This window comes from Streptomyces sp. NPDC058877, assembly GCF_042742855.1.
Taxonomy (GTDB): domain Bacteria; phylum Actinomycetota; class Actinomycetes; order Streptomycetales; family Streptomycetaceae; genus Streptomyces.
In genome coordinates, this window is sequence record NZ_JBHYMF010000055.1 from 1 (window position 1) to 40779 (window position 40779).

A 40779-nucleotide genomic window follows, 5' to 3' on the forward strand; every position below is an offset into this window, starting at 1 on the left:
CCCTCCGCACCCGGGCCCCTTCCCCTTTTCCCCGCCTTCTGCTCGTGCTCCGCACCCGTGGGGCGGCCGTTCGCGTGGGGCGGCAGGAACGTGATCGGGCCCGGCTCCCCTGGTGGGGGGCCGGGCCCTTCGTCGTGCGGTGGCACCGCCATGCAGCACCGCAGGACGGTCTTTATCCGAAGCGGCCGGAGATGTAGTCCTCGGTCGCCTGGACGCTCGGGTTGGAGAAGATGCGCTCGGTGTCGTCCAGCTCGATCAGCTTGCCGGGCTGGCCGACGGCCGCCAGGTTGAAGAAGGCCGTGCGGTCCGAGACGCGGGCGGCCTGCTGCATGTTGTGCGTCACGATGACGATCGTGAAGCGTTCCTTCAGCTCGCCGATGAGGTCCTCGATGGCCAGGGTGGAGATCGGGTCGAGGGCGGAGCAGGGCTCGTCCATCAGCAGGACGTCCGGCTCGACGGCGATGGCCCGCGCGATGCACAGGCGCTGCTGCTGACCGCCGGAGAGGCCGGAGCCCGGCTTGTTGAGGCGGTCCTTGACCTCGTTCCAGAGGTTGGCGCCCTTGAGGGACCGCTCGACGATGTCGTTCAGCTGGGACTTCTTGTAGCTGCCGTTGAGGCGCAGGCCCGCCGCCACGTTGTCGAAGATCGACATGGTGGGGAAGGGGTTCGGACGCTGGAAGACCATGCCCACGGTGCGGCGCACGGCGACCGGGTCGACGTTCGTCCCGTACAGGTTCTCGTCGTCCAGCATCACCTTGCCCTCGACGCGGCCACCCGGGGTGACCTCGTGCATCCGGTTCAGGGTGCGCAGGAAGGTGGACTTGCCGCAGCCGGAGGGGCCGATGAAGGCGGTCACCGAGCGCGGCTCGACGGTCATCGAGATGTCGTCGATCGCCTTGTGGGCGCCGTAGTAGGCGGAGAGGCCGCTGACGTCGATTCGCTTGGCCATGTGAATCACTTCCAATTTACCGCGGTCAGCGGCCGGTCTTCGGGGCCTTCCAGCGGGCGATGCCGCGGGCCACCAGGTTGAGGATCATGACGAAGGCGATCAGGACGAGCGCGGCGGCCCAGGCGCGGGCCACGGCGGCGTCGGTGCCGACCGCGTACTGCTCGTACACGTAGAGCGGCAGGGAGGACTGGGCGCCTTCGAAGGGGTTCGGGTTGATGAGCTTCGTACCGAACACGAGGAGCAGGACCGGGGCCGTCTCACCGGTGATGCGGGCGACCGCGAGCATGACGCCCGTGGTGATGCCGCCGATCGCGGTGGGCAGGACCACCTTCAGGATCGTGCGCCACTTGGGGATGCCGAGGGCGAGGGAGGCCTCGCGGAGCTCGTTCGGGACGAGCTTGAGCATCTCCTCGGTGGAGCGGACCACGACCGGCATCATCAGGATGGCGAGGGCCATCGCGCCGGCGAAACCGGAGGGGCCGAAGCCCAGCATCAGGTTCCAGGTGGCGAGGACGAAGAGGCCGGCGACGATCGACGGGATGCCCGTCATGACGTCGACGAAGAAGGTGACGGCCTGGGCCAGCTTGCCGCCGCCGTACTCGACCAGGTAGACGGCGGTGAGGAGGCCGATCGGCGCGGCGATCAGGGTCGCGATGCCGACCTGCTCGATGGTGCCGAGCAGCGCGTGGTAGAGCCCGCCACCGGCTTCGGCGTCGAGGACGCCGTTCATCGAGTGGGTGAGGAAGTAGCCGTCGAGGACTTCGAGGCCCTTGCTGAGGGTGACCCAGGCGAGGGACAGCAGCGGGACGACGGCGAGGACGAAGCACACCCAGACGACGCTGGTGGCGACGCGGTCCTTGGCCTGGCGGCTGCCTTCGACCTTGGTGGTCAGGGCGAAGGTGACGAGGACGAACAGCAGCGCGGCGACCAGGCCCCACTGGACCTTGCTCTGCCAACCGGCGGCGGCGCCGATGCCGATGCCGGCGACGATCGAGCCACCGGCGATGGCGGCCGGTGCCCAGCGGGGGAGGCGGGCGTGTGCGAGGGACCCGCGGCGCGGGGCCGCCGTGACCGGACGTTCCTGTATGGCGTGGCTCATGCCGCGGCCCCCGAGTACTCCTTGCGGCGACCGATGATCCAGCGGGCGGCGCCGTTGACCAGCAGGGTGATGACGAAGAGGACGAGACCGGAGGCGATCAGCGCGTCACGGCCGTACTCGTTGGCCTCGTTGAACTTGGCGGCGATGTTCTGGGCGAAGGTGCCACCGCCCGGGTCGAGGAGGTGGCCCGAGAGGACGAAGCTGGGGGAGAGGACGACCGCGACGGCCATCGTCTCGCCGAGCGCGCGGCCGAGGCCCAGCATGGAAGCGGAGATGATGCCGGAGCGGCCGAAGGGCAGCACCGACATGCGGATGACCTCCCAGCGCGTGGCGCCGAGGGCGAGTGCGGCCTCCTCGTGCATCCGCGGGACCTGGAGGAAGACCTCGCGGGTCACGTTGGTGATGATCGGGAGGATCATGATCGCCAGCAGGATGCCGACGGTGAACATGTTGCGGGCGACGCCCTCGCTGGACTTGTCGAAGACGTACGTCCAGCCCATGTACTGGTCGAGCCACTTGTTGAGGCCGCCCAGGTAGGGGACGAGGAAGATCGCGCCCCAGAGGCCGTAGATGATGCTGGGCACCGCGGCGAGCAGGTCGACCACGTACGCGAGCGGCTTGGCCAGCTTGCGGGGGGCGTAGTGCGAGATGAAGAGGGCGATGCCGATCGCGACGGGCACGGCGATGAGCATCGCGATGACCGAGGACACGATCGTGCCGTAGGCCAGGACGGCGATGCCGAAGGCCGGCGGCTTCCCGGCCGGGTTCCACTCGAAGGTGGTGAAGAAGTTGGTGCTGTCCTGCGAGATGGCGAGGACGGCACGGTAGGTGAGGAAGACCGCGATCGCGGCCATGATCACGAGGAGGGTGATGCCGGAACCTCGGGACAGACCGCTGAAGATGCGGTCCCCGGGGCGGGTCGCGCCCTTGGCGCTCCGGCTCCTCTGTATGTCGGGTGAGGTGGTAGCCATCTGATTCTCCGGTCTGCGGGGCCGGTACGGACGTACGGGCCCCTGGCGGCGGTGCACCGGATGCCGGCCCGGTCCCTCCCGTCAGGTGAGGGACCGGACCCGGCAGGGGTCAGGACAGGGTGGGGACGATCTCGCGGACCTTGGTCGCGATCTCGGCCGGGAGCGGGGCGTAACCGGCGTCGGAGAGGACCTTCTGGCCCTCCTCGCTGACGGTGTAGTTGAGGAACGCCTTCAGGGTCGGCAGGTTCTCCGCCTTGTTGCCCTTGTCGCAGGCGATCTCGTAGGTCACCAGGACGATCGGGTAGGCGCCCTCGGCCTTGGTGGCGTAGTCGAGGGAGAGGGCCAGGTCGTCGCCGGTGCCCTTGATCTTGGCGGCGCCGATGGCCTTGGAGGCGTTCTCCGTGGTCGCGGCGACCGGGGCGGAGGCACCGGTGTTGATGCTGACCGTGTCGATCTTGTTGGCCGTCGCGTAGGAGAGCTCGAAGTAGCCGATGGAGCCCACGGCGTCCTTGACCGCGGTGGCGACACCGGAGGAGCCGTTGGCGGCCTGGCCGCCGGGGGCGGGCCACGACTTCGTCTTCGGGTCGTACTTCCAGTCGGCCGGAGCGGCGGTCGACAGGTACTTGCCGAAGTTCTGGGTGGTGCCGGACTCGTCCGAGCGGTGGAAGGCCTGGATGGTGGTGTCGGGGAGCTTGGCGCCCGGGTTCAGCTTGGCGATCGCCGGGTCGTTCCACTTGGTGATCTTCGTGTCGAAGATCTTGGCGATGGTGGGGGCGTCCAGGACGAGGTTGTCCACGCCGTCCAGCTTGTAACCGACGGCGATGGGGCCGCCGACCATCGGCAGGTTGATGCCCTTGCCGCCGGTGCAGATCTTCTGCGACTCGGCGACCTCTTCGTCCTTGAGGGCGGAGTCGGAGCCGGCGAAGGTGACCTGGCCCTGGTTGAACTTGGTGATGCCGCCGCCGGAACCGATGGCCTGGTAGTTGACCTCGACGCCGGAGCACGCGGCCTGGAAGTTCTTGACCCAGAGGTCCATCGCGTTCTTCTGCGCGCTGGAGCCGGCGGCGAGGAGCTGGCCCTTGGCACCGTCGCACGCGATGTTCGACGCGGCGGCGGAGGTCTTGGCGCCGCCCTCCTTGGTCGGGGTCTCCGTGTTGTCGTCCGAACCGCACGCCGAGAGGACGAGCGCGCCGGAGACGACGAGGGCACCGATCGCGGAGGCGCGAAGCCCGTTCTTGCGCGAAAGCTTCACTTTCGGGTGTTCCTTCCAGAAGCCGCCTTGTCGCGGACCGTGTGTCCTGAACGTTCTACGGCGGTGCTGTCGGTTGGTGGGTGCATCGCTGTGCTCCGTGCACCGTGTAAGGCCGAAATTAGGCAGAACAGGTGAAGCCGTCGACGGAGGAGAGTGAACGGGAGGTGAATCGTGCCGGAAGCCCGGGTGCGGTCGATGGGGAGGCGGACGGCACGGGCCGTGCCCGTACGCCCCGGCTCACCGGCCTGATCCGTGGGCTCCGCTCAGGTCGTGGTGGCGCCGGGGGCGGCCCGTCGGGATCCGCGCGCCCCGAGGAGGGCGTCGACCAGTTCCCTGTCCCTGTCCTGGGTGAGTCGGGACCGTGCGGCTCCCGGGGGGAGCCAGAGCAAGCGCGTCACCTCGCGGTTCGGCGCGAAGGAGCCCCCGGTGGCCTCGGCCGCCCAGTACCGTACCTCCTTGGGACGGCCCTGCACCCGGTAGCGCACGGTGGGCAGCTCGACACCCAGGGTGCAGGTCATGCCGGTTTCCTCAAGGACTTCCCGGATCGCACCCGACCGGGCGTCCTCGCCGCGCTTCAGCTTGCCCTTCGGATGGGACCAGTCCGTCCACTTCGGGCGGAAGACCAGGGCGATCTCGATCCCGTGGCCGGAAAGCGCCGGCCGCCACAGGACGCAGCCCGCCGCCAGGATAGGACCCCGGTCGTCGGTCACGGGACCGGAGCCGTCGTGCTCCGCCAGGCGCGCTGGAAGGCGAAGCGGGCGGCCTCGACCTCGTGGCGCTGGTCGGCGTGGAGGACGCCGAGGGCGTACGCGGTCGCCGGGGCGATGCGCGGGGTGCGGGCGGCGGTGGCGGCGGCCGTCGCGGCCTCGGCGGCGTCGCGGTGCCGGTCCAGGGCGCGGGCGGCCTCGTACAGGACGGAGTGCGGGTCGTTGTCGGTGTGCAGGGCCTCGGTGGCGTACCGGTGCAGCCGCAGCAACAGGCGGGTCTGGTGCCAGGGCGCGTCCTGGGATTCGCCGGCGGCCAGGCCGAGGGCGTCGGCGTTGTACGGGTGCGCCGCCCGGGTCAGCGGAAGGGCGGCGACCGCGTCGAGGAGCCGCCGTTCGGCGAGCTCGGCGGGGCCGTCCAGGACCTCGACGGCCGGGGCCTCGCCGACGGGGCCGAGCGGCACCTCGGAGGCGAGGAGGGCGACGGCGTCGGCGACGGCGTGGAAGCGCGCGGAGCCGAGGGCCTGCAGGGAGGCCGAGTGGGCGCGCGTCCTGGCCAGGGTCAGCTGGCGTTCGAGGAGGGCGCAGGCCCGGGCGGCGCCGACGGCGAGTCCGTTGCTCTCCGAGCCCCGCGCCGCCGGCACCGGCCCGCTGCCGTTCGACAGGCGGGACAGCGCGTCCACCAGCCGGACGAGCCGGGAGGTGCAGGCGTGCTCCAGGGCCAGGGTGCCGGAGAGCCAGGCGAGCTCGGTGCGCAGGTGGTCGGCCCAGGCGGGGTCGAGCAGCGGCCGGAAGGTGTGGAGGGTGCCGCCGATCCTGCGGGCCGCGCCCCGTAGCGTCCGTGCGGCCTCCTCCGCCCCGGCCGTGTCGGAGCCGCTCTCGCCGTGCAGGCGCAGGCCGCGGAGGAAGTCCGCGGCCCGGGCGTGCAGGTAGGGGGCCAGGACCTCGCCCGCCGTGACGTCCTGGGAGTGGTCAGGGTTGTGCACGCCGGCGCCTCCGCGCGTCGATGAGCATCTCCTGGACGTGCCGTAGGGGCCGGCCCTCGGGGTCGGTCGCGTGTCGCGTCCAGTTCCCGTCGGGTCCCAGGTGCCAGGAGGAGGTGGTGTCGGACATCCCGGTCTCCAGGAGCCGGGTGAGTGCGGCCCGGTGCGCGGGGTCGGAGACCCGTACCAGGGCCTCGATCCGGCGGTCCAGGTTGCGGTGCATCATGTCGGCGCTGCCGAGCCAGACCTCGGGCTCGCCGCCGTTGCCGAAGGCGAAGATCCGGGAGTGTTCGAGGAAGCGCCCGAGGACCGAGCGGACCCGGATGTTCTCCGAGAGGCCGGTGACTCCGGGGCGTACGGCGCAGATGCCGCGGACCCAGATGTCGACGGGGACGCCGGCCCGCGAAGCCTGGTAGCAGGCGTCGATGACGGCTTCGTCGACCATAGAGTTGACCTTGATCCGGACGTACGCGGGCCGCCCGGCGCGGTGGTGCGCGATCTCCTTGGTGATCCGGGAGACCAGCCCGTCCCGCAGGGACTTGGGGGCGGTGAGCAGACGCCGGTAGGTCTCGCGACGGGAGTAGCCGGAGAGCCGGTTGAACAGGTCGGAGAGGTCGGCGCCGACCTGCGGGTCGGCGGTGAGCAGGCCGAGGTCCTCGTAGAGCCGGGCGGTCTTCGGGTGGTAGTTGCCGGTGCCGACGTGCGAGTAGCGGCGGAGCAGTTCGCCCTCCTGTCGCACGACGAGCGACAGCTTGCAGTGGGTCTTGAGGCCGACGAGGCCGTAGACGACGTGGCAGCCGGACTCCTCCAGCTTCCGCGCCCACTTGATGTTGGCCTGTTCGTCGAAGCGGGCCTTGATCTCGACGAGGACGAGGACCTGCTTGCCGGACTCGGCGGCGTCGATGAGGGCGTCGACTATGGGGGAGTCGCCGGAGGTGCGGTACAGGGTCTGCTTGATGGCGAGGACGTCCGGGTCGGCCGCCGCCTGCTCCAGGAAGGCCTGCACGGACGTCGAGAAGGAGTCGTACGGGTGGTGCAGGAGCACGTCCCGCTCGCGCAGCGCGGCGAAGATGTCGGGCGCGGACGCCGACTCGACCTCCGCGAGGTCGCGGTGGGTGCCGGCGACGAACTTCGGGTACTTCAGCTCGGGCCGGTCCTGCCCGGCGATCCCGAAGAGTCCGGTGAGGTCGAGCGGGCCGGGCAGCGGGTACACCTCGGCGTCGGAGACCTTCAGCTCGCGCACCAGCAGGTCGAGGACGTAGGGGTCGATGGACTCCTCGACCTCCAGGCGCACCGGCGGGCCGAAGCGGCGCCGCATGAGCTCCTTCTCCAGGGCCTGGAGAAGGTTCTCGGTGTCGTCCTCCTCGACCTCCAGGTCCTCGTTCCTGGTCACCCGGAACATGTGGTGCGCGAGCACCTCCATGCCGGGGAACAGCTCCTCCAGGTGGGCCGCGATGACGTCTTCCAGGGGCACGTACCGCTGCGGGGAGGCCTCCAGGAAGCGGGAGAGCAGCGGCGGCACCTTGACGCGCGCGAAGTGGCGGTGACCGCTGACCGGATTGCGCACCACCACGGCGAGGTTGAGGCTGAGGCCGGAGATGTAGGGGAAGGGGTGCGCCGGGTCCACCGCCAGGGGAGTGAGGACCGGGAAGATCTGCTGCCGGAAGAGCGTGAAGAGCCGTGCCTGCTCCTTCTCGGTGAGCTCGGGCCAGCGTATGAGGTGGATGCCCTCGTCGGCCAGGGCCGGGGCCACGTCCTGCTGGTAGCAGGCGGCGTGCCGGGCCATGAGCTCCCGCGAGCGGGTCCAGATGAGGTCGAGGACCTCGCGGGGCTGCAGGCCGGAGGCGGAGCGGGTGGCGACGCCGGTGGCGATGCGGCGCTTCAGGCCGGCCACGCGGACCATGAAGAACTCGTCGAGGTTCGAGGCGAAGATCGCCAGGAAGTTCGCCCGTTCGAGGAGGGGCGTGGTGGGGTCCTCGGCGAGTTCGAGGACGCGCTCGTTGAAGGCGAGCCAGCTGCGCTCCCGGTCGAGGAAGCGTCCCTGGGGCAGGTCGTCGCCGAGTGCGCCGTCGTCCTCGTAGGTGTCGGGATCGGCGTCCAGGTCGGCTTCGATCTCGGTGACGACGGCTCCGTTCACCACGTGCGCGCGGTGCGCGGTGATGGAGCCGAGGGACGGCGCGGCGGACGACGGGGCGGACGAGGTGGCGGAGGACTGGACCGGGACCTCGGCGGGCTGCTGGCTCATGGCCCCATTCTTCCGCGCGAAGGGGTGGTCGGGCGCGTCGGAGCGGGCCGTGAGGGAAGGAAGTCTCCCTTTCGGGAGGGCGGACACGGAGCGCTTCATTGCGTGAGCGTCGCAAGCGCTTCTGAATGGCCGGTAACGACGACATGTCGTCGGGGAATCGGGGGTGGGGCCGTGTGCGGGCCCCGCCCCCGATATGTCTACGCGTGTCCTCCTACGGGTGTCGGGCCCGCAGCACGCGGAAGGCGGCGTACAGCGCGAGGCCGGCGAGGGCGAGCACGATGCCGCTCTCGATCAGCTGGGTCGGCCAGAAGTGGGACCGGGGGTGGTAGTCGACGAACTCGCTGACGACGTCGTGGCGCGCGAGGCAGCCGTCGTAGGTCTTGATCCAGAGGTCGGGGACGTCGACGTTCCTGGTGGCGTCCATGGCCTCGCTCCGGCAGGTCCACGGGTCGAAGCGGCTGCCGTCGCGGGTGAGCATGCCGGTGTGGACCAGGAAGGCGTCGTTCGGGAGCCCGGAGGCGGGCCCGTTCTTGACGTACGTCTCCACCGGGAGGAAGGACCAGCGCAGCGCCCCGAGGACGAGCAGGAGGACGCCCAGGACCAGGCCGGTGGTCGCCATGGCGACCAGGGTGCGCCGGACGAGCAGTCCGATGAGGGCGCCGACGGCGACGGCGGCGAGGACGTACGCGACGAGGACGACGCCGCTGCTCTCGTAGGGGCCGCGGTCGGCCCAGGTGAGGTTCCAGCCGCCGGAGACGCGGCCCCAGCCGATCCGGAAGACGCCCATGAGGGCGAGGGTGGCGAGGAGGGCGGCGGCGGTCGTGACCAGGAGCTTGGTGCGGAGCCAGGCGGTCGGGCTCAGGGACTGGGTGAGGGAGAGCTTGTGCGTCCCCGACTCGAACTCCCGGGCGATGAGCGGGCCCGCGACGAAGGCGCCGACGAGCAGCGGCAGCAGGAGCATGCCCACCACGCCCTGCAGCATGGCCTCCCTGAGCAGTGCGTGGCCGGTGTCGTTCGCGGGGACCCGCATCCCGTCCGCCGTGAGCGAGTCGGGGGTCTGCGCGTCCCACAGCCGCAGCCCGGCGACGACCAGGAAGGACAGGGCGACGACCGCCGCGGTCAGCCAGAGCGTCCGGCGGTACTGGCGGACCGTCAGCCAGGAGGCGCCCTTCAGGGCGAGGCCGCTCATGCCGGGGCTCCTTCGGTGGTGCGGAGGTGGGCGAGGAGGAGGTCCTCCAGGGAGGGTTCCCGGGTGTCCCAGGGGCCTTCGACCGGGCCCCGGTGGCGTATCAGGGCGGTGAGCTGACGGCCCGTGGTCCGGGACTCGACGACGGTGTGCGGGGCGAGGTCGCCGATCGGGCCGGTGAGCAGGGTGTGCGCGGCGAGGAGTTCGTCGACGGGTCCGTCGAGGCGGATCGTGCCGCCGTGGAGCAGGAGGAGGTGGTCGCAGGAGCCTTCCAGCTCGGTGAGGATGTGGGAGGACATGACGACGGTGGTGCCGCGTTCGGCCGCCTCGGCCATGAGCAGGCCCATCAGTTGGTGCCGGGCGAGCGGGTCGAGGTCGGCCATGGGCTCGTCCAGGAGCAGCAGTTCGGACCGCTTGCCGAGGGCGAGCGCGAGGGCGACCCGGGTGCGCTGGCCGCCGGAGAGGGTGCGGACGAGGGCGTCGGAGGAGAAGCCGCCGCCTTCGACGACCCGTCGGGCGAGGGCGTCGTCCCAGCGGCCCGGGTTGAGTTCGCGGCCCATGCGCAGGGTGTCGGCGACGCTGAGCCGGGGGTGGAGCGGCTTGTCCTGGGCGACGTAGGCCAGGTGCTCGCGGGCGGGGGCGTCGATGGTGCCCTCGGTGGGGCGGAGGAGGCCGGCGGCGAGGGCGAGGAGGGTGGACTTGCCGGCGCCGTTGGGGCCGACGAGGGCGCAGATCCGGCCGGCGGGGAGGGCGAAGTCGCACTCCCGCAGGGCCCAGCCGCGTCCCCTTCCCCGGTATCGCTTGCCCAGGAGGCGGGCCTCCAGGGCGGTGGGCTCGGTCATCGGTCGTCGTCCCCCTCGAAGTGGTCCTTCAGTACGGATGTGAAGAGCGCGGCCACGTCGTCCTTCTCCAGTCCGGCGGCGCGTGCCCGGCGTGCCCAGTCGGCGAGTTCGCCGCGGAGGGGCGAGTCGGCGGGGGCGGTGCCGAGCGTGGTGCGGACGAAGGTGCCGAGGCCGCGGCGGGCCTCGACGAGGCCTTCGCGTTCGAGTTCGCGGTAGGCCTTGAGGACCGTGTTGGGGTTGATGGCCGTCGCTTCGACGACCTCGCGTGCGGTGGGCAGTCGGTCGCCGGGCTCCAGGAGGCCCATGCGGAGGGCCTGCTTCGTCTGTTGGACGATCTGGAGGTAGGTGGCGACGCCACTGCGCCGGTCGATGCGGTACTCGACCACGATCCCTTCCACCACCCTTTCACTAATCAAGTAGTGAAAGGGTGGTGGAAAACAGGGGGCGGTGTCAACCGCCCCCTGGTGACCGCGGGTTCAGGACTCCGTGCGGTACATCAGGTCCACCTCGTGCGTGGTGAAGCCCATTCCCTCGTAGACCCGCACCGCCGCCGTGTTGTCCGCGTCGACGTACAGCATCGCCGTCGGCAGCCCCTGCGCCGCCAGGTGCCGCAGCCCCGTGGCCGTCAGCGCCTTGCCGAGGCCGCCCCCTTGGGCGTCGGGCAGGACGCCGACCACGTACACCTCGCCGAGCTGCTCCTCGGCATGGGTCTTCGTCCAGTGGAAGCCGATCAGCCGCCCGTCCTTCTCCGCGAGGAAGAAGCCCTTGGGGTCGAACCAGGGTTCGGCCATCCGGTCGTCCAGGTCCCGTTGGGCGAGCGAGCCCTGCTCCGGGTGGTGGGCGAAGGCGGCGGCGTTCACGGACAGCCAGGCCGCGTCGTCCGCGCCGGGGACGAAGGTGCGGACGGTGACGCCCTCGGGGAACACCGGCTCCGGGACGTCCAGCGGCACCAGCGGCCTGCGCAACTGGCGCAGTTCGCGGAAGAGCGTCAGGCCGAGCACCTGGGCGAGGTGCCGGGCGGCGGGCTTGCCGCCGTGCGCCCAGACGCGCAGCCGCTTGCCGGAGGCGTCGAGCAGGGCGGTGCCGAGCGCCCGGCCGTGGCCGCGGCCCCGGTGGGAGGGGTGGACGACCAGCTCGGCGGCCGGCGCCTCGATCGGGTCGGTCTCCTCCAGTTGGGCGTAGCCGTAGAGGTGGGAGCCGACGGTGAGGAGGAAGTGCCGGACCCCCTCGCGCCTGCCGTGGCGCAGGTAGAGCCGCCCCTGTTCGGACACGGCGTGCAGGCCGTCGGCCTGGTCGGAGGCTTCGAGGAGGGACAGGACGTCCTGGATCTGCTCGGGCGTGAGCTCGTCGTACGTGTGGATCTGCCGTCCCGGTTCGAGGGCCGGCGCCGCGTCGGAAGTCATGGTGACGAGCCTACGGCGACACTTCGTCAGCCATTGGCAACTGTCTTGTAACCAGCCACCCCCTGTTGCGCTACGCGCGTTGACTCTAGGCTGCACGCGCAACGGGGGATCTAGGTCATGGCCTGAAACGGGGCAAGGGGACGAGTGGGAGAGATGGCAGCGACACCGAGGAAGAACAAGACTGCACGGCGAATTCTCGCCGCAGGGGCCGGGCTTGCGACGGTCGGCGCGCTCGTCGCCGCGATGCCGTCGGCCGGGGCGGCCGGGGGCGCGGTGGCCTCCGGGCACGGGAACGGCAAGGGCTGGGGGCGGATGGTCGATGTCCAGCTGCTGTCCTTCAACGACCTGCACGGCAACTTGGAGCCGCCGGCCGGCTCGTCCGGCCGGGTGACCCGGACCAAGGAGGACGGGACCACCGAGACGATCGACGCGGGTGGCGTCGAGTACCTGGCGACGCACCTGCGTCAGGCGCGCCAGGGCAACCGCTACTCCATCACGGCGGCGGCCGGCGACATGATCGGTGCCTCTCCGCTGCTGTCGGGCCTGTTCCACGACGAGCCGACGATCGAGGCGCTCAACGAGCTCGACCTGGACGTCACCTCGGTGGGCAACCACGAGTTCGACGAGGGCGCGGTCGAGCTCGCCCGCATGCAGAACGGCGGTTGCCACCCGACCGCGGGCTGCTCCGTCGAGGGCAAGCGGTTCCGCGGGGCCGACTTCCCCTACCTCGCGGCCAACGTGACCAAGGAGAAGACCGGCAAGCCGCTGCTGGACCCGTACTTCATCTGGGAGAAGAACGGCGTCCGGATCGGCTTCATCGGAGTGACCCTGGAGGGCACCCCGAACATCGTCACCGCCGAGGGCGTCAAGGGCCTGAAGTTCGGCGACGAGGTCGAGACGATCAACAAGTACACGAAGGTCCTGGAGCGCAAGGGCGTCAAGTCCATCGTCGCCCTGGTGCACGAGGGCGGCAGGCCGGCCTCGTCCTCGTACAACTACGACTGCGGCGGGGACGGCGAAGGCCTCTCGGGCGCGATCGTCGAGATCGCCAAGAACGTCTCGCCGCAGGTCGACGCGCTGGTCACCGGCCACACCCACCAGGCCTACGTGTGCAGCATCCCGGACCCGGCGGGCAAGCCGCGCCTGGTCACCTCGGCGGCCTCCTACGGCAAGCTCTACACCGACACCACGCTGACCTACGACCGCCGCACCAAGGACATCGTCCGCACCGCGGTCGCCTCGGCGAACCGCGTGGTCAGCCGTGACGTGCCGAAGGCCACCGACCTCACCCGGCTGATCGAGGACTGGAAGGGCCTGGCGGCTCCGATCGCGAACCGCCCGCAGGGCTTCATCGCCGCCGACATCAACGGCCGCGGCTCCACGGCGTACGAGAAGCCGCTCGGCGACCTGATCGCCGACGCGCAGCTGGAGGGCCTGGCCCCGGCGGACAAGGGCGGCGCGCAGCTGGCCCTGATGAACCCGGGCGGCATCCGTTCCGACCTGGTCTACAAGGCCTCCGGTTCCGAGGGCGACGGCGTCGTGACCTACGGCGAGTCCTTCACGGTGCAGCCCTTCACCAACATGATGAACGTGGTCGACCTGAGCGGCGCCAACCTGATCGCCGCGCTGAAGCAGCAGGTCAGCGGCTCGAACCTGGATTCGGTCAAGATCCTCCAGGTGTCGAAGGGCCTCACCTACACGCTCGACATGACGAAGACGGGCGCGGACCGCGTCGTCGACGGCACGATCGAGCTGAACGGTGAGCCGATCGACCCGACCAAGAGCTACCGCGTCGCGATGAACGAGTTCCTCGCGGGCGGCGGCGACGGCTTCGCGGCCCTGGCCACCGGCACCAACAAGCTGGTCGGCGCCTCGGACCTGGACCTCTTCAACGCCTACCTGAACGCCCACTCCTCGGCCGCCGACCCGCTCGGCGTTCCGGCTGCGGACCGGATCACGGTCGTGCAGTAACCCGTAGGGCCCCCGGGAGGGGGCGGTGCGCCGCCGCGACGGTGCGCCGCCCCCTCCCCGTGCGTCCGGAGGGGCCGGGCGGTCTGGTGATGTTGTCGTGGACCTGCCATAGTGCCGGGTCATGGACCGACGACGCTTGCTCGTGGGGGCCCTCGGGGCCGGAGCCGCACTACTGGTCGGGGCGCCCCGCGCCGCGGCCGTGGACGTACGGGGATGGATGGGGAGCCACGGGGACGGGACCGACCTGCGGCGGCTCACCATCCCCGGCACGCACGACTCGGGCGCCCGGTACGGCGGCCCCTGGAGCGAGTGCCAGAACACCGGTATCGCCCAGCAGCTGGACGCCGGAGTCCGGTTCCTGGACGTGCGCTGCCGGGTCACCAACGGGTCCTTCGCGATCCACCACGGGGTCTCGTACCAGAACATGATGTTCGGGGACGTGCTCGTCGCCTGCCGGGACTTCCTCGCCGCCCACCCTTCCGAGACCGTCCTCATGCGCGTCAAGCAGGAGTACTCCGAAGAGTCCGACGCCGCCTTCCGTGCCGTCTTCGACGACTACCTCGACCGGCGCGGATGGCGGCCCCTCTTCCGGATCGGGAACGCGCTGCCCCTGCTCGGCGAGGCCCGCGGACGGGTGGTGCTCCTCGCCGACAACGGCGGCCTGCCCGGGCTGCGTTGGGGCGACGGTTCCGTCTTCGCGATCCAGGACGACTGGCAGGCGCTGCCCGACGCCAAGTACCGCAAGATCGAGGGCCACTTCCGTGCGGCCGTCCAGCAGCCCGGCCGGCTGTACGTGAACTTCACCAGCACCTCGGCCTATCTGCCGCCTCGCTGGAACTCCGACCGGATCAACCCCTGGGTCCACGGCTTCCTGGACGGCGCCGAGATGGCCGGGCGCACCGGCCTGGGCATCGTGCCCATGGACTTCCCCCAGACCCGGACCGGACTCGTCGAGGCGCTCCTCCGGCACAACTAGCGCGGGGCCTTCGTCCCGTGCACGGCCGTGTACTCGGCCGCCAGCCAAGGGGCCAGCCCCTCGATGAGGACGTCCAGGTCCCCCGGAGCCGGGGCCGCCGACCGGCCCACCCGCACCGCCAGCCGCATCTGCTCGGCCCGCTCCGGATGGGAGCGGGCGAAGAGCTCCGCCGACCGGTCCAGGTCGCTGGTCCAACCGCCCCACCGGGGCATCACCAGGGTGAAGCCCGTGCGGACGAGCCGGCGGCCGACGTTCCTGCCGAGCAACCCGAGGTCCCCGCCCCGTGCGGCGCGGGCCCGCCAGCCGGGCAACAGGAGGGCGAGGTCGCCGTTGGTCTCCCGGGCGAGCAAGGAGGTGGGACGGTACCCGGGCAGCCGCTCGGCCAGGTCCGGACCGAACAGCGGAGTGCACAGGCAGGCCACGAAGAAGCCCAGGTCGTACCGTTCGAGCTCACTGAGCAGCACGTCGGTGCTGGTCAGCAGGATCCCGACGCCGTCGATCTGGGGCAGCGCACGGTCGAGCGCGGCCTCGACCGCCCGGGCGTCGGCCCGGTCCGCCTCCGTGGGTTCCCGGTGCAGGGCCAGCTGGACGTCCAGGTCGGAGACGCCGGGGACCGCCGTGCCGCGGGGCACGCTGCCGTACAGATAGGCGCCGTGCAGCCGGTCCGGGCCGAACGTTCCGGCGATCCGCTCCCGCGCGGCCTCGACGACCGGCGCGAACGCCGCCTGCACCCGCCGCAGGGAGCCCTCGCGCGCGATCGTTCCGTCGGGGTTCAGACCGTGATCGTCCATGGGGCCACTCTGGCCGTGCCGCGCCCCGCCCGTCGACCGGGTTTCCTCACAGCTCCGGCGGTGGCGTCGGCGCCCCCGGCAGCCTGAGCGTCGCCACCGTGCCGCCGCCCTCCGCGGGGGCGAGCGCCACCGTGCCGCCGGCTTGCTGGACCGTGCGCGCCACGATCGACAGGCCGAGTCCCGAGCCGGGCAGGCTGCGGGCCGACGGGGACCGCCAGAAGCGGTCGAAGACGTGCGGGAGCTCGTCCGGGGCGATCCCCGGTCCCTGGTCGCGGACCGTCAGTTCGCCCCGCATCAGGGTCACCTCGATCGTGCCCCGGGGCGGCGAGAACTTCACCGCGTTGTCCAGGACGTTCACCAGGGCCCGTTCGAGGGCCGGTGCCTCCGCCCGGACGTACCAGGGCGCGAGGTCCGTCACGAAGGTGAGCTCGGGGCCGCGCAGCCGCGCCCGGTCCAGGGCCGTCCGCAGGACCGTGTGCAGCGGGACCACTTCGAGGCGGCCCGGTTGCACGGCGTCCGGGCGGGCCAGTTCCTGGAGGTCGCCGATCAGCGCGGCCAGCTCCGTCATCTGCGCCTTCACCGAGGCCATCAGCGCCCGCCGGTCCTCCGGCGGCAGTGCCCGGCCCGTCTGCTCGCTGCGCGCCAGCAGTTCGACGTTGGTGCGGAGCGAGGTGAGGGGCGTCCGCAGCTCGTGGCCCGCGTCCGCGATGAGCTGGGCCTGCCGGTCCCGGGAGCTCGCCAGCGCCGCCGTCATCGCGTTGAAGGACCGCGACAGACGGGCGATCTCGTCCTCTCCCTCCACCGGGATGCGGACGGTCAGGTCCTCGGTCGCGGCGACGTGCTCGACCGCTCCGGTCAGTCGGTTCACCGGTTCGAGGCCGGTGCGCGCGACCCACAGTCCGGCCGCGCCCGCGCAGACGACCCCGATCCCGGAGACCAGGAGCAGTACCCAGCGCAGCGTGGACATCGAGTTGTCGATCTCGGAGAGCGGCCGGGCGACGGAGACGGCCAGGGCGAGGGGGGCGTCCTGCGGGTAGGTGTAGACCCGCATCTCCCGTCCGTCCTCGTCCTTCACCGTGTGCAGGACGGAGTCCAGCCGGCCGCGTGCCACGGCGAGGTCGCCGGGGCCGGCGGGGATCGCGGCCTTCCCCGAGGTGCACACGCTGCCGTTGCCCAGGATGATCTGCACGGTGTACGAGCCCGCCACCGGCGGCGGGGTGGTGCCCTGGCGGCACATCGCGAGCAGGCTCTGCACGCCGTTCGGGTCCAGACGGGTGCTGCGCAGCGAGGAGTCCAGTTCGTTCTCCAACTGGGCCCGCGTCACGAACCAGCAGGCCAGTGACACGGCCGCCACGGCCACGGCCACCGCGACCGCGGTGAGCAGGGCGAGCCGGGAGCGCAGCGGACGCGACCGGAACCAGTTCTTCAGGCGCCCCGTCACTCCCCGCCTCCTCCGCGCAGCGCATAGCCCACGCCCCGGACCGTGTGCACGAGGCGCGGTTCGCCGCCGGCCTCGGTCTTGCGCCGCAGGTACATCACGTACACGTCCAGCGAGTTCGAACTGGGCTCGAAGTCGAAGCCCCACACGGCCTTCAGGATCTGCTCCCGGGTCAGCACCTGCCGCGGGTGCGCGAGGAACATCTCCAGGAGCGTGAACTCGGTGCGGGTGAGCTCCACGGTCCGCCCGCCGCGGGTCACCTCGCGCGTGGCCAGGTTCATCCGGAGGTCCTCGAAGGCCAGGACGTCGTCCTCGACGGGGGCGGCGGCCGATGCGGAGGCGTAGGAGCTGCGACGGAGCAGGGCCCGGATGCGGGCGAACAGCTCGTCCAGCTCGAAGGGTTTCACCAGGTAGTCGTCGGCGCCGGCGTCGAGGCCGGTGACCCGGTCGCCGACGGTGTCGCGGGCGGTGAGCATCAGGATCGGCACGGTCGAACCGGCGGCCCTGATCCGGCGGGCCGCCGTCAGCCCGTCCATGCGGGGCATCTGCACGTCCAGGACGACCAGATCGGGGGCGTACGACTCCACGGCGGCGAGCGCGTCGACCCCGTCGACGGCGTCCCGCGTCGCGTACCCCTCGAAGGCGAGGCTGCGGCGCAGGGCCTCCCGCACGGCGGGCTCGTCGTCGACGATGAGGATGCGCTCTGCTTCGTTCTGCTGTCCCGTCATGGCCTCAGCGTCGCACGTCGACCGGGTGCCGTTCAGTGGGTGCTGCCCGACCGGAGGCCGTCCAGGTCCGCCTTCACGGTGTTGACGGGGATCGCGAATCCGAGCCCCACGCTTCCGGCGGTGGAACCGTTCGAAGAACTGGGCGAATACATGGCCGAATTGATTCCGATGATCTCCCCGTTCATATTGATCAGGGCACCGCCGGAATTTCCGGGATTGAGCGAGGCGTCGGTCTGGATCGCCTTGTACGTGGTCTTCGACGAACCGGTGTCGCCGTTGAACTGTTGTCCGCCGAACTCGAACGGCCAGCCCTGTCGCGGGTCCCACTGCTGTTGCTGCTGCTCCTGGCCGTCGTCCTTGGCGACCGTCACGTCCCGGTCGAGCGCGGAGACGATGCCGCTGGTGACGGTGCCGGTCAGCCCTTCCGGGGAGCCGATCGCGACGACTTCCTCGCCGACCCTGGTCTTCGAGGAGTCGCCGAGGGTGGCGGCCTTGAGCCCCGAGGCGTCCCTCAGCTTGATCAGGGCGAGGTCCTTGTCGGGGTCGGTGCCGATGACCTCGGCCCGGTAGGACGTGCCGTCGCTGAGCTGCACGGTGATCGAGGAGGCGCCGGAGACCACGTGGTTGTTGGTGATGACCTCGCCGTCGGAGGTGATGATCACGCCCGATCCGGTGGAGCTGCCGGAGGTGGAGCTCGCGGAGATCTCCACGATGGAGGGGGAGACCGCCTCGGCGACCCCGGCGACGCTGCCCTTGTTGCCGGTGGAGACGGTGGTGCCGTTCACGACGGGAGAGGAGGCGCTCGCGGGGGTGTCGGAGGTGAGGTGCTGGAGCAGCGTCGCCGTGCCGCCGCCGACCGCGGCGGCGGCGATGGCGACGGCCGCCATCAGGCCGACCCCGCGCTTGGCGCGGCGGCGGGGGGAGGGGGACGGGGCGGGGACGGCGGCGGCGAGCGGCGGGTCCACCGGCGGCGGCACGTGACCGCCCGAGGGCCAGACGGTCGTGCCCGGCTCGGTGGTGATCGGCCGCGTCGGCTCGTACGGCGGCCTCGGCGGGTAGTACGGCTGCTGCGGCTGCTGCTTGTGGAAGTCCGTCATGGCCAAGACTCTCGGAGCCGTTCATGAGAGCCGCCTGAGGACAGGCTGAGAAGCCCGACAGAACCCCGTATGTCCCGTATAAGGACGAGGGGCGCGGTGCCGTTCGGAGGGCCGGGAAGCGCCTCGGGACCGCTACGCCCGGCAGCCGCAGGAACTGCGGACGACCAGGGCCGAGGGGAAGAGCCTCACGCGCTCGCGGCGGGAGCCCGCCACCCGGATCGAGTCGTCGAGGACCAGGTCCACGGCCGCACGGGCCATCGCGGGGCGGTCCGAGGAGATCGTGGTCAGCGGCGGATCGGTGAGCGCCGCCTCCTTCACGTCGTCGAAGCCCGCGACCGCCAGCTCCGTCGGCACCTCGATGCGCAGTTCGCGGGCGGCCCGCAGCACGCCGAAGGCCTGGTCGTCGGTGGAGCAGAAGATGGCCGGCGGCCGGTCGGGCCCGGCGAGCAGCTTGAGCGCGACCTGGTAGGCGTCGTACCGGTTGTACGGGGCCTCGAAGAGCCGTCCCTCGGTCGAGCGGCCCGCTTCCTGCATGGCGCGCCGCCAGCCCTCGACGTGGTCGGCGACCGGGTCGCCGACGGCCGGGGTGTTGGGGATGCCACCGAGGCACGCCACATAGGGGTGGCCGTGCTCCAGCAGGTGCCGGGTGGCGAGCTGGGCGCCGCCGATGTCGTCCGTGACGACGGCCACGTCGTCGATCGCTTCGGGCCGCTCGTGCAGCAGCACCACCCGCGCGTCCCAGGCCTCGATCTCGCTGGCGGCCTGCTCGCTCATGCCCTGGCTGACGAGGATCAGGCCGGAGACCCGCATGCCGAGGAAGGCCCGCAGGTAGTGGACCTCGCGCTCGGTCCGGTAGTCGGAGTTGCCGACGAGGACCATCTTCCCGCGCTCGGCCGCCGCCTGCTCGACGGCGTGTGCCATCTCGGCGAAGAACGGCTGTCGCGCGTCCGGGACGATCATGCCTATGAGGTCGGTCCGCCGCGAGGCCATCGCCTGGGCCACCCGGTCGGGCCGGTAGCCCAGCTCCTTGATGGCGGCGAGGACACGCTCGCGCGTGGCCGGGGCGACCGGCCTGGGTCCGTTGTTGATGACGTAGCTCACGACCGCGGTAGAAGTACCTGCCAGTCGAGCTACGTCATCCCGCGTCACCTTGGCCACGCGCGGAAGTCTACGCGGGGGGACCTACCTACCGGCAGGTCGCACTGTGGCATCTGCCACGTTCTTGTCCTCCGAGGGGGTGAGGTCCTCCGTGTTTTCCTTGACGCGCGAGCCCGCGCGGGCCTTTTCCTTGGCCCGGGCCTCCTCCGCCGCCCGCTCCACCTTCTCGGGGGTGACGAAGCGGTAGCCGACGTTCCTGACGGTGCCGATCAGGGACTCGTGCTCCGGTCCCAGCTTGGCTCGCAGCCGCCGTACGTGGACGTCCACCGTGCGGGTGCCGCCGAAGTAGTCGTACCCCCAGACCTCCTGGAGCAGCTGGGCGCGCGTGAAGACCCGGCCCGGGTGCTGGGCCAGGTACTTGAGCAGCTCGAACTCCTTGAAGGTCAGGTCCAGGACCCGGCCCTTGAGCTTCGCGCTGTAGGTCGCCTCGTCGACCGAGAGGTCGCCGTTGCGGATCTCCATCGGGGAGTCGTCGGAAACGATCTGCTGCCGGCCCATGGCGAGCCGCAGCCGGGCCTCGACCTCGGCGGGGCCCGCGGTGTCGAGGAGGACGTCGTCGATGCCCCAGTCCGCGGTGACGGCGGCGAGGCCGCCCTCCGTGACGACGAGGACCAGCGGACAGCCCGGCCCGGTGGAGCGCAGCAGCTGGCAGAGCGAGCGCACCTGCGGGAGGTCGCGCCGGCCGTCGACGAGGATCACGTCCGCGCCGGGGGTGTCCACGAGGGCGGGGCCCTCGGCCGGGGCGACCCGGACGTTGTGCAGCAGCAGGCCGAGTGCGGGAAGCACCTCGGTCGACGGCTGGAGGGCGTTCGTCAGGAGCAGCAGAGAGCTCATCGCCGCCCTCCCGCGCGCCCCGGGCACCGCTCCGGCAGGGGGCGCCCCCCTGCCGGGGTCGTCGGTCCGTCGTGCGTCGTCGTTCGCTCGTCCATGACGTCGGTTCCTCCTCGGTCCCTGCGAGGACGTCTACGTGTGCTCACGTGTGGCTCTCGCGCCCTGAGAGCTTTTGTTCATCCAGCCGTAACAACGGTTGGAAAACACAAAAGGACCCGGGGGCTGCGTTGCCCGGATCCTCTGGCAAGCAGAATAGCCCACATGCGTTCAGAGGAAGAGGGTCGATTTCACATCCTGGATGTTTCCTCGCTCACTTCCGTCCACCGGCCCATGACACGGCGCGCAATGTTGCGCACCGAGGACGGCGTCCGGATCGAGGCGGTGTACGAACCCTGCATGACGGGTGCCACCGGGACGGCCGTCGTCCTCGCCCACGGCTTCACCGGGGCGGTCGACCGGCCCGCGGTCCGGCGTGCCGCCCGGATCCTCGCGGAGCGCGCAGCCGTGGTCACCTTCTCCTTCCGCGGGCACGGGGGCTCCGGCGGCCGGTCCACGGTCGGCGACCGGGAGGTCCTCGACCTGTCGGCCGCCGTCCGCTGGGCGCGTGAGCTCGGCCACCCGCGCGTGGCGACGGTCGGCTTCTCCATGGGCGGCTCCGTGGTCCTGCGCCACGCGGCCCTGGAGCGGGGGACCGGGGGGCGCACGGACGCGGTGGCCTCCGTGTCCGCGCCCGCCCGCTGGTACTACCGGGGGACGGCCCCCATGCGCCGCGTCCACTGGCTGGTCACCCGACCGGCGGGCCGGCTCGTCGGCCGCTACGGCTTCGGCACCAGGATCGAGCGGCGGCCCTGGGACCCGGTGCCGCTCCCCCCGGTGCGGGCGGTGCCGCTCATCGCGCCGACCCCGCTGCTGATCGTCCACGGTGACCGGGACGCCTACTTCCCGCTGGACCACCCGCGCGCGCTGGCCGCGGCGGGCGACGCCGAACTCTGGCTGGAGCGTGGCATGGGACACGCCGAGAACGCGGCCGACGGGGAACTGCTCGCCCGCCTCCGGGACTGGCTCCTGCGCGCATAGCCCATCATGGGGGGCGGCGCGCACACGAACGAAGGGAGTGCCGCTATGGCAGCGGGAACCATCCGCTACTGGGCCGCGGCCAAGGCCGCCGCCGGTGTCGCCGAGGAGCCGTACGCCGCCGGGACCCTGGCCGAGGCGCTCGACGCGGTCCGCTCGACGCATCCGGGCGAGCTCGCCCAGGTCCTCAAGCGCTGCTCGTTCCTGGTCGACGGCGACCCCGTCGGGACCCGGAGCCATGAGACGGTACGGCTTGCCGAGGGCGGCACGGTCGAGGTGCTCCCCCCGTTCGCAGGAGGGTGAACCCCAGAGCAATGAGCAACGACCAGTACTACGGCGGCCAGCCGTACGACCCGTACGCCGACGCGAACGGGCAGCAGCAGCCCGCCGTCGACGCCACCCAGACGTGGGAGGGCCAGACCTGGGACACCACGTACCAGCCCATGGTCCAGCAGCCCGCCCAGCAGCCTCCTGCTGCTCCTCCGTACGGGAGCGGGGACGCCAACACGGCGTACCTGCCGCCGCAGACCCCCGCGACGCACGGGACCCAGGGGATGCCCGGGGCCTATGGGACGCAGGGTGCTCAGGGGGTATCTGGGGTCTATGGGACGCAGGGTGCTCAGGAGGTGCCCGGGGTCTATGGGACGCACGGGGCCCAGGGAATGCCCGGGGCATACGGGGTGCAGGGGAATGGCGGGGCTGCTGCTGCGTACTACGCGGAACCCACTGCCGAGCCCTTCGCCCCGGCCGCCGGCTCCCCGGCCGCCGGCTCCCCGGCCGCGCCCGGGGCCGACGGGGGACCCGCCTACTCCTCGCCCACCACATCGGGGAACACCCGCATCACCGATGCCCAGCGCGCCCGCGCCGAGGGCCGCTCGCCGGTGATAGAGCCCGGCATGCAGCCCGCCGCCCTCACGGCTGTCCTCGGCCTGCTGCTCGCCGGTGGCGCCGCCCTCGGTTCCTACGGGCTCCTCGTCCCGCTGGTCCTGCTCCAGGGCCTCACCGCGGCCGGCTGGTTCCGGCTCAACGGCATGTGGCCCGCCCGGCAGGGCATCGCGCTCGCCTTCCTCGGCGGTCTGGTCGCCGACGCCGCGATCCTCCTCACCGGCCGGGAGCACGCCGCCGCCGCGATCCTGGGCACGCTCGGCGTCTGGGTGCTGCTCTGCCTCGTCCTCCAACTGCGCAGCCACGCCGATCCGGACGAGCGGATGTACGGCCTGATGGCCACCGTCGCCTCCGCCGCGCTGACCGTCGTCGCCGCCGGACACCTCGGCGCCGCCCCGGACGCGGTGGTCGTCGGCGGGGTCGCGGTCGCCGCGACCGTGTTCGCGCGGGCGCTGCCGCTGCCCGGAGCGGTCTCCTGGGTCGTCGCCCTGCTCGCTGCGGCGGGTGCCGGAATCGCGGTCGGCGGGCTCACCGACCTGGGCACCTCCGGGGCGCTGCTCGGACTCGGCGTCGGGGTGTGCGCGCTGGTGGGCCTGAGGGCGGCCAGCTACGACTACCCGTCGCGCTTCGTCCACATGACCGCGGGCGTCGCCCTGCCGCTGGCCGCCGCCGCCCCCGCGGTCTACCTGCTGGGACGCGCCCTGGTCTGACCCGCGGTGCCCCGCGCCCACCCCGGTGCGGGAACCAACCGGCCCCCCGACGCGTCGATCTTCGTGTCGGGGGGCCGGCACCGTCTACGGGGGGACACGACCCATGCGAGCACTGCGGATTCTGCTGATCCTGGCCATCGTGCTGGGCGGTGTCTTCGTCGGGATCGACCGGCTGGCCGTGTCGTACGCCGAGTCGGAGGCGGCCAGCCGGGTGAAGCTCTCGGCCGGGGACGCCCGGACCGACTCGATCGACGTCGACATCAAGGGCTTCCCGTTCCTCACCCAGGTCGCGGACAAGCGGTTCGACGAGGTCGAGGTGCGGGCGACCGGGGTGAAGGCGACGGCGGGCGACCGGCAGGTCCGGGTCGGCGAACTGACCGTGGCCCTGCGGGACGTGACCGTCACCGGCGACTGGGCGGGTGCGCGCGCCGGCTCCGCGAACGGCACCGCCCTGATCTCCTACGCGGACCTCACCGCCGCCTCGGAGCGGGGCGCGACCGTCGCCTACGGCGAGAACGGCAAGGTGAAGGTCACCGGCAGCGTGACGGTCCTGGGCCGCACCCTGACCCGCACGGTCCTGTCCACGGTGACCGCGGTGAACGGCGACACCATCCGGGTCAGGGCCGACGAGGTGCCGGGTGGTGGCATTCCGGGCCTGGAGGAGCTGGTGCGCGCCCGCACCGACTTCGACCGGCCGATCGGCATGATCGCCGGCATGAAGGTCGAGAAGGTCGAGCCGCGTCCGGAGGGCCTGGCCGTCATCCTGAGCGGCAAGGACGTCGTCCTGGCCGGCTGACGGAGGCCGGAACACCCCCCTTGGCCACATGCTGAGACGGGGTCGTCCGATCCGTAGAAGGCGCAGCGCAAACCTCGGTGCGGAGGCGTGCGGAGCCGCTCCGCGACGTGATCACGTCTCGCATCTCGGATGATCGCGTCTCAAAATACGACACGCCGGTGACACGGCAGCCTGTCCGTCCCTACGATCGTGGGCATGAAGCGACAGGCGGATCTCACGAAGCGGCGGGCAGTAGACCTGTGCCGCGTCGCCGCCATGCTCTGTCGTTCAGTCTGAGCGGGACTCCCACTCCCGTATTCCTCAGGCCCGTCGACCGAAACCGGTCGGGGCCGCACCGTGCAGCCGTACCCCCTGTCCGTACGCACGCGACGACGCGTACCGCACCGCACGCCCCCGCACCACCGCAGCACGCCCCCGCACACTGCCCCGGAGGAGAACAGCATGGCTCGCAGCGACGTCCTGGTCGACGCGGACTGGGTCGAGGCCAACCTCGACAACCCGCAGGTCGCCATCGTCGAGGTCGACGAGGACACCTCGGCCTACGAGAAGAACCACATCCGCAACGCCATCCGGATCGACTGGACCAAGGACCTCCAGGACCCGGTCCGCCGCGACTTCATCGACCAGGAGGGCTTCGAGAAGCTCCTCTCGGCCAAGGGCATCGCGAACGACACCACGGTCGTCCTCTACGGTGGCAACAACAACTGGTTCGCCTCCTACGCCTACTGGTACTTCAAGCTCTACGGCCACCAGGACGTCAAGCTCCTCGACGGCGGTCGCAAGAAGTGGGAGCTCGACTCCCGCGACCTCGTCGCCGAGGTGCCCAGCCGCCCCGCCACCGCGTACCGGGCCAAGGCCCAGGACGCCTCGATCCGCGCCTTCCGCGACGACGTCGTGGCCGCGATCGGCGCCCAGAACCTGGTCGACGTCCGCTCGCCCGACGAGTTCTCCGGCAAGCTGCTCGCCCCGGCGCACCTCCCGCAGGAGCAGTCGCAGCGCCCCGGCCACGTGCCGAGCGCCCGCAACATCCCGTGGTCGAAGAACGCCAACGACGACGGCACCTTCAAGTCGGACGACGAGCTCAAGGCCCTCTACGAGGCCGAGCAGGTCGACCTGGCGAAGGACACCATCGCCTACTGCCGCATCGGCGAGCGCTCCGCGCTCACCTGGTTCGTCCTGCACGAGCTCCTCGAGGTCCCGAACGTCAAGAACTACGACGGCTCCTGGACCGAGTACGGCTCCCTCGTCGGCGTGCCGATCGAGCTCGGCGCCAACAAGTAATCCCTCCGGACCCTCCCCTCTTCTCCGGACCCCTCGACCGTAAGGACAGAACGACATGTGTGGAGCGCAGCCCGGCGGCCCCGACGCCTCGACGATCAAGCCCGGTGAGACCACCATCCAGGGCTTCGTGACCAAGGACGGCCAGCCCGTCACCGGTTACGTCCGCCTCCTGGACTCGACCGGCGAGTTCACGGCCGAGGTCCCGACCTCCGCCACCGGCCAGTTCCGCTTCTACGCGGCCGAGGGCACCTGGACCGTCCGCGCCCTGGTCCCCGGCGGCACCGCCGACCGCCAGGTCGTGGCCCAGAAGGGCGGCCTGGCCGAGGTCGCGATCGCGGTCTGATCGCCGATGCGCCCCCGCACCGCCCGGTGCCGGGGGCGCCCCAAGGGCTTCGCCCCGCCCAGCGTGCCCCCGGTTCCGGGAGGCGGCGCGGTGCGAAGCCCCACCGAACGGCCGGAGGGCCGTGCCTCCTGGGGGGTTGGACGCCTGAACCAGGACCTGAGGCACGGCCCTCCGGTCTTTGCCGTCCGCGCCCCGGTTCCGGGACCCCGCACCGGGCACCGGTGACGGGCGCCGCGCCCGGTCGTACGCTGGAGGCGTGTACGCACGACGCCGGCGCGTCTACTTCTGGATGATGGGCGCCTGCCTGCTGCTCTTCGTGGGCGCCTGGGCCGTCGTGCGGCTCTTCTCGATGCCGGTCGCCATCGGCATGTGCGTCGTCGCCATGGTCATCCCGCCGGTCGCCGCGATGGTCGCGAACCGCCGGGGCCCGGAGGACCGCTGGTGGGACGATCCCTCCGGGGACCCGCAGTCGGACGAGTGGTGGGACGAGCTCGACGGCAAGAAGCGCCGGGAGCCCTGAGCGTCCGGGCCGGCACCTCCCGGACGCGGTTCGGTCCGCCCGGCGCGGGGCCGGGAGCGAGCCGACCTCAGTAGACCAGGGCCTGGGTCCCGTCGGACATCGCCTCCTGGACGAAGACCTGTGCGCCGGCGATGCGGACGCCGTCCAGGACGTCCTTCTCCGTGATCTCGCGACGGGCGGCGCACTGCGTGCAGAGCGTGACGCGCCCGGCCGCCAGGATCGAGTCGATCAGGTCCGGCAGCGGTGCGGCGTGCGGGAGCTCGAACTCCGCCGCCCGGCCGGGGAGGGCGAACCAGGAGGACTCGCCGGTCAGCCAGAGCGAGACCTCGACGCCGCTGGCGACGGCGACGGCGGCCACGGTGAAGGCCTGGGAGCAGCGTTCGGGGGCATCGGCCCCTGCGGTCACCTTGATCACGAGCTTCTTCGGCATATGTCGAACTGTAATCCGAAGCCGTACAACCTCGGCTGTTCCTTCCGTGTCAGTTCTGTGCACGGGTAACGCAACCCGTGCTCCAGGTCTCGTGGGGGGACGCTTGAGCAAGGAAGAAACCATCCAGGACGCGGACGCGGTGCCGCCGCCGGAACCGTCGTCGGAGCAGACGCCGTCCTCGGAGCAGGCGCCGTCCTCGGCACCGGCACCGGCACCGGAAGCGGCTGCGGAAACGGCTCCGGAAGCGGTGGCTCCGGCCCGTCGCCCCGGCTCCCGGGGCCTGCGCACCGCCGGTTTGATCGCCGTCGCCGCCGTCATCGGCCTCGTCGGCGGCACCGCCGTCGGCTACGGCATCCAGGCCGAGCGCGAACCGACCCCGCTGCCGGCGTTGAACCAGCCGGGCCTCGCCTACCCGGCCGAGTCGCTGCCCAAGGGGCAGCAGCCCGCCCCGCTCCCGGCCGCGGAGGACCGCCAGGCGAAGGCCCAGGGCGACCTGCGGACGCTGCTGCTGCCGATGCCCGCCGGAGCGAAGAAGGACGAGTACGCGACCCGCGACGGCTGGATGTCGTTGAGCCGGTTCGCCTCGGGGTTCGAGCGGCCCGACGGGGCCCTCGACCAGCAGCTGGACCTGGGCGTGCGGCGGATCGCCTCCAGGTCCTGGACGACGGGCACGTACAAGCAGACCGACGTCCGGCTCGTCCAGTACCGCGCCGACGACGTCCTCGGTGCGCAGGAGTACATCGAGGGCCAGCAGCTCTACATGCCGGACGAGGACTACGCCGACAGCGAGGGCAAGCCCCTCAAGGGCTCGACCAACGGGCGCTACTACGTCTTCCCCGTGCAACGGGAGGCCGGCTACCTGGACCTGTACGAAGCCCGCGCCTACTTCCACCGCGGTGACATCGCGGTCGAGATCATGGTGGTCGACACCAAGAAGATCTCCGAGAAGGAGATCCGTTCACTGGCCGAGCGACAGCTGGAGCGCCTGTGAGCGAGGACCGGAACGACATGACCGAGCGCGTGCCCGAAGCCACGGCCCCGCCCGAAGCCACCATCCCGCCCGCGCCCGCGCCCGAAGCCGCACCCGCGCCCGTGATCGCGGCAGAGTCCGCGACCGCACCCGCAACGGTGGTCGAGCCCGCGGCCGAACCCGCCGCGGTGGCCGGAACCCGGGGTCAGCGGGGTCTCCGGCGGATGCTGCTCCGGGTGGTCCTGCCCTCCGTGGTCGCCCTCGGTCTCGTCGGCAGCGGCGTCACCTACACCGCGGTCACCGTCTCCTCCGCCGACCGCACCGCTCCGACCGAGGTGTGGGCCGAGAGCGAGAAGGACGCACAGGACAAGGACCCGGCCGCCGCCTCGGTGCGGGGCAAGGCCGGAACGCCGCTGAGCAAGCTCCTGCTGCCGCTGCCGTACGGGTACGAGTTCGGCCCCGACGAGGAGCTGTACGGGAACGACGGCGAGCTGGGCCCCGCGGAGGCCACCGCGCTGATGAAGCAGGCCGGCGAGGGCCTCTCCGGCAAGAAGCGCCGCACGTTCGAGAAGGAGGTCGACGCGCTCGGTCTCCAGGGCCTCGGCGTCCGCACCTTCGCCGACCCGACCGACGACTTCGTCGTCACCTTCCAGATCGCGCGGATGAAGGACAAGAAGCAGGTCAAGGACAGCTACCGGATCCGCAAGGAGGTCATGGACTTCCTGAAGTTCGCCAAGGGCCCCGCGGTGAAGGACCACCGGAACGCGGCCTGCTACGTCGTGCCCGCGGACGACTCGTTGAGCAAGGAGGAACAGGAGGTCGAGCTGGAGCAGATGGTCTGCCTCGCGTACGACTCCGAGGTCCTCGTCACGGTCACGGCGGCGGGCGCCAAGCCGTTCAACAAGGCGCGCGTGGCGGACCTGCTGAAGAAGCAGCTCGAACACATCGAGTCTCCGGGGGAGTACGTATGACCGAGCAGATCCAGGACAGGCCCGAGAGCCCGGTCCCGCCCCAGGAAGGGCCGGCGGCCGAGGCCGTCGTGCCCGAGACCGAGCCCCGGGCCGTCGTGCCCGAGACCGTCGTGCCCGAGGCCGGGCCTCAGGCCGTCGTGCCCGAGAAGCCGAGGAAGTCGCGGCGGCCGTTGCTCTGGGGCGTCCTCCGCTGGACCGCCGCCGTGCTCGTCTGCGGCGGCATCGGGGCCGGTACGGCCCTGGGGATCACCGCCGTGGAACGCACCGAGGTGCCGGGGCTCGGAACCGAGCCCGACGGGCGCTGGGAGTACCCGAGGCTGTCGCTTCCGGCACTGCCGGAGGGCGCCCTGCGGCCGTTCACCGACGGGAACGACGGCGAGATCCACCATGCCGACCTGCGGAAGCTCCTGCTGCCCGCCCCGAAGGGAGCCACGGTCGATCCGAAGCTGAAGGGCGGCTGGGTCCCCCTCGACTCCTACCTCGCCCTCCTGGCGGAGAAGGACCGGGGCGAGGCGGAGGAGCACCTGGTCGACTCGGCGCTCCGGCACGTCGCCGCCCGCGGCTGGACCATGCCCGACGGGACGACCACCCGGATCCACCTGCTGCGCTTCTCGTCCGTGGCGTTCTCCGAGGAGTTCAAGGACGAAGCCACGCTCAAGATCGCGCAGAGCGGCGGGATGCCGTTCGGGGTCGAGTCGTCGAAGATCGACATGTCCGTGCAGGACGTCACGGTGCCGGGCCTCTCCGTGTACGCCTACGCGGAGGAGGAGCCGTACGGCCCCGAGCAGACGCGCTGGGCCTACGTCCAGGCCGGGGACACCGTCGCGGTGGTCACCCAGACCCGGAAGGGCGGGACGCTCACCGTGCCGTTCCAGCAGACGGTCGCGCTCCAGGCGCAGCTGCTCGGCTAGGCCGTGTGAGAACCCGTTGACCCGCACGGTCGGCCGTCCGGCAGGGACGGTGCGTCCTCACTGGGCGGGATGGGCCGGTCGCGCGTGCATGCGCCGAGGCGGCCGGACCCCAGACGGCGAACGCGACTCCCGATGATGGAGGGTCTCGCGTCCCGGGGCCCCACCGTCCCCGGTGGAGGCACCGGGGACGGTGCACCGGCCGACGGCGAGCGCGGAGGCGCCGTTGCTGCGCGCGGCGGGCGAGCAGAACCGCCGGCGCGTCCGCCGCCGGTGCCGCGGAGCGCACGGCAAGGGCCCGCACCAGCAGCACCGTGCGCGAGCTCGACCTCAGGTCCCGGTGCGGGACGGCGACCCGCGCCCGTACGGGGACGACGTCGGGTCAGCCGGGCAGCAGGTCGCTGATCACCTCGACCGCCGTCATCCACAGGGGCTGGGCACCCGTGCCGAACGCGGCGGCCAGCGCATAGCCGAGGGCCGCGTCCAGCGCCTCCGGCTCGGCGTCCTCGCGCCACTCCACCAGGACCTTCCCGTCGCCGTCGGAGGAGAACTCCCCGAGGCGCACCCCGGACCGGACCAGCCGGCTGCCCGGGAGGGAGTCGGGCACCAGCCGCCACGAGCGCTCCGCACACCGCACGTCGACGCGGTAGGAGCGCCGGGTCAGCCGGCCCTTGGCGGGGTCGACCACCGCCTCCTCGCCGTCGACGGTCAGGGTGAGCAGTGCGCCGTCACGGGTGCCGACCGGCACGTGGTCCTCGCCTTCCGTCCCCTCGGCCCGCCGCAGCTCGACCCGCGGCACCCGCTCGCCCGACACGGTGACCCCGCCCCGCTCGACGTCCCACCGCACGGTCAGCGCGCCGAACAGCTCGTCCTCCACGACGTGCTCGACGACGGGTTTCGGTCCGGTCTCCTCGCCCTCGTGCGCGTCGGCACGGGAATCACCGTGGGCGTCGTCGTGGGCGGGGTCCTCGGGGGAGCCGTGCGCGTCGCCGTCGGCGTCCTTGCTGAGCGGGGTCGTGGGGGCCGGGTCCTTCGGCATGGCGGTGTTCCTTCGCTGTGGGGGCTGACGGTGGTCAGTACGTCAGCACGTACGTCAGTCCGTACGTCAGTCCGTACGTCAGTACGTCAGGTAGGACGGAGGGCGGCGCCCTCACGCTCCCGCGCGGCGCCGTTGCGGGCGCGGACCACGCGCCCCGCTTCGTCGTCCGGGCCTAGCCGACGGGCCGCCCGCACCCCGCGAGACCCACCTCACGGGGTGGGCCGGACCCCCGCCCACTAAGCTGGGGTCCGGCCCGTTCCGCCTTCACCGCTCAGTCGAGGAGCACCCCGTGATCGTTTTCTTCGAAACCCTCCTGGTCCTGGTCTGCGTCGGCGTGCTCGCCTTCGCCGGTCTGACCGTGAAGAAGCTGTACCAGGGCCAGCGGTAACCACCACTACAGAACGCCAGAGCTGCTCATGATCGAGATCCCGTCCGACCTCAATCCGGACCTCGTCCCCCTCGCGTTCCTGCTGGGTACGTGGGAGGGCGTCGGCGTCTCCGACTTCCCCGGCGCCGAGAAGTGCAACTTCGGCCAGTCCGTGACCTTCAGCCACGACGGCCGTGACTTCATCGAGTACCACTCGCACGCGTGGGTCCTCGACAACGACGGCAACCAGGTCCGTCCGCTGGAGAGCGAGAGCGGCTACTGGCGGATCGACAAGGACCGCAAGGTCGAGGTCGTCATGGTCCGTGACCAGGGCATCGTGGAGGTCTGGTACGGCGAGCTCGCCGACCAGAAGCCGCAGATCGACCTGGCGACGGACGCCGTCGCCCGCACCGCCGCCTCGGGCCCGTACAGCGGCGGCAAGCGGCTCTACGGCTACGTGAAGAGCGACCTGATGTGGGTGGGCGAGAAGTCGACCCCCGAGGTCCCGCTCCGCCCCTACATGTCGGCGCACCTGAAGAAGGTCGTCACTCCGGAGGAGGTCGCGGAGATGGCCCGCAACCTGCCCGACATGCCGGACGACGGCATCGCCTTCTTCCGCTAGGACCGACGGCCGCCCGACCCGGCGGCCCCGCACGCTCCTTCCGGGCCCGTCGGTGGACGGGCCCGGCGCCGTGGGGCGCCGCCCCGCGGAAGGCGGTGCGTCACCGGCGGTTCGGACCCGTGATCGAACGGCTATCCCGGCACGGGGCCGTCACTCCTACACTGGAGGGCGTGGTGAGCACCGAGAGCACCGACTGGAAGAGCGATCTGCGGCGTCGCGGCTACCGGCTGACGCCGCAGCGGCAGCTCGTCCTTGAGGCCGTGGACACGCTGGAGCACGCGACCCCGGACGACATCCTCTGTGAGGTCCGCAAGACGGCCTCCGGGGTGAACATCTCCACCGTCTACCGGACCCTGGAGCTCCTGGAGGAGCTCGGGCTCGTGAGCCACGCCCATCTGGGGCACGGGGCCCCGACCTATCACCTCGCGGACCGGCACCACCACCTCCACCTGGTCTGCCGGGACTGTTCCGAGGTGATCGAGGCGGACGTCGAGGTGGCCGCCGAGTTCACCGGGAAGCTCCGTGCGACCTTCGGGTTCGTGACGGACATGAAGCACTTCGCGATCTTCGGGCAGTGCGAGGAGTGTGCCGGGAAGGCCGCCGTCGCCGAGTCGTAGGCTCTTCCCATGAAGAGCCCTCTGCTGTCCCTGCCCGGCGCCGTGCCCGCCGAAGGCCGCGACGAAGGCGTCGCCGCCCACTACGGCGACCTGTTCCGCGAGCAGCGCGCCCTCTCCGAGGGCGACGGCTTCGTCGACCTCTCGCACCGGGGAGTGCTGACCGTCTCCGGCGACGACCGGCTGAGCTGGTTGCACCTGCTCGTCACCCAGCACATGACCGAGCTGCCGCCCGGGCGGGCGACCGAGGCCCTGATCCTCTCCGCCAACGGGCACATCGAGCACGCCCTGTACCTCGTCGACGACGGCGAGACGGTGTGGATGCACGTCGAGCCGGGCACCCGCGAGGAGCTCCTCGGGTACCTGGAGTCGATGAAGTTCTTCTACCGGGTGGAGGTCGTCGACCGGACGGAGGACATCGCGGTCGTGCACCTTCCGGCCGGTTCCATCGCCGAGGCCCCCGAGGGGGTCGTCGTCCGGGAGACCCCGCACGGTCGCGACCTTTTCCTGCCGCGCGCCGACCTGGAGTCCTTCGCCTCCTCGTACGGGCCGGCCGCCGGGCTCCTCGCGTACGAGGCGCTGCGCGTCGAGGGGCACCGACCGCGGCTCGGCTTCGAGACCGACCACCGGACCATCCCGCACGAGATCGGCCTCATCGGCAGCGCCGTCCACCTCCAGAAGGGCTGCTACCGGGGGCAGGAAACCGTCGCCCGGGTGCAGAACCTGGGGAAGCCGCCGCGCCGTCTGGTCTTCCTGCACCTCGACGGCAGCGAGGTGCTGCTGCCCGCCCACGGGACGCCGCTGCGGCTGGCCTCGGACGGGCCCGAAGGGCGACAGCTCGGCTTCGTGACGACCGCCGTCCGCCACCACGAGCTGGGACCGATCGCCCTGGCCCTGGTGAAGCGGAACGTACCGGTGGACGCCCCGCTGGTCGCCGGGACGACGGCAGCCGCGCAGGAGACCGTCGTCGAGCCCTGAGCCCTGAGGCCTGGGCCATGGGGCCCCGGCCAACCGGGGCTCACACCTCCAGCAGCACCGTGAACGGGCCGTGGTTTGTGAGCGAGACGCGCATGTCCGCTCCGAAGCGGCCCGTCTCCACCTGCGCGCCCAGTTCGCGGAGGCAGCGCACCACCTCGTCGACGAGGGGTTCGGCGACCGGGCCGGGGGCGGCGGCGTTCCAGGTGGGGCGGCGCCCCTTGCGGGCGTCTCCGTAGAGGGTGAACTGGGAGATCACGAGCAGCGGCGCCTGTACGTCGGAACACGACTTCTCGCCGTCCAGTACCCGGACGGACCAGAGCTTTCTGGCCAATTGGGCGGCCTTCTCCGGGGTGTCGTCATGGGTCACCCCGACCAGCACGCACAAGCCCTCGCCGGTGATCTCACCGACGGTCTCCCCTGCGACGACGACGCTCGCGCCGTCGACCCTCTGCACCACTGCTCGCATGCCCACCAACCTACCGAGCGGCCCGCGCTCCGGAGGACGAGGGGCCGAACGGGTGCAGAGCGCCTGCACGCGCACGTGCAGGAATGGCACCATGCGTGTCAGGCGGTGCGGCTCCGCACCGGTCGAGGGGACGAAACTCATGAGTGCACCTGGCACCGGGCCGACACCGCCCGGCCCCGTACCACTGACACGAGTCGGTGGTTCTTCCGTGGCGCGCCCGCCCGTGCAGCGGACCGCCGAACCAGCCCAGCCGGAGCTCGGCGCGCTGCGGCTGCCCGAACTGCGCGCGCTGCGGCGGGACGCCCAGAGCGACGAGGCCGACCTGAGCTACGTACGGCGGATGCTGCAGGGACGGATCGACATCCTGCGGGCCGAGCTGGCACGGCGGACCGACCCGGAGGCCCCGGTCCTCGACCGGCTCTCCGAGATCCTCGCCGACGTGCCCTCGCGGCAGCGCAGCTCGGCCCGGCACGTCACGCTGTCGACGCCGCGCGGCGAGGAGTACCGGCGGCTCGCGACCGAGATGCTGTCGGAGGTCGAGCTGTCGGACCTCACGGCCCGGACCGACGAGGAGTTGCACGCGGCGATGGGCCGGCTCGCGGGCTACGAGCAGCAGGTTTCGCGGCGCCGCCAGCACCTCCAGCGGACCGCCGACGACTGCAGCGCGGAGATCGCCCGTCGCTACCGCGAGGGTGAGGCCCAGGTCGACGACCTGCTGGCCTGAGAGGCGCGGGGTCCGCGGGGAAATCCGGGTGCGGGTCGGCCGGGGCCGTGCGTAGGGTCGGAGCATGAGCGTCGACGTGCGTGCGGTGACGGAGTCCCAGTTCCACGACTGGCAAAGGGCCTTGCGCACGGGCTTCCTCCGGACACCGGTCGTCTCCGACGCCGAGGTCGCGGACCGACTGGCGCACGTGGACCTCGCCCGGACGCTCGGCGCCTTCGACCGGGACCGGATCGTCGCGACCTTCCGGTCCTTCCGCCAGGAGGTCAGCACGGTCGGCGGCGGCAGTCTGGTCGCCGATGCGATCACCCAGGTCACGGTGGCCCCGACGCACCGCAGGCGCGGTCTGTTGAGCCGGATGATGGCTGCGGACCTCGCCGCAGCGAAGGAGCGGGGCGATGCGGTCGCGACGCTGATCGCCGCCGAGTACCCGATCTACGGCCGGTTCGGCTTCGGCCCGGCGAGCTGGGCCACCGAGTGGAGCGTGGACGTGCGCCGGACCGGTCTCGACCCGCGCCGTTCGGGGCGTCCCGAGGACGGCGGCCGGATCGACCTGACGGAGGCCGAGGAGATCCGCAAGATCGGTCCCGAGGTGCACCGCCGGCTGGCCGGCGTCCGGGCCGGCGTCACCAACCGCGACGCGCGCGGCTGGGAACTCGGCACCGGACTCGGCCACCAGAGCGAGCCGTGGCGGGAGCCGTACTACGCGGTGTACCGGTCGGAGTCCGGCGAGGTCGAGGGGTACGCCGCGTACACCGCCGACGACAAGTGGGGCGACGCCAAGCAACCGATGAACACGGCGACCGTCCGGGACCTGATCGCGGTCACCCCGGCGGCCGAGCGCGCCCTGTGGCTCTACCTCTGTTCGATCGACTGGGTCGTCACGGTCCGCTCCGGCTACCGGGCGCCCGACGAGCTGCTGCCGCTGCTGCTGCCGGACCCCCGGGCGGCCAGGGTGCTGACGCACGTGGACATGCTGTGGGTCCGGGTCCTGGACGTGGCCCGGGTCCTCCAGGACCGCGCGTACCCGGTAGAGGGGAGCCTGGTGCTCGACCTCGGGGACCGGGACGGTCTGGCGGGCGGGCGCTACCGCCTCGACGCCTCCCCGGCGGGCGCGGCGTGCGTCCGGACCACCGAGTCCGCCGACCTCGCCTGTGACGTCGCGGAGTTGGCCGTGCTCGCGTTCGGTGACGAGTCGGCGGTACGGCTGGCCCGGCTCGGGCGCGTCGATGAGCGGACGGAGGGGGCGGCGGCCCGCGCCGACCTGCTGTTCCGCACCCCGCTGCGACCGTTCTCGCCGGACATCTTCTGAGTCCGCGCGTTCCGACCCGCCCCGGGCTCCCCGGTGGCGGGACCGCCCCGCCGCCGGGGCCGTCTCAGGCCTTGCGGGGCTGGGAGAAGCGGATCATGTTGCCGGCCGGGTCGCGGAAGGCGCAGTCGCGGACGCCGTAGTGCTGGTCGACGGGCTCCTGGAGCACCTCGGCGCCGGTGGCCCGGATGCGCTCGAAGGTGGCGTCGACGTCCTCGGTGGCGAAGATCGTCGCGCGCAGCAGGCCCTTGGCGAGGAGGTCCATGACCGCCTGCCGGTCCGCCTCGGAGGCGCCGGGGTCCGGGAGCGGGGTCTCCAGCACGACCGACACGTCCGGCTGCGCGGGCGAGCCCATGGTCACCCAGCGCATGCCCTGGTAGCCGACGTCATTGCGGACTTCGAGGCCGACCGCGTCGCGGTAGAAGCCGAGCGCCTCGTCGGCGTCGTCGACGGTGATGAAGCACTGGGAGAGGGTGATGGTGTCCATGCCGTCGACGCTACGGCGCGGCGTTCGCTCCCGCTTCTCCGTTCCTGATCGGTTCGGCACCGGGGTCGAGGGGCGGCGTGCCGTTCCGCACCGGTCGGGTGTGCACCTTGGCCACGCACGCCGGGACCGCGGCGTCCTCTGCGTGGCGGCGGGCCCGGTACGCGCTCGGGGTCTCCCCGACCAGCTCGGTGAAGCGCGAGCTGAACGAACCGAGCGAGGTGCAGCCCACCTCGAAGCAGACCTCCGTGACGGACAGGTCCCCCCGCCGCAGCAGGGCCTTGGCCCGTTCGACGCGGCGGGTCATCAGATAGCCGTACGGGGTCTCGCCGTAGGCGGCGCGGAAGCTGCGGGCGAAGTGCCCCGTCGACATCAGGGCGACCCGGGCCAGGGCCGGCACGTCCAGCGGCGACGCGTAGTCGCGGTCCATGGTGTCCCGCGCGCGGCGCAGTCTCTTCAGGTCGTCCAGGTCCACGCCTCCAGGATGTCACCGTCCGGCCGCGGAAAGGCCCGAACGGCCTTGCGGGAGAAGCCGGTCGCGTGCGGTTTCGAGCGCGGGGCGGGGCGCACGGCCTTCCCGTTCAGGTGTGGTGTTCGGTGGGGAAGCCGGTCCAGCGCAGTTCTGCGGGCAGGTGCCGCATGTCGTTGTGGAGCGTCAGGGAGGACGGCGTGCCGGGTGCGTAACGGATCACCGTCAGGGCCGCGTTGCCGTGGTTGAGCCCCATCCAGCGCCACTCGGGTGCGTCGAGGGCGGCGCGGACCAGCCAACCGACGAGGAAGCTGTGGGTGACGACCAGCTCGTGGCGGGGGTGGTCACCACGGACCGGACCGGTGAACTCTGCGAGCGCCTCCCGGGCCAGCGCCGGACCGCGCTCGCGCTCCTCCTCGGGCAGCCGTGCGAGGAAGCCGAGCATGCCGTCGGCCGAATCCGGCGGCAGTTCCGCCCGCGTGGGCAGGTGGGGGACGTAGTCGCCGGCCAGTTCCGACTGGCGCAGCGGGACGGCGTCGAGTTGTGCGCCGACCAGTCGGGCGGTCTGTCGGGCCCGGGGCAGCGGCCCGTGGTGGATCACCGAAAGGGGGACGCTCCGGAGCCGTTCGCCGAGGAGAACGGCTTGGCGCCGGCCGTTTTCCGTCAGGCCCGTTCCGTCCGCCGAGGCTTCGGCGTGCCGGGCCAGGTAGAGGTGCCGAGCGGCGGTGTCCGTCATGTTCCTCGCTCCGTCGCCATCCAGGACTTCTTGATGTGGGGACGGACGTCGGGATCCGGGGCCGTGGTCGCGTCGCGGCGGTCTCGGCCGGTGGGACCCGGTGCGAGCTCCGCTGCGACGACCGGGCGGACGGCGGGACCGGAGGCGGAGGGGCCTTCTGCACCGGTGCCGGTGCGGGTCCCCTCCGCACGGGAGCCCGACGGACCGAACGGTGGCGGCCGAGTGCGTGCCGCCCGCTCCTACCGCGGGAGCTCCATGACGTCGGCGACCACACAGCTGACGTTGTCGGGGCCGCCGGAGTCGTTGGCGAGGGCGATGAGTTCGTGGACCGCCTGCTCGGGCCCGCTGGCGTCGGAGAGCACCCGGCGGATCTCTTCGGCCGGCACGACGGCGGACAGGCCGTCCGAGCAGAGCAGGTAGCGGTCCCCCTGTCGGGCGTCGCGCAGGCGCACGTCGGGCGTGGAGTCGGCTCCTTGGCCCAGGGCGCGGATCAGCAGCGACCGCTGGGGGTGGGAGGCGGCTTCTTCCGGGCTGAGTCGTCCTTCGTCGACCATCGCCTGCACCAGGGTGTGGTCCTGGGTGATCTGGAACAGCTCTCCACCACGCAGCAAGTAGACGCGGGAGTCGCCGATGTGGACGAGGGCCAACCGCGACCCGGTCCAGAGCATCGCGGTGAGCGTGGTCCCGGCGTCTTCGGGGGAGGGGCCGGGTGCGGAGACGCCGTGCACGGCCTGCTTGGCCCGGTCGATCGCTTCTTCGAGGACGTCGAGGAGGTTGCCCGCCGGGACGTCGTCGGTTTCGAGGCGCTTGAGCGCGTCGACGGCGGCGGCGCTCGCGGGGGCACCTCCGCTGCCGTAGCCGTCGGCGACGGCGAGCAGGCGGGACCCCGCGTAGACGGTGTCCTGATTGCTCTCGCGGACGAGGCCGGTGTCGGAAAGGGCGGCGTAACGGATGCCCAAGGGCTTGGCGGTCGGGGACACGGCAGGGTCCTTCCGGGAGAGGTGGTCGACGAGGAAGGCGGCCAAGTCCCGCCGTGCGGCCGTGTCGGCTTCGACCCGGGCCCAGAACGCACGGATCTCTTCGGCCGCCGGGCCTGCCGCCAGGGCGCAGACCTGCTGGATGCGGGCGAGGGGCATCCCGAGCCGTCGGAGCCAGGCAACCAGCCGGGCCCGATCCAGTTGCTCCGGTGCGTAGAGGCGATAGCCGGTCAGCGGGTCGACGCGGGCGGGAGTCAGAAGGCCGAGCTCGTCGTAGAGGCGCAGTGCCTTCGGAGACAGCCGGGACGCCTTAGCGAACGTCCCGATGGTCAGCAACTCCATGCTCGTTCCTCCTCGTGCCGGGCACGTCGCCCGGCCCCACCGATGCTGCGGGCTCCCCCAAGGTGAAGGTCAACCGAGAGCCCCGTTGGTTCTGTTCGTGAGCCACGCGAGAGCACCCGTGGCTCGGCGTCGAGAGCGGGCTCGTCCACAGGAGGGTGATGTCGCCGAGCTTCGGGTTCCGGCACACGTTCCCCGAGGGCGATCAACGGTGTTCGGCTTCCGTGACGGCGCGTCGTCCGTGACTGCTGGACCTACCCGGTCGACCGGCTGACCCGGCCGGCTTCTCCCTGCAGCTTGCGGGCTCGTTCGGTCGGCCTGTGGTTCGGCCCGCCGCCTTCGATCAACACCATGCTGCCAGGCCAATTTCCCTCGATGACTTCCGCCGGCGGATCGTGGATGACGAAGCGGCCCGTGAAGGGGGGCGAGGGTCGTCTGGATGCGTTCCAGGCACTCGATGACATCGGGGTGGTTCCGGCGACTGCGGAGATGGGCGAAGCCGTAAGCGGGCACCACGGGGCTCCTTCGTTCCGGGGGCGGGTGATGACCGCGAACGTATCTGAGAGCCCTTGAGCGCCGCGATTGCCTCGGGGGTAACCGACGCGGGGACGGGGCAGGCGTCCCGTCCCTACGAAGGCGCACCACGGAGGGGCCGTGGCCAGCGACGGGGCACATCGAGTGGGACGCGATGCGGCCGGTCGGGCCGCTCCATTTGAGATTCGTATCTCCTGTGCCGATGGCCCCGTCGGCGGGGCATCCGCCACCGCATCGCCCGCAAGGGCATCGAGTCTTCGCGGCGGCTGGGCCGGCACCGCTGGGTGGTCGAGAGAACCGTGTCCTGGCTGGCTGCCGATGCCTCCATCGACGGTACGAACGCAAGGCCGAGCACTTCCTTGCCTTCGTCGGCATAGCCGCAGCCCTCATCGGCCACCGCCAACTCGCACGCCTAGACACGCAAGAGCATTCAGTGTGAGGTTCCAACGCTGCTGGTCCAGACACGCAAGGGCGTGATCTCAGGCCCTGTCATGGCCTGCTCCAAGCGGCTCTCCACGTCGTCCAGGTTCGACCAGGTGACAACGCCGGGCACACGGGCGTGTGCGCGGCGGGCAGCAAGGAACTCATCGCGATGGCCGACGGCTCCCGCGAGTCGTCGGAGTCCTGCGCGGCGTCCTGGCCGAACGCGACCCCGCGGTCGCCCCGTGAATCCACGATGATCAGATGGCAAGCCGTAGCCACGGAGCAATCGTGAAGGGCGGATGGTGTCGCGATGACCGCGATGACCGCGAAGGCACTGAAGATGCTGAAGGACGCGAACGCCGAAGGGATCGAGCACCCCGGCGGCACCCTGCTCTCCCACCTGAAGAGGGTCGAAGCTCTGCTCGCCTCGTGGGAAGGTCGCCCGGCCCTGCGGGCTGCGGGTTTGTGCCATGCCTTCTACGGCACCGACGGGTTTCCGGTCCCACTGCTGGACTTGGAACATCGAGCAGACTTGGCAGAGGCGATCGGAGCAGACGCCGAGGCGCTCGTCTACCTGTACGCCTCCTGCGACCGCAAGGCCACCTACCGGAGGTTTGCCGAGGATGACGCGATGCTCCTCGACCGGTTCACCGGTGCCAGGATCCAGCCAAGTCTCGGCCAGCGTCGGGATTTCGCCGAGCTGACCGCCGCCAACGAGCTGGATCTCGCAGCGATCAGCCCGAAGATCCGAACCGAGCACGGCGCCAGCCTGCTCAGCCTGGGGACCTGTCCCCGAGTGGTGGACACCTCTGATCCCGGCCCCGCCAGGGGTCGGGTAGGAGGCATCTTTTATGGTGATGAAGGTCTACTCGCCCGAGTTCAAGGCGGACGCTGTCGCGCTGTACCTGTCGGATCCGAGCCACACCTTCGAGGGCATCGGCAAGGATCTGGGGATCAGCCGGGAGACGCTGCGCAACTGGGTGCGGGCCGAACGGGCCCGCCGCGGCGGGGGCAGCACGACGAGCACGAGCACGGAGAAGAACACGGTGGATTCCCCGCCGACGGCCGAGGAGCTTCAGGCCGAGAACGAGGCCCTGCGCCGGGAGCTGGCGGCAGCCCGCAAGGAGATGCACAAGCTCGCCACCGAACGGGACATTCTCCGCAAGGCGACGAAGTTTTTCGCACAAGA

At 71.6% G+C, this 40779-nt stretch carries 43 protein-coding genes and 2 pseudogenes; 21 read left to right on the forward strand and 24 right to left on the reverse strand.

The features are described from left to right. Nucleotides 1–172: 172 nt before the first annotated feature. The 11 genes from pstB to mshD all read right to left on the reverse strand — a co-directional run bounded on the left by pstB (nucleotide 173) and on the right by mshD (nucleotide 11634). On the reverse strand, nucleotides 173–949 hold the full coding sequence (pstB, locus tag ACFW2Y_RS15435; protein ID WP_376487454.1) for a phosphate ABC transporter ATP-binding protein PstB: 777 nt from the start codon (nucleotides 947–949) through the stop codon (nucleotides 173–175). Nucleotides 950–974: 25 nt separating this feature from the next. Next, a complete protein-coding gene (gene pstA, locus ACFW2Y_RS15440; protein ID WP_384878375.1) occupies nucleotides 975–2048 on the reverse strand; it encodes a phosphate ABC transporter permease PstA in 1074 nt (357 codons plus the stop codon). Continuing rightward, nucleotides 2045–3019 carry a phosphate ABC transporter permease subunit PstC gene (pstC, locus tag ACFW2Y_RS15445; RefSeq protein WP_384878378.1) on the reverse strand — a complete coding sequence of 325 codons (975 nt, stop codon included), beginning with the start codon at nucleotides 3017–3019 and terminating at the stop codon, nucleotides 2045–2047. Before pstC ends, pstA begins: the two co-directional genes overlap by 4 nt. A 109-nt stretch (nucleotides 3020–3128) precedes the next feature. Then, nucleotides 3129–4271 carry a phosphate ABC transporter substrate-binding protein PstS gene (gene pstS, locus ACFW2Y_RS15450; protein WP_384878381.1) on the reverse strand — a complete coding sequence of 381 codons (1143 nt, stop codon included), beginning with the start codon at nucleotides 4269–4271 and terminating at the stop codon, nucleotides 3129–3131. A 263-nt stretch (nucleotides 4272–4534) separates the two neighbouring features. Then, on the reverse strand, nucleotides 4535–4981 hold the full coding sequence (locus ACFW2Y_RS15455; protein ID WP_384878384.1) for an NUDIX hydrolase: 447 nt from the start codon (nucleotides 4979–4981) through the stop codon (nucleotides 4535–4537). Beyond that, a complete protein-coding gene (locus tag ACFW2Y_RS15460) occupies nucleotides 4978–5961 on the reverse strand; it encodes a CHAD domain-containing protein (RefSeq protein WP_384878387.1) in 984 nt (327 codons plus the stop codon). The genes ACFW2Y_RS15455 and ACFW2Y_RS15460 overlap by 4 nt, the downstream gene beginning before the upstream one ends. Then, the gene (locus ACFW2Y_RS15465; protein WP_384878390.1) at nucleotides 5948–8203 is read right to left on the reverse strand and encodes an RNA degradosome polyphosphate kinase; all 2256 of its coding nucleotides are present in this window, start codon (nucleotides 8201–8203) and stop codon (nucleotides 5948–5950) included. The genes ACFW2Y_RS15460 and ACFW2Y_RS15465 overlap by 14 nt, the downstream gene beginning before the upstream one ends. A gap of 211 nt (nucleotides 8204–8414) precedes the next feature. Beyond that, entirely contained in the window at nucleotides 8415–9392 is a 978-nt protein-coding gene (locus ACFW2Y_RS15470; protein ID WP_384878393.1) for an ABC transporter permease, read from the reverse strand. Further along, entirely contained in the window at nucleotides 9389–10231 is an 843-nt protein-coding gene (locus ACFW2Y_RS15475; RefSeq protein ID WP_384878396.1) for an ATP-binding cassette domain-containing protein, read from the reverse strand. Before ACFW2Y_RS15475 ends, ACFW2Y_RS15470 begins: the two co-directional genes overlap by 4 nt. Further along, nucleotides 10228–10647, reverse strand: a complete 420-nt coding sequence (locus ACFW2Y_RS15480; protein WP_384878399.1) for a GntR family transcriptional regulator — start codon at nucleotides 10645–10647, stop codon at nucleotides 10228–10230. Before ACFW2Y_RS15480 ends, ACFW2Y_RS15475 begins: the two co-directional genes overlap by 4 nt. A 60-nt stretch (nucleotides 10648–10707) precedes the next feature. Further along, a complete protein-coding gene (mshD, locus tag ACFW2Y_RS15485) occupies nucleotides 10708–11634 on the reverse strand; it encodes a mycothiol synthase (RefSeq protein WP_384878402.1) in 927 nt (308 codons plus the stop codon). 153 nt (nucleotides 11635–11787) lie between these two features. Here mshD and ACFW2Y_RS15490 point away from each other — a divergent pair, with 153 nt between their 5' ends. Beyond that, nucleotides 11788–13605 carry a bifunctional metallophosphatase/5'-nucleotidase gene (locus ACFW2Y_RS15490; RefSeq protein ID WP_384878405.1) on the forward strand — a complete coding sequence of 606 codons (1818 nt, stop codon included), beginning with the start codon at nucleotides 11788–11790 and terminating at the stop codon, nucleotides 13603–13605. 121 nt (nucleotides 13606–13726) lie between these two features. After that, nucleotides 13727–14581 (forward strand): phosphatidylinositol-specific phospholipase C, encoded by an 855-nt coding sequence (locus tag ACFW2Y_RS15495; protein ID WP_384878408.1) that lies wholly within the window; start codon nucleotides 13727–13729, stop codon nucleotides 14579–14581. Here the strand turns inward: ACFW2Y_RS15495 and ACFW2Y_RS15500 are convergent. The 6 genes from ACFW2Y_RS15500 to ACFW2Y_RS15525 all read right to left on the reverse strand — a co-directional run bounded on the left by ACFW2Y_RS15500 (nucleotide 14578) and on the right by ACFW2Y_RS15525 (nucleotide 20627). After that, nucleotides 14578–15372 (reverse strand): nucleotidyltransferase, encoded by a 795-nt coding sequence (locus tag ACFW2Y_RS15500; RefSeq protein WP_384878411.1) that lies wholly within the window; start codon nucleotides 15370–15372, stop codon nucleotides 14578–14580. The two genes, ACFW2Y_RS15495 and ACFW2Y_RS15500, sit on opposite strands and share 4 nt — an antisense overlap. Nucleotides 15373–15418: 46 nt before the next feature. Beyond that, on the reverse strand, nucleotides 15419–16813 hold the full coding sequence (locus ACFW2Y_RS15505) for a sensor histidine kinase (protein WP_384878413.1): 1395 nt from the start codon (nucleotides 16811–16813) through the stop codon (nucleotides 15419–15421). Beyond that, on the reverse strand, nucleotides 16810–17538 hold the full coding sequence (locus tag ACFW2Y_RS15510; RefSeq protein WP_384878416.1) for a response regulator transcription factor: 729 nt from the start codon (nucleotides 17536–17538) through the stop codon (nucleotides 16810–16812). Before ACFW2Y_RS15510 ends, ACFW2Y_RS15505 begins: the two co-directional genes overlap by 4 nt. Before the next feature lie 32 nt (nucleotides 17539–17570). Continuing rightward, nucleotides 17571–18635 (reverse strand): S1C family serine protease, encoded by a 1065-nt coding sequence (locus tag ACFW2Y_RS15515; protein ID WP_384878419.1) that lies wholly within the window; start codon nucleotides 18633–18635, stop codon nucleotides 17571–17573. Between the two features lie 132 nt (nucleotides 18636–18767). After that, a complete protein-coding gene (locus ACFW2Y_RS15520) occupies nucleotides 18768–19793 on the reverse strand; it encodes a LacI family DNA-binding transcriptional regulator (RefSeq protein WP_384878422.1) in 1026 nt (341 codons plus the stop codon). A 24-nt stretch (nucleotides 19794–19817) separates the two neighbouring features. Beyond that, entirely contained in the window at nucleotides 19818–20627 is an 810-nt protein-coding gene (locus ACFW2Y_RS15525) for a winged helix-turn-helix domain-containing protein (protein WP_384878425.1), read from the reverse strand. A gap of 258 nt (nucleotides 20628–20885) precedes the next feature. Here ACFW2Y_RS15525 and ACFW2Y_RS15530 point away from each other — a divergent pair, with 258 nt between their 5' ends. The 8 genes from ACFW2Y_RS15530 to ACFW2Y_RS15565 all read left to right on the forward strand — a co-directional run bounded on the left by ACFW2Y_RS15530 (nucleotide 20886) and on the right by ACFW2Y_RS15565 (nucleotide 26233). Further along, nucleotides 20886–21701 (forward strand): alpha/beta hydrolase, encoded by an 816-nt coding sequence (locus tag ACFW2Y_RS15530; protein WP_384878428.1) that lies wholly within the window; start codon nucleotides 20886–20888, stop codon nucleotides 21699–21701. 45 nt (nucleotides 21702–21746) lie between these two features. After that, nucleotides 21747–22001, forward strand: a complete 255-nt coding sequence (locus tag ACFW2Y_RS15535) for a MoaD/ThiS family protein (protein WP_384878430.1) — start codon at nucleotides 21747–21749, stop codon at nucleotides 21999–22001. Between the two features lie 11 nt (nucleotides 22002–22012). Beyond that, nucleotides 22013–23293, forward strand: a complete 1281-nt coding sequence (locus ACFW2Y_RS15540) for a hypothetical protein (protein ID WP_384878432.1) — start codon at nucleotides 22013–22015, stop codon at nucleotides 23291–23293. 103 nt (nucleotides 23294–23396) lie between these two features. Further along, nucleotides 23397–24089 carry a DUF2993 domain-containing protein gene (locus ACFW2Y_RS15545; RefSeq protein WP_384878434.1) on the forward strand — a complete coding sequence of 231 codons (693 nt, stop codon included), beginning with the start codon at nucleotides 23397–23399 and terminating at the stop codon, nucleotides 24087–24089. Nucleotides 24090–24284: 195 nt separating this feature from the next. Next, the gene (locus ACFW2Y_RS15550) at nucleotides 24285–24365 is read left to right on the forward strand and encodes a putative leader peptide (RefSeq protein ID WP_350497993.1); all 81 of its coding nucleotides are present in this window, start codon (nucleotides 24285–24287) and stop codon (nucleotides 24363–24365) included. Between the two features lie 165 nt (nucleotides 24366–24530). After that, a complete protein-coding gene (locus tag ACFW2Y_RS15555; RefSeq protein WP_384878436.1) occupies nucleotides 24531–25370 on the forward strand; it encodes a sulfurtransferase in 840 nt (279 codons plus the stop codon). A 55-nt stretch (nucleotides 25371–25425) separates the two neighbouring features. After that, nucleotides 25426–25713, forward strand: a complete 288-nt coding sequence (locus ACFW2Y_RS15560; RefSeq protein ID WP_046908577.1) for a DUF1416 domain-containing protein — start codon at nucleotides 25426–25428, stop codon at nucleotides 25711–25713. Nucleotides 25714–25969: 256 nt separating this feature from the next. Next, on the forward strand, nucleotides 25970–26233 hold the full coding sequence (locus ACFW2Y_RS15565; protein WP_384878439.1) for a DUF3099 domain-containing protein: 264 nt from the start codon (nucleotides 25970–25972) through the stop codon (nucleotides 26231–26233). A 67-nt stretch (nucleotides 26234–26300) separates the two neighbouring features. On the opposite strand, the gene ACFW2Y_RS15570 is transcribed toward ACFW2Y_RS15565, so the two are convergent. After that, nucleotides 26301–26663 carry a DsrE family protein gene (locus tag ACFW2Y_RS15570; protein ID WP_384878441.1) on the reverse strand — a complete coding sequence of 121 codons (363 nt, stop codon included), beginning with the start codon at nucleotides 26661–26663 and terminating at the stop codon, nucleotides 26301–26303. A 103-nt stretch (nucleotides 26664–26766) separates the two neighbouring features. On the opposite strand from ACFW2Y_RS15570, the gene ACFW2Y_RS15575 reads away from it, so the two are divergent. The 3 genes from ACFW2Y_RS15575 to ACFW2Y_RS15585 are packed head-to-tail and all read left to right on the forward strand — an operon-like array spanning nucleotide 26767 to nucleotide 29515. Further along, nucleotides 26767–27654, forward strand: a complete 888-nt coding sequence (locus ACFW2Y_RS15575; protein ID WP_384878444.1) for a hypothetical protein — start codon at nucleotides 26767–26769, stop codon at nucleotides 27652–27654. Nucleotides 27655–27671: 17 nt separating this feature from the next. Then, the gene (locus tag ACFW2Y_RS15580; RefSeq protein WP_384878446.1) at nucleotides 27672–28604 is read left to right on the forward strand and encodes a hypothetical protein; all 933 of its coding nucleotides are present in this window, start codon (nucleotides 27672–27674) and stop codon (nucleotides 28602–28604) included. Further along, nucleotides 28601–29515 (forward strand): hypothetical protein, encoded by a 915-nt coding sequence (locus ACFW2Y_RS15585; RefSeq protein WP_384878449.1) that lies wholly within the window; start codon nucleotides 28601–28603, stop codon nucleotides 29513–29515. Before ACFW2Y_RS15580 ends, ACFW2Y_RS15585 begins: the two co-directional genes overlap by 4 nt. A 379-nt stretch (nucleotides 29516–29894) precedes the next feature. Here the strand turns inward: ACFW2Y_RS15585 and ACFW2Y_RS15590 are convergent, their stop codons facing one another. After that, on the reverse strand, nucleotides 29895–30551 hold the full coding sequence (locus ACFW2Y_RS15590) for a hypothetical protein (protein ID WP_384878451.1): 657 nt from the start codon (nucleotides 30549–30551) through the stop codon (nucleotides 29895–29897). Between the two features lie 416 nt (nucleotides 30552–30967). Here ACFW2Y_RS15590 and ACFW2Y_RS15595 point away from each other — a divergent pair, with 416 nt between their 5' ends. The 3 genes from ACFW2Y_RS15595 to ACFW2Y_RS15605 all read left to right on the forward strand — a co-directional run bounded on the left by ACFW2Y_RS15595 (nucleotide 30968) and on the right by ACFW2Y_RS15605 (nucleotide 33132). After that, on the forward strand, nucleotides 30968–31540 hold the full coding sequence (locus ACFW2Y_RS15595; protein WP_384878454.1) for an FABP family protein: 573 nt from the start codon (nucleotides 30968–30970) through the stop codon (nucleotides 31538–31540). A 170-nt stretch (nucleotides 31541–31710) separates the two neighbouring features. Then, nucleotides 31711–32157, forward strand: coding sequence for a Fur family transcriptional regulator (locus ACFW2Y_RS15600; RefSeq protein WP_384878457.1), 447 nt, complete (start codon nucleotides 31711–31713; stop codon nucleotides 32155–32157). 9 nt (nucleotides 32158–32166) lie between these two features. Continuing rightward, nucleotides 32167–33132 (forward strand): YgfZ/GcvT domain-containing protein, encoded by a 966-nt coding sequence (locus ACFW2Y_RS15605; RefSeq protein WP_384878460.1) that lies wholly within the window; start codon nucleotides 32167–32169, stop codon nucleotides 33130–33132. 40 nt (nucleotides 33133–33172) lie between these two features. Here the strand turns inward: ACFW2Y_RS15605 and dtd are convergent, their stop codons facing one another. Further along, complete coding sequence (dtd, locus tag ACFW2Y_RS15610; protein WP_384878463.1) at nucleotides 33173–33598, reverse strand: D-aminoacyl-tRNA deacylase; 426 nt, start codon at nucleotides 33596–33598, stop codon at nucleotides 33173–33175. 139 nt (nucleotides 33599–33737) lie between these two features. Here dtd and ACFW2Y_RS15615 point away from each other — a divergent pair, with 139 nt between their 5' ends. Together ACFW2Y_RS15615 and ACFW2Y_RS15620 are read left to right on the forward strand one after the other, a co-directional pair. Beyond that, nucleotides 33738–34322 (forward strand): ABC transporter substrate-binding protein, encoded by a 585-nt coding sequence (locus ACFW2Y_RS15615; protein WP_384878465.1) that lies wholly within the window; start codon nucleotides 33738–33740, stop codon nucleotides 34320–34322. Between the two features lie 64 nt (nucleotides 34323–34386). Continuing rightward, a complete protein-coding gene (locus ACFW2Y_RS15620; RefSeq protein WP_384878468.1) occupies nucleotides 34387–35631 on the forward strand; it encodes a GNAT family N-acetyltransferase in 1245 nt (414 codons plus the stop codon). A gap of 64 nt (nucleotides 35632–35695) precedes the next feature. Here the strand turns inward: ACFW2Y_RS15620 and ACFW2Y_RS15625 are convergent, their stop codons facing one another. The 4 genes from ACFW2Y_RS15625 to ACFW2Y_RS15640 all read right to left on the reverse strand — a co-directional run bounded on the left by ACFW2Y_RS15625 (nucleotide 35696) and on the right by ACFW2Y_RS15640 (nucleotide 38636). Next, complete coding sequence (locus ACFW2Y_RS15625) at nucleotides 35696–36115, reverse strand: VOC family protein (protein WP_384878471.1); 420 nt, start codon at nucleotides 36113–36115, stop codon at nucleotides 35696–35698. A gap of 10 nt (nucleotides 36116–36125) precedes the next feature. Beyond that, nucleotides 36126–36542, reverse strand: coding sequence for a helix-turn-helix transcriptional regulator (locus tag ACFW2Y_RS15630; RefSeq protein WP_384878483.1), 417 nt, complete (start codon nucleotides 36540–36542; stop codon nucleotides 36126–36128). A gap of 151 nt (nucleotides 36543–36693) precedes the next feature. After that, entirely contained in the window at nucleotides 36694–37317 is a 624-nt protein-coding gene (locus tag ACFW2Y_RS15635) for a histidine phosphatase family protein (RefSeq protein ID WP_384878474.1), read from the reverse strand. Nucleotides 37318–37556: 239 nt separating this feature from the next. After that, nucleotides 37557–38636 (reverse strand): MerR family transcriptional regulator, encoded by a 1080-nt coding sequence (locus ACFW2Y_RS15640; protein ID WP_384878477.1) that lies wholly within the window; start codon nucleotides 38634–38636, stop codon nucleotides 37557–37559. A gap of 740 nt (nucleotides 38637–39376) precedes the next feature. On the opposite strand from ACFW2Y_RS15640, the pseudogene ACFW2Y_RS15645 reads away from it, so the two are divergent. From ACFW2Y_RS15645 to ACFW2Y_RS15655, 3 genes and pseudogenes are all read left to right on the forward strand, one after another. Beyond that, a pseudogene (locus tag ACFW2Y_RS15645) lies at nucleotides 39377–39606 on the forward strand (IS5/IS1182 family transposase); the annotation flags it as partial. 324 nt (nucleotides 39607–39930) lie between these two features. Further along, nucleotides 39931–40173, forward strand: a pseudogene (locus ACFW2Y_RS15650) (DUF6817 domain-containing protein); the annotation flags it as partial. A gap of 268 nt (nucleotides 40174–40441) precedes the next feature. After that, on the forward strand, nucleotides 40442–40779 hold a 338-nt coding region (locus tag ACFW2Y_RS15655), incomplete at its 3' end, for a transposase (protein ID WP_384878479.1).

What these genes read in the sequence shown, in the direction of transcription:
- pstB (WP_376487454.1), bottom strand. Translation starts at nt 949, where the DNA reads ATGGCCAAGCGAATCGACGTCAGCGGCCTCTCCGCCTACTACGGCGCC.
- mshD (WP_384878402.1), bottom strand. Translation starts at nt 11,634, where the DNA reads ATGACTTCCGACGCGGCGCCGGCCCTCGAACCGGGACGGCAGATCCAC.
- ACFW2Y_RS15615 (WP_384878465.1), top strand. Translation starts at nt 33,738, where the DNA reads ATGAGTGCACCTGGCACCGGGCCGACACCGCCCGGCCCCGTACCACTG.
- ACFW2Y_RS15475 (WP_384878396.1), bottom strand. Translation starts at nt 10,231, where the DNA reads ATGACCGAGCCCACCGCCCTGGAGGCCCGCCTCCTGGGCAAGCGATAC.
- ACFW2Y_RS15515 (WP_384878419.1), bottom strand. Translation starts at nt 18,635, where the DNA reads ATGACGGACTTCCACAAGCAGCAGCCGCAGCAGCCGTACTACCCGCCG.
- ACFW2Y_RS15580 (WP_384878446.1), top strand. Translation starts at nt 27,672, where the DNA reads ATGACCGAGCGCGTGCCCGAAGCCACGGCCCCGCCCGAAGCCACCATC.
- ACFW2Y_RS15545 (WP_384878434.1), top strand. Translation starts at nt 23,397, where the DNA reads ATGCGAGCACTGCGGATTCTGCTGATCCTGGCCATCGTGCTGGGCGGT.
- ACFW2Y_RS15625 (WP_384878471.1), bottom strand. Translation starts at nt 36,115, where the DNA reads ATGGACACCATCACCCTCTCCCAGTGCTTCATCACCGTCGACGACGCC.
- ACFW2Y_RS15530 (WP_384878428.1), top strand. Translation starts at nt 20,886, where the DNA reads ATGCGTTCAGAGGAAGAGGGTCGATTTCACATCCTGGATGTTTCCTCG.
- ACFW2Y_RS15525 (WP_384878425.1), bottom strand. Translation starts at nt 20,627, where the DNA reads ATGAGCTCTCTGCTGCTCCTGACGAACGCCCTCCAGCCGTCGACCGAG.
- ACFW2Y_RS15640 (WP_384878477.1), bottom strand. Translation starts at nt 38,636, where the DNA reads ATGGAGTTGCTGACCATCGGGACGTTCGCTAAGGCGTCCCGGCTGTCT.
- ACFW2Y_RS15535 (WP_384878430.1), top strand. Translation starts at nt 21,747, where the DNA reads ATGGCAGCGGGAACCATCCGCTACTGGGCCGCGGCCAAGGCCGCCGCC.
- ACFW2Y_RS15550 (WP_350497993.1), top strand. Translation starts at nt 24,285, where the DNA reads ATGAAGCGACAGGCGGATCTCACGAAGCGGCGGGCAGTAGACCTGTGC.
- ACFW2Y_RS15540 (WP_384878432.1), top strand. Translation starts at nt 22,013, where the DNA reads ATGAGCAACGACCAGTACTACGGCGGCCAGCCGTACGACCCGTACGCC.
- ACFW2Y_RS15630 (WP_384878483.1), bottom strand. Translation starts at nt 36,542, where the DNA reads ATGGACCGCGACTACGCGTCGCCGCTGGACGTGCCGGCCCTGGCCCGG.
- ACFW2Y_RS15620 (WP_384878468.1), top strand. Translation starts at nt 34,387, where the DNA reads ATGAGCGTCGACGTGCGTGCGGTGACGGAGTCCCAGTTCCACGACTGG.
- ACFW2Y_RS15635 (WP_384878474.1), bottom strand. Translation starts at nt 37,317, where the DNA reads ATGACGGACACCGCCGCTCGGCACCTCTACCTGGCCCGGCACGCCGAA.
- ACFW2Y_RS15590 (WP_384878451.1), bottom strand. Translation starts at nt 30,551, where the DNA reads ATGCCGAAGGACCCGGCCCCCACGACCCCGCTCAGCAAGGACGCCGAC.
- pstC (WP_384878378.1), bottom strand. Translation starts at nt 3,019, where the DNA reads ATGGCTACCACCTCACCCGACATACAGAGGAGCCGGAGCGCCAAGGGC.
- ACFW2Y_RS15490 (WP_384878405.1), top strand. Translation starts at nt 11,788, where the DNA reads ATGGCAGCGACACCGAGGAAGAACAAGACTGCACGGCGAATTCTCGCC.
- ACFW2Y_RS15470 (WP_384878393.1), bottom strand. Translation starts at nt 9,392, where the DNA reads ATGAGCGGCCTCGCCCTGAAGGGCGCCTCCTGGCTGACGGTCCGCCAG.
- ACFW2Y_RS15510 (WP_384878416.1), bottom strand. Translation starts at nt 17,538, where the DNA reads ATGACGGGACAGCAGAACGAAGCAGAGCGCATCCTCATCGTCGACGAC.
- ACFW2Y_RS15500 (WP_384878411.1), bottom strand. Translation starts at nt 15,372, where the DNA reads ATGGACGATCACGGTCTGAACCCCGACGGAACGATCGCGCGCGAGGGC.
- dtd (WP_384878463.1), bottom strand. Translation starts at nt 33,598, where the DNA reads ATGCGAGCAGTGGTGCAGAGGGTCGACGGCGCGAGCGTCGTCGTCGCA.
- ACFW2Y_RS15465 (WP_384878390.1), bottom strand. Translation starts at nt 8,203, where the DNA reads ATGAGCCAGCAGCCCGCCGAGGTCCCGGTCCAGTCCTCCGCCACCTCG.
- pstA (WP_384878375.1), bottom strand. Translation starts at nt 2,048, where the DNA reads ATGAGCCACGCCATACAGGAACGTCCGGTCACGGCGGCCCCGCGCCGC.
- ACFW2Y_RS15560 (WP_046908577.1), top strand. Translation starts at nt 25,426, where the DNA reads ATGTGTGGAGCGCAGCCCGGCGGCCCCGACGCCTCGACGATCAAGCCC.
- ACFW2Y_RS15595 (WP_384878454.1), top strand. Translation starts at nt 30,968, where the DNA reads ATGATCGAGATCCCGTCCGACCTCAATCCGGACCTCGTCCCCCTCGCG.
- ACFW2Y_RS15605 (WP_384878460.1), top strand. Translation starts at nt 32,167, where the DNA reads ATGAAGAGCCCTCTGCTGTCCCTGCCCGGCGCCGTGCCCGCCGAAGGC.
- ACFW2Y_RS15585 (WP_384878449.1), top strand. Translation starts at nt 28,601, where the DNA reads ATGACCGAGCAGATCCAGGACAGGCCCGAGAGCCCGGTCCCGCCCCAG.
- ACFW2Y_RS15495 (WP_384878408.1), top strand. Translation starts at nt 13,727, where the DNA reads ATGGACCGACGACGCTTGCTCGTGGGGGCCCTCGGGGCCGGAGCCGCA.
- ACFW2Y_RS15555 (WP_384878436.1), top strand. Translation starts at nt 24,531, where the DNA reads ATGGCTCGCAGCGACGTCCTGGTCGACGCGGACTGGGTCGAGGCCAAC.
- ACFW2Y_RS15570 (WP_384878441.1), bottom strand. Translation starts at nt 26,663, where the DNA reads ATGCCGAAGAAGCTCGTGATCAAGGTGACCGCAGGGGCCGATGCCCCC.